This window comes from Desulfovibrio sp. DV, from assembly GCF_001936595.1.
GTDB lineage: Bacteria > Desulfobacterota > Desulfovibrionia > Desulfovibrionales > Desulfovibrionaceae > Solidesulfovibrio.
This window is the reverse complement of record NZ_MLBG01000021.1, coordinates 1-46,630: the sequence shown is the minus strand read 5'-3', so window position 1 is coordinate 46,630 and position 46,630 is coordinate 1. Positions and strand designations below refer to the sequence as shown.

General features: G+C 62.1%; 64 protein-coding genes. 55 read left to right on the top strand and 9 right to left on the bottom strand.

What is annotated here, in order from left to right; translation table 11 throughout:
• The coding region (locus tag DVDV_RS07425; RefSeq protein WP_139311551.1) for a nucleoside recognition domain-containing protein at positions 1-730 on the top strand (730 nt) is incomplete at its 5' end.
• A 208-nt stretch (positions 731-938) separates the two neighbouring features.
• On the opposite strand, the gene purU is transcribed toward DVDV_RS07425, so the two are convergent.
• A complete protein-coding gene (purU, locus tag DVDV_RS07420; RefSeq protein WP_075354052.1) occupies positions 939-1,796 on the bottom strand; it encodes a formyltetrahydrofolate deformylase in 858 nt (285 codons plus the stop codon).
• A gap of 228 nt (positions 1,797-2,024) precedes the next feature.
• On the opposite strand from purU, the gene ald reads away from it, so the two are divergent.
• From ald to DVDV_RS07380, 8 genes are all read left to right on the top strand, one after another.
• Positions 2,025-3,131, top strand: coding sequence for an alanine dehydrogenase (gene ald, locus DVDV_RS07415; RefSeq protein WP_075354051.1), 1,107 nt, complete (start codon positions 2,025-2,027; stop codon positions 3,129-3,131).
• A 168-nt stretch (positions 3,132-3,299) separates the two neighbouring features.
• Positions 3,300-4,466, top strand: a complete 1,167-nt coding sequence (locus DVDV_RS07410; protein WP_075354050.1) for an ABC transporter substrate-binding protein — start codon at positions 3,300-3,302, stop codon at positions 4,464-4,466.
• Between the two features lie 86 nt (positions 4,467-4,552).
• Positions 4,553-5,476: a branched-chain amino acid ABC transporter permease gene (locus DVDV_RS07405; RefSeq protein ID WP_075354049.1), complete on the top strand. Its 924-nt coding sequence runs from the start codon at positions 4,553-4,555 to the stop codon at positions 5,474-5,476.
• Between the two features lie 21 nt (positions 5,477-5,497).
• On the top strand, positions 5,498-6,577 hold the full coding sequence (locus tag DVDV_RS07400; protein WP_075354048.1) for a branched-chain amino acid ABC transporter permease: 1,080 nt from the start codon (positions 5,498-5,500) through the stop codon (positions 6,575-6,577).
• Positions 6,578-6,580: 3 nt separating this feature from the next.
• Positions 6,581-7,348, top strand: a complete 768-nt coding sequence (locus DVDV_RS07395; protein WP_075354047.1) for an ABC transporter ATP-binding protein — start codon at positions 6,581-6,583, stop codon at positions 7,346-7,348.
• Positions 7,348-8,076, top strand: a complete 729-nt coding sequence (locus tag DVDV_RS07390; protein WP_043633079.1) for an ABC transporter ATP-binding protein — start codon at positions 7,348-7,350, stop codon at positions 8,074-8,076. The genes DVDV_RS07395 and DVDV_RS07390 overlap by 1 nt, the downstream gene beginning before the upstream one ends.
• Before the next feature lie 223 nt (positions 8,077-8,299).
• On the top strand, positions 8,300-9,412 hold the full coding sequence (locus DVDV_RS07385) for a hypothetical protein (RefSeq protein ID WP_075354046.1): 1,113 nt from the start codon (positions 8,300-8,302) through the stop codon (positions 9,410-9,412).
• A 284-nt stretch (positions 9,413-9,696) separates the two neighbouring features.
• Positions 9,697-10,089, top strand: coding sequence for a diacylglycerol kinase (locus tag DVDV_RS07380; RefSeq protein WP_075354045.1), 393 nt, complete (start codon positions 9,697-9,699; stop codon positions 10,087-10,089).
• A 79-nt stretch (positions 10,090-10,168) separates the two neighbouring features.
• Here DVDV_RS07380 and DVDV_RS07375 read toward each other — a convergent pair whose 3' ends face one another.
• Complete coding sequence (locus tag DVDV_RS07375) at positions 10,169-10,453, bottom strand: hypothetical protein (protein ID WP_075354044.1); 285 nt, start codon at positions 10,451-10,453, stop codon at positions 10,169-10,171.
• 310 nt (positions 10,454-10,763) lie between these two features.
• On the opposite strand from DVDV_RS07375, the gene DVDV_RS07370 reads away from it, so the two are divergent.
• From DVDV_RS07370 to DVDV_RS07200, 35 genes are all read left to right on the top strand, one after another.
• Positions 10,764-11,381, top strand: coding sequence for a hypothetical protein (locus DVDV_RS07370; RefSeq protein ID WP_075354043.1), 618 nt, complete (start codon positions 10,764-10,766; stop codon positions 11,379-11,381).
• A 170-nt stretch (positions 11,382-11,551) separates the two neighbouring features.
• A complete protein-coding gene (gene rpsL, locus DVDV_RS07365) occupies positions 11,552-11,923 on the top strand; it encodes a 30S ribosomal protein S12 (protein ID WP_006918780.1) in 372 nt (123 codons plus the stop codon).
• 21 nt (positions 11,924-11,944) lie between these two features.
• Complete coding sequence (gene rpsG / locus DVDV_RS07360) at positions 11,945-12,415, top strand: 30S ribosomal protein S7 (RefSeq protein WP_043633088.1); 471 nt, start codon at positions 11,945-11,947, stop codon at positions 12,413-12,415.
• 19 nt (positions 12,416-12,434) lie between these two features.
• Positions 12,435-14,507 (top strand): elongation factor G, encoded by a 2,073-nt coding sequence (fusA, locus tag DVDV_RS07355; RefSeq protein WP_075354042.1) that lies wholly within the window; start codon positions 12,435-12,437, stop codon positions 14,505-14,507.
• A 69-nt stretch (positions 14,508-14,576) separates the two neighbouring features.
• On the top strand, positions 14,577-15,770 hold the full coding sequence (gene tuf, locus DVDV_RS07350; protein WP_075354041.1) for an elongation factor Tu: 1,194 nt from the start codon (positions 14,577-14,579) through the stop codon (positions 15,768-15,770).
• Positions 15,771-15,774: 4 nt separating this feature from the next.
• Positions 15,775-16,092 (top strand): 30S ribosomal protein S10, encoded by a 318-nt coding sequence (gene rpsJ, locus DVDV_RS07345; RefSeq protein ID WP_006920465.1) that lies wholly within the window; start codon positions 15,775-15,777, stop codon positions 16,090-16,092.
• Between the two features lie 12 nt (positions 16,093-16,104).
• Positions 16,105-16,737 carry a 50S ribosomal protein L3 gene (rplC, locus tag DVDV_RS07340; protein WP_075354040.1) on the top strand — a complete coding sequence of 211 codons (633 nt, stop codon included), beginning with the start codon at positions 16,105-16,107 and terminating at the stop codon, positions 16,735-16,737.
• 11 nt (positions 16,738-16,748) lie between these two features.
• Positions 16,749-17,381: a 50S ribosomal protein L4 gene (rplD, locus tag DVDV_RS07335; RefSeq protein WP_075354039.1), complete on the top strand. Its 633-nt coding sequence runs from the start codon at positions 16,749-16,751 to the stop codon at positions 17,379-17,381.
• Complete coding sequence (rplW, locus tag DVDV_RS07330; RefSeq protein ID WP_075354038.1) at positions 17,368-17,658, top strand: 50S ribosomal protein L23; 291 nt, start codon at positions 17,368-17,370, stop codon at positions 17,656-17,658. Before rplD ends, rplW begins: the two co-directional genes overlap by 14 nt.
• Before the next feature lie 2 nt (positions 17,659-17,660).
• The gene (gene rplB / locus DVDV_RS07325; protein ID WP_075354037.1) at positions 17,661-18,491 is read left to right on the top strand and encodes a 50S ribosomal protein L2; all 831 of its coding nucleotides are present in this window, start codon (positions 17,661-17,663) and stop codon (positions 18,489-18,491) included.
• A gap of 12 nt (positions 18,492-18,503) precedes the next feature.
• Positions 18,504-18,785 carry a 30S ribosomal protein S19 gene (gene rpsS / locus DVDV_RS07320; protein ID WP_006920471.1) on the top strand — a complete coding sequence of 94 codons (282 nt, stop codon included), beginning with the start codon at positions 18,504-18,506 and terminating at the stop codon, positions 18,783-18,785.
• A 30-nt stretch (positions 18,786-18,815) separates the two neighbouring features.
• Positions 18,816-19,148: a 50S ribosomal protein L22 gene (gene rplV / locus DVDV_RS07315; protein WP_075354036.1), complete on the top strand. Its 333-nt coding sequence runs from the start codon at positions 18,816-18,818 to the stop codon at positions 19,146-19,148.
• 9 nt (positions 19,149-19,157) lie between these two features.
• Positions 19,158-19,799 carry a 30S ribosomal protein S3 gene (gene rpsC, locus DVDV_RS07310; RefSeq protein WP_043633110.1) on the top strand — a complete coding sequence of 214 codons (642 nt, stop codon included), beginning with the start codon at positions 19,158-19,160 and terminating at the stop codon, positions 19,797-19,799.
• Entirely contained in the window at positions 19,799-20,212 is a 414-nt protein-coding gene (gene rplP, locus DVDV_RS07305) for a 50S ribosomal protein L16 (RefSeq protein ID WP_075354035.1), read from the top strand. The genes rpsC and rplP overlap by 1 nt, the downstream gene beginning before the upstream one ends.
• A 1-nt stretch (position 20,213) precedes the next feature.
• The gene (rpmC, locus tag DVDV_RS07300) at positions 20,214-20,408 is read left to right on the top strand and encodes a 50S ribosomal protein L29 (protein ID WP_075354034.1); all 195 of its coding nucleotides are present in this window, start codon (positions 20,214-20,216) and stop codon (positions 20,406-20,408) included.
• 12 nt (positions 20,409-20,420) lie between these two features.
• Complete coding sequence (gene rpsQ / locus DVDV_RS07295) at positions 20,421-20,681, top strand: 30S ribosomal protein S17 (protein WP_075354033.1); 261 nt, start codon at positions 20,421-20,423, stop codon at positions 20,679-20,681.
• 9 nt (positions 20,682-20,690) lie between these two features.
• Positions 20,691-21,059: a 50S ribosomal protein L14 gene (gene rplN / locus DVDV_RS07290; protein ID WP_043633119.1), complete on the top strand. Its 369-nt coding sequence runs from the start codon at positions 20,691-20,693 to the stop codon at positions 21,057-21,059.
• 29 nt (positions 21,060-21,088) lie between these two features.
• Positions 21,089-21,412 carry a 50S ribosomal protein L24 gene (gene rplX, locus DVDV_RS07285; RefSeq protein WP_075354032.1) on the top strand — a complete coding sequence of 108 codons (324 nt, stop codon included), beginning with the start codon at positions 21,089-21,091 and terminating at the stop codon, positions 21,410-21,412.
• A gap of 17 nt (positions 21,413-21,429) precedes the next feature.
• Entirely contained in the window at positions 21,430-21,969 is a 540-nt protein-coding gene (rplE, locus tag DVDV_RS07280; RefSeq protein WP_043633123.1) for a 50S ribosomal protein L5, read from the top strand.
• Positions 21,970-21,980: 11 nt separating this feature from the next.
• Entirely contained in the window at positions 21,981-22,166 is a 186-nt protein-coding gene (locus DVDV_RS07275) for a type Z 30S ribosomal protein S14 (RefSeq protein WP_075354031.1), read from the top strand.
• 16 nt (positions 22,167-22,182) lie between these two features.
• The gene (rpsH, locus tag DVDV_RS07270) at positions 22,183-22,566 is read left to right on the top strand and encodes a 30S ribosomal protein S8 (RefSeq protein ID WP_075354030.1); all 384 of its coding nucleotides are present in this window, start codon (positions 22,183-22,185) and stop codon (positions 22,564-22,566) included.
• Between the two features lie 25 nt (positions 22,567-22,591).
• Complete coding sequence (gene rplF / locus DVDV_RS07265; RefSeq protein ID WP_075354029.1) at positions 22,592-23,131, top strand: 50S ribosomal protein L6; 540 nt, start codon at positions 22,592-22,594, stop codon at positions 23,129-23,131.
• Positions 23,132-23,143: 12 nt separating this feature from the next.
• Positions 23,144-23,503 carry a 50S ribosomal protein L18 gene (rplR, locus tag DVDV_RS07260; protein WP_075354028.1) on the top strand — a complete coding sequence of 120 codons (360 nt, stop codon included), beginning with the start codon at positions 23,144-23,146 and terminating at the stop codon, positions 23,501-23,503.
• Between the two features lie 19 nt (positions 23,504-23,522).
• Positions 23,523-24,017 carry a 30S ribosomal protein S5 gene (gene rpsE, locus DVDV_RS07255; protein ID WP_175577077.1) on the top strand — a complete coding sequence of 165 codons (495 nt, stop codon included), beginning with the start codon at positions 23,523-23,525 and terminating at the stop codon, positions 24,015-24,017.
• A gap of 11 nt (positions 24,018-24,028) precedes the next feature.
• The gene (gene rpmD, locus DVDV_RS07250) at positions 24,029-24,208 is read left to right on the top strand and encodes a 50S ribosomal protein L30 (protein ID WP_043633136.1); all 180 of its coding nucleotides are present in this window, start codon (positions 24,029-24,031) and stop codon (positions 24,206-24,208) included.
• Entirely contained in the window at positions 24,205-24,684 is a 480-nt protein-coding gene (gene rplO, locus DVDV_RS07245; RefSeq protein WP_075354025.1) for a 50S ribosomal protein L15, read from the top strand. Before rpmD ends, rplO begins: the two co-directional genes overlap by 4 nt.
• Positions 24,685-24,696: 12 nt before the next feature.
• On the top strand, positions 24,697-26,010 hold the full coding sequence (gene secY / locus DVDV_RS07240) for a preprotein translocase subunit SecY (RefSeq protein WP_075354024.1): 1,314 nt from the start codon (positions 24,697-24,699) through the stop codon (positions 26,008-26,010).
• A 2-nt stretch (positions 26,011-26,012) separates the two neighbouring features.
• On the top strand, positions 26,013-26,780 hold the full coding sequence (map, locus tag DVDV_RS07235) for a type I methionyl aminopeptidase (RefSeq protein ID WP_075354023.1): 768 nt from the start codon (positions 26,013-26,015) through the stop codon (positions 26,778-26,780).
• A 58-nt stretch (positions 26,781-26,838) separates the two neighbouring features.
• Entirely contained in the window at positions 26,839-26,952 is a 114-nt protein-coding gene (rpmJ, locus tag DVDV_RS07230) for a 50S ribosomal protein L36 (RefSeq protein ID WP_015859948.1), read from the top strand.
• Positions 26,953-26,964: 12 nt separating this feature from the next.
• Positions 26,965-27,336, top strand: a complete 372-nt coding sequence (gene rpsM / locus DVDV_RS07225) for a 30S ribosomal protein S13 (protein WP_043633143.1) — start codon at positions 26,965-26,967, stop codon at positions 27,334-27,336.
• Between the two features lie 75 nt (positions 27,337-27,411).
• Complete coding sequence (gene rpsK / locus DVDV_RS07220) at positions 27,412-27,798, top strand: 30S ribosomal protein S11 (protein WP_024825658.1); 387 nt, start codon at positions 27,412-27,414, stop codon at positions 27,796-27,798.
• Between the two features lie 190 nt (positions 27,799-27,988).
• Positions 27,989-28,615, top strand: a complete 627-nt coding sequence (rpsD, locus tag DVDV_RS07215) for a 30S ribosomal protein S4 (RefSeq protein WP_043633144.1) — start codon at positions 27,989-27,991, stop codon at positions 28,613-28,615.
• A gap of 31 nt (positions 28,616-28,646) precedes the next feature.
• Complete coding sequence (locus DVDV_RS07210) at positions 28,647-29,690, top strand: DNA-directed RNA polymerase subunit alpha (protein ID WP_075354022.1); 1,044 nt, start codon at positions 28,647-28,649, stop codon at positions 29,688-29,690.
• Entirely contained in the window at positions 29,680-30,099 is a 420-nt protein-coding gene (gene rplQ, locus DVDV_RS07205) for a 50S ribosomal protein L17 (protein WP_075354021.1), read from the top strand. Before DVDV_RS07210 ends, rplQ begins: the two co-directional genes overlap by 11 nt.
• An 84-nt stretch (positions 30,100-30,183) precedes the next feature.
• A complete protein-coding gene (locus DVDV_RS07200; RefSeq protein WP_075354020.1) occupies positions 30,184-31,074 on the top strand; it encodes a selenium metabolism-associated LysR family transcriptional regulator in 891 nt (296 codons plus the stop codon).
• A gap of 179 nt (positions 31,075-31,253) precedes the next feature.
• On the opposite strand, the gene DVDV_RS07195 is transcribed toward DVDV_RS07200, so the two are convergent.
• Positions 31,254-32,147 carry a flagellin gene (locus DVDV_RS07195; RefSeq protein ID WP_075354019.1) on the bottom strand — a complete coding sequence of 298 codons (894 nt, stop codon included), beginning with the start codon at positions 32,145-32,147 and terminating at the stop codon, positions 31,254-31,256.
• Positions 32,148-33,062: 915 nt separating this feature from the next.
• Here DVDV_RS07195 and DVDV_RS07190 point away from each other — a divergent pair.
• From DVDV_RS07190 to DVDV_RS07170, 5 genes are all read left to right on the top strand, one after another.
• Entirely contained in the window at positions 33,063-33,899 is an 837-nt protein-coding gene (locus DVDV_RS07190; protein ID WP_075354018.1) for a substrate-binding domain-containing protein, read from the top strand.
• 72 nt (positions 33,900-33,971) lie between these two features.
• Positions 33,972-34,667 (top strand): ABC transporter permease, encoded by a 696-nt coding sequence (locus DVDV_RS07185; protein WP_075354017.1) that lies wholly within the window; start codon positions 33,972-33,974, stop codon positions 34,665-34,667.
• Positions 34,664-35,392: an energy-coupling factor ABC transporter ATP-binding protein gene (locus tag DVDV_RS07180; RefSeq protein WP_075354016.1), complete on the top strand. Its 729-nt coding sequence runs from the start codon at positions 34,664-34,666 to the stop codon at positions 35,390-35,392. Before DVDV_RS07185 ends, DVDV_RS07180 begins: the two co-directional genes overlap by 4 nt.
• Positions 35,389-36,096 (top strand): molybdopterin-guanine dinucleotide biosynthesis protein MobB, encoded by a 708-nt coding sequence (locus DVDV_RS07175; RefSeq protein ID WP_254845295.1) that lies wholly within the window; start codon positions 35,389-35,391, stop codon positions 36,094-36,096. The genes DVDV_RS07180 and DVDV_RS07175 overlap by 4 nt, the downstream gene beginning before the upstream one ends.
• Positions 36,097-36,246: 150 nt before the next feature.
• Positions 36,247-37,686, top strand: coding sequence for a sensor histidine kinase KdpD (locus DVDV_RS07170; RefSeq protein ID WP_075354015.1), 1,440 nt, complete (start codon positions 36,247-36,249; stop codon positions 37,684-37,686).
• Positions 37,687-37,822: 136 nt separating this feature from the next.
• Here DVDV_RS07170 and DVDV_RS07165 read toward each other — a convergent pair whose 3' ends face one another.
• The gene (locus DVDV_RS07165; protein WP_075354014.1) at positions 37,823-38,323 is read right to left on the bottom strand and encodes a YgjV family protein; all 501 of its coding nucleotides are present in this window, start codon (positions 38,321-38,323) and stop codon (positions 37,823-37,825) included.
• Between the two features lie 234 nt (positions 38,324-38,557).
• On the opposite strand from DVDV_RS07165, the gene DVDV_RS07160 reads away from it, so the two are divergent.
• Complete coding sequence (locus tag DVDV_RS07160; protein WP_075354013.1) at positions 38,558-39,364, top strand: TrmB family transcriptional regulator; 807 nt, start codon at positions 38,558-38,560, stop codon at positions 39,362-39,364.
• Entirely contained in the window at positions 39,364-39,906 is a 543-nt protein-coding gene (locus tag DVDV_RS07155) for a GNAT family N-acetyltransferase (RefSeq protein WP_083634701.1), read from the top strand. Before DVDV_RS07160 ends, DVDV_RS07155 begins: the two co-directional genes overlap by 1 nt.
• Positions 39,907-40,194: 288 nt before the next feature.
• Here DVDV_RS07155 and DVDV_RS07150 read toward each other — a convergent pair whose 3' ends face one another.
• The 5 genes from DVDV_RS07150 to DVDV_RS22165 all read right to left on the bottom strand — a co-directional run bounded on the left by DVDV_RS07150 (position 40,195) and on the right by DVDV_RS22165 (position 44,050).
• Positions 40,195-40,731, bottom strand: a complete 537-nt coding sequence (locus DVDV_RS07150) for an HPP family protein (protein ID WP_075354011.1) — start codon at positions 40,729-40,731, stop codon at positions 40,195-40,197.
• Entirely contained in the window at positions 40,728-41,369 is a 642-nt protein-coding gene (locus DVDV_RS07145; protein WP_075354010.1) for a CBS domain-containing protein, read from the bottom strand. The genes DVDV_RS07150 and DVDV_RS07145 overlap by 4 nt, the downstream gene beginning before the upstream one ends.
• A gap of 147 nt (positions 41,370-41,516) precedes the next feature.
• Positions 41,517-41,855 (bottom strand): P-II family nitrogen regulator, encoded by a 339-nt coding sequence (locus DVDV_RS07140; protein ID WP_075354009.1) that lies wholly within the window; start codon positions 41,853-41,855, stop codon positions 41,517-41,519.
• A gap of 14 nt (positions 41,856-41,869) precedes the next feature.
• Entirely contained in the window at positions 41,870-43,459 is a 1,590-nt protein-coding gene (locus DVDV_RS07135; protein WP_075354008.1) for an ammonium transporter, read from the bottom strand.
• Between the two features lie 183 nt (positions 43,460-43,642).
• Positions 43,643-44,050 carry a hypothetical protein gene (locus DVDV_RS22165; protein ID WP_139311550.1) on the bottom strand — a complete coding sequence of 136 codons (408 nt, stop codon included), beginning with the start codon at positions 44,048-44,050 and terminating at the stop codon, positions 43,643-43,645.
• A gap of 28 nt (positions 44,051-44,078) precedes the next feature.
• On the opposite strand from DVDV_RS22165, the gene DVDV_RS07130 reads away from it, so the two are divergent.
• From DVDV_RS07130 to DVDV_RS07115, 4 genes are read left to right on the top strand one after another with little or no spacing between them, the layout of a single operon-like run.
• Positions 44,079-44,402: a YnfA family protein gene (locus tag DVDV_RS07130; RefSeq protein ID WP_075354007.1), complete on the top strand. Its 324-nt coding sequence runs from the start codon at positions 44,079-44,081 to the stop codon at positions 44,400-44,402.
• 50 nt (positions 44,403-44,452) lie between these two features.
• Positions 44,453-45,334 carry a hypothetical protein gene (locus DVDV_RS07125; protein WP_075354006.1) on the top strand — a complete coding sequence of 294 codons (882 nt, stop codon included), beginning with the start codon at positions 44,453-44,455 and terminating at the stop codon, positions 45,332-45,334.
• A 25-nt stretch (positions 45,335-45,359) separates the two neighbouring features.
• Positions 45,360-45,740 (top strand): PqqD family protein, encoded by a 381-nt coding sequence (locus tag DVDV_RS07120; RefSeq protein ID WP_175577076.1) that lies wholly within the window; start codon positions 45,360-45,362, stop codon positions 45,738-45,740.
• A complete protein-coding gene (locus DVDV_RS07115) occupies positions 45,737-46,447 on the top strand; it encodes a molybdopterin-dependent oxidoreductase (protein WP_075354005.1) in 711 nt (236 codons plus the stop codon). Before DVDV_RS07120 ends, DVDV_RS07115 begins: the two co-directional genes overlap by 4 nt.
• Positions 46,448-46,630: the final 183 nt, after the last annotated feature.

Sequence of the window (46,630 nt, the reverse complement as noted above, 5' to 3'; positions counted from 1 at the left end):
CTGGACCGTGATCAAAGGGGAATCCACGCCCTTTGTCATGGAAATCCCGCCCTATCGCCTGCCCACCCTGCGCGGCGTGGTCTCCCACACCCTGGAACGGGTCTGGCAGTACGTCAAAAAGGCCGGCACCGTGATCCTGGCCGTGTCCATCCTCATGTGGGCGGTGATGACCTTCCCCAAGCTGCCCGAGGCCACCGTGGCCGGGTTTGACGCCCAGCGCGAACAGGCCGTGGAGCAGGTCAAGGCGGCCAATCCCGAGGCCACCGAGGAGTCGCTGACGGCGCTGGCCGAGGACGCCACCAAGCAGATCGACGACGTCCAGACCGAGGAGGCCCTCAAATACTCCGTGGGCGGCCGGATAAGCGAATTCGTGCGCCCGGTCACGGACCAGGCCGGCTTCCCCTGGCAGGCCAACGTGGCCCTGCTCGGCGCGTTCGCGGCCAAGGAGGTCTTTGTCTCCACCATGGCCACTGCCTATTCCATGGGCGAAGTGGACCCGGAGGAGTCGGAGTCGCTGAGTGAACGTCTGGCCGCCGACCCGGCCTGGACCCTGCCGGCGATCCTAAGCGTCTTCACCTTCATGCTGCTCTACACGCCCTGCATGGTCACGGTGGTGGCCATTGCCAAGGAAACCAACTGGAAGTGGGCCACCTTCTCGGTCTTTGGGTCCATGACCTTTGCCTTCATCATGGCCGTGGCCGTCTACCGCATCGCCGGGCTTTTTGCCTGACGTTTCGACCTGACGGCCCAACGACGCAAAAAGCGCCCGGGGAGATGCTCCCCGGGCGCTTTTTTCCGTTTCGGCTGCCCCTGTCATCAACCGACCGGATGATCAGCCCGCGCCAAGCCCCCTTTCCAAACTTCTCCCGTTGCAGGGGTCCGGGGGGATCATCCCCCGGCCGCCGGAGGCATCTTCTGCCTTCTCCTTTCCCTTTATCCTAACGAAATACAACCGTTTTGTTGCCAAAAACGATAACCCGGTCTTCGAGGTGCCAGGTGACGGCCCGGGCCAGTACGGTGCGTTCCAGTTCGCTGCCCATGCCCTTGAGGTCGGCCACGCTGTGGCGGTGGGTCACCCGGGCCGTGTCCTGTTCGATGATCGGGCCGGCGTCGAGTTCGGCCGTGACGTAGTGGGCCGTGGCCCCGATGAGCTTCACACCCTTTTCGTGGGCCTGGCGGTAGGGGTCGGCCCCGACAAAGGCCGGCAGGAAGGAGTGGTGGATATTGATCACCCGGGTGTCGTAGGGGCGCAGGAAATCGGCCGACAGGACGCGCATGTAGCGGGCCAGCACCACGAGATCGATGTCCGGGCCGAGCAGCTCGGCCATGCGGGTTTCGGCCTCGGCCATGCCGCCGTCGCCGACCGGCACGCAGTGGTAGGGCACGCCGAAGCGTTCCACGGCCTCGCGCGGGTCCTCGTGGTTGCCGATGACCATGGCCAGTTCACAGGGCAGCTCCTGGCGGGTGTAGCGCCACAGCAGTTCCATCAGGCAGTGGTCGTGGCGCGAGACCAGGACGGCCGTGCGCTTGGGTTCGTCGGAGTACGACAACCGCCAGTCCATGGCGAACCGGTTGCCCACCACCTCGCCGAAGGCGGCCTCCAGGGCGGACCGGGACACATCCATATAGGGCGTGTAAAATTCCAGGCGCATGAAAAAGGTGCCGCCCTCGGGGTCGGTGGAGTGCTGGTCCAGGTCGATGATGTTGGCCCCGTGGGTGTACAGAAACGTGGTGACAGCAGAAACAATGCCGGGTCGATCCGGGCAGGTGATGCGCAGGCGGGCGGTTGCGGCCATGGATTTGTGTCCTTTTAGTGAGTCTGGCCCGGGAAAACCGGGAAAAAGGGCATAACGCAGAACGGTTTCGGAGGCCAGACCGGTATCGCCAAATATTATTCGGACAATATTGTCAAAAGCCGCAAATTATTTTACTGAAAGGCCGCCTGGGCGAGCGCGCCCCCGCTTCGAGCGCGCCAGGGCCGAAGGGAAGCCGAACTTACCAAACGCTTTTTGCGAGGTACTTTTATGATCATCGGGATTCCAAAAGAAATTAAGACCCTGGAAAATCGCGTGGCCATGACCCCGGGAGCGGTGGAAACCCTGGCCCGCCGCGGCCATGCCGTGCTGGTGGAAACCGGGGCCGGCCTGGGCTCGGGACTCACCGACGAGCAGTATGCCGCTGCCGGGGCCAAACTGGTTGGCGCCGCCGAGGCCTGGGGCGCGGACATGGTCATCAAGGTCAAGGAACCTATTGCCTGCGAATATAAATATCTGCGCAAAGGCCTGCTTCTTTTCACCTATCTCCATCTGGCGGCAGACCGGGCGCTGACCGATGCGCTGCTGGCTTCGGGCGTCGCGGGCGTGGCCTACGAAACGGTGCAGCTCCGCGACGGCACCCTGCCGCTGCTCGTGCCCATGAGCGAAGTGGCTGGCCGCATGGCTCCCCAGGTGGGGGCCCATGCCCTGGAAAAATCCCAGGGCGGACGCGGCGTGCTGCTTGGCGGCGTGCCGGGCGTGCCCCAGGCCTCGGTGGTGGTGGTCGGGGCCGGCGTGGTCGGTTCCAATGCGGCCAAGATCGCCGTGGGCATGGGCGCGCAGGTGACGGTCCTTGACGTCAACCACGCCCGGCTCCAGTACCTCGACGACATCTACCAGGGCCGCATCGTGACCTCGGCCAGCAACGAGGCCAATATCCGCAAGGCCGTCACCTACGCCGATCTGGTCATCGGCGCGGTGCTCATCCCCGGAGCCAAGGCCCCGCATCTGGTCACCCGGGACATGCTGCCCACCATGAAGGAAGGCTCGGTCATCGTGGACGTGGCCGTGGACCAGGGCGGTTGCGTGGAGACCATAAAGGCCACCACCCATGCCGCCCCCACCTACGTCATTGACGGGGTGGTCCACTATGGCGTGGCCAACATGCCGGGAGCCGTGCCGCGCACCTCCACCTACGCCCTGTGCAACCAGACCCTGCCCTATGCCCTGAAGCTGGCGGCCAACGGCCTTGGCGCGCTGCGCCTGGACCCGGCCCTGGCCGCGGGACTCAACACCGTCGACGGCAAGCTGACCTATGCCGGCGTGGCCGAGGCCTTTGGCCTGGAACTCACCCCCCTGGCCGCTGTTTTGGCGTAAATTTCCAATGGTTCCGGCAGCTCCTTGCTATTTGGGGCTGCCGGAATTTCACAAAAATGTTGCATAACCCGGAACGGGGGATTCCCTTCGGGGGAAAGTTGAGGTATTGCCACAGCACTAAGAGTACCCGTGTAAGTACTTGAAATTGACTGCAAACAGGAGGCGTGCATGAAAAGGTCCTGGCTGATTGCCCTTTTTTGCGTTCTCGGGCTGGCTGCGCCGGCTCTGGCGGCCGACACCATCAAACTGGGCTTCAATATCCCGCTGACCGGCGATATCCCGGACGTGGGCGAGTCGTCCAAGAACGCCGCTGAGATGCTCAAGAAAAAAGTCAATGATGCCGGCGGACTCAAGGTCGGGGACAAGAGCTACAAGGTCGAGTTCATCTACGAGGACAACGAGTCCAAGGCCGAATCCGCCCTGTCCGCCACCCGTAAGCTGATCACCCAGGACAACGTGCTTGGCATGGTCGGCCCCCAGTCCAGCAAGCAGGCCGTGCCCGCCGCCGAGGCCGCCAATGAGCTGAAGACCCCCATGATGGCCCCCTGGTCCACCAACCCCAACACCACCAAGGGCCGGCCCTTCGTCTTCCGCGGCTGCTTCCTGGACACCTTCCAGGGCCCCACCGCCGCCAAGTTCGCCACCGAGGAATTCAAGGCCAAGAAGGCCGCGGTCCTCTACGACATCGCTTCGGACTACCCCAAGGGACTGGCCGAAGATTTCAAGGCCGCTTTCGAAAAGATCAACGGACCCGGCTCCGTGGTGGCCTTTGAGACCTTTACCACCAAGGACGTCGACTTTTCGGCCCAGCTGACCAACATCGCCAAGTCCGGCGCCGAGGTCCTGTTCGTGCCCCAGTACTACAACGAAGTGCCGCTTATCGTGCAGCAGGCCAAGTCCCTCGGCTTTAACAAGCCCGTGCTCGGCAGCGACTCCTGGGGTTCCGGCGACCTGATGGGCCTTTGCGGCGACACCTGCAAGGGCTTCTTCTTCGTCACCCACTACGCCGCCGCCGGCGCCAAGGGCGCGACCAAGGAATTCATCGACGCCTACACCACCCAGTACAAGAAGACCCCGGACGACGTGGCCGCCCTCACCTGGGACAGCGCCAACCTGATGCTGGCCGCCATCCAGTCCATGGGTGCCCTGTCCGGCGACATGGCCAAGGACCGCGAAGGCCTCATGAAGGCCATGGCCGGCATCAAGAAGTTTGAAGGCATCACCGGCGACATGTCCTACCCGGCCACCGGCGACCATGATCCCATCAAGTGCGCCGTGGTCGTCAAGATCGACGACGCCGGCAAGTTCGCCTTCTACAAGTCCGTGTGCCCGTAAGCCAATCGATTCCGATCTGATCCAGCGCGCAGCCCGGGCCGGCCCGGGCTGCGCGCCCCCAACGTTGCGTCACAAGGGGGTCCGCGTTGCTGCAAAGTTTCCTGCAAAACATCCTAAACGCCCTGCAGTGGGGGAGTTTTTATTCCCTCATCGCCCTGGGCTATTGCCTGGTCTACGGCGTTTTGCTGCTGATCAATTTCGCCCATGGCGACATTTTCATGGTCGGGGCCTATCTGGCCTTTTTTGTGAGCATGGTGCTTCTTGGCAAGTACGGAGCCATTTCCGGCCTGCCGGGCTGGATGGTGCTCTCCCTGGCCGTGCCGCTCACCATGATCCTCACCGCCGTGGTCGGCGTGACCCTCGAACGCATCGCCTACCGGCCGCTGCGGCGCAAAGGCGTCAACCGCCTCTACGTCGTCATCACGGCGCTTATGTGCGGGCTGATCCTGGAAAACGGCAACCTGGCCCTGCTCGGCGCCAGCCGCAAAAGTTTTCCCACCCTGATTCCCATTCAGGTGTACGATTTTTACGGCGTCACCGTGACCAACCTCAAGCTCATGGTCATCGGCGTGGCCATCCTGTCCTTTCTCCTGCTCCATTTCATCGTCACCCGGACCAAGATCGGCATGGCCATGCGGGCCATCTCCTATGACCGTTTCGCCGTGCCGCTCATGGGCATTCCGGCCGACACGGTCATCGTCTTCACCTTTGTCCTGGGTTCGGGCTTTGCAGGACTGGCCGGGCTTTTCTTCGCCATGACCTACCCGGTCATCGACCCCTACATGGGGGCGCTCATTGGCTGGAAAGCCTTTATCGCGGCGGTCGTCGGCGGCATCGGGTCCATTGCCGGGGCCTTTGCCGGGGGATTTCTGCTGGGATTCGTGGAGATCATGGTCGTGGCCTTTTTCCCGTCCACCTACCGCGATCTGATCGCGTTTTCCATTTTGCTGCTCATCCTGTCCATTCGGCCGACCGGGCTTTTCGGCGTCGCCCGTCGGACAAAAATCTAAGGCCGGAAAGGGGGATACCGCATGAAGCGTTTGACTGTTCCCGCCCTGCTGGCCGTCCTGTTCGGGGTGCTGCTGTGGGTCTCGATGACCGGGATCCTGAACTCCTATTGGCAGTCCGTGCTGATGTTTATGGGCGTCAATATCATCCTGGCCACAAGCCTTAACATCATAAACGGCAACATGGGCGAGTTCTCCTGCGGCCACGCCGGCTTCATGGCCGTCGGGGCCTACGTTTCCTCGCTTATTTCCGTGGCCCTTTTCACCAAAAGCTCGGTCTTTGGCGACCCGCTCCTGTCGCCGGATCTGGCGGTGTGGCTTTTCCCGCTGGTCCTTCTGGCCGGGTCCCTGGCCGCCTCGGTGGTGGGCCTGCTCGTGGCCATCCCATCCTTTAAAACCCGCGGCGATTATCTGGCGATTATCACCATTGCCGCCAGCTACATCGTCAAATCCACCATCGAGAACATCGGGGCCATCGGCGGGGCCAGAGGCTTCATGGGCATGAGCGGCGTCATGAACGCCATGAACGACACGGCCAAACTGCCCTGGATCCTCATCTGGGTGTTCCTGGGCACGGTCTTTTCCGTGTGGTTCATCCGCCGCTTCATCTACTCGACCTTTGGCAAGGGCGTGGACGCCATCTGCCAGGACGAGATTGCCGCCGAGATCATGAGTGTGAATACCGACCGGGTCAAACTCGTGGCCTTCATGGTGTCCTGCGGCCTGGCCGGCCTGGCCGGCGGGCTGTTTGCCCACATCCTCGGCTACGTCAACCCGGGCACGTTTACGATTTTAAAATCCACCGAGATCATGGTCATGGTCTATCTCGGCGGCATGGGCTCGATCTCCGGCTCGGTGCTGGCCGCCATCGTCATGACCCTTCTGATCGAATACCTGCGCGACGCCTTCGGCTTTATCAACACCTTCCTGCACTATATCTCGATCATCCCGGATTCCTACGAGGTGACGCAGGTCTGGAAGTGGGTGCTGATTCCGCTGCTCCTGGTGCTGCTCATGCAGTTTCGGCCCGAAGGCATCATGGGACGCCGCGAACTGGCCGATGTGTTCCCGGGGCTCCGTAAATTCTACAAGTTCAAGGGGTAGGCCGTGGCGCTTTTGGACGTTAAGGAAATGACCCAGTACTTCGGCGGGCTGTGCGCCGTGTCGGAGTTTTCCGTGTCCCTGGAGCAGGGCCAGATGGTGGCCCTGATCGGTCCCAACGGCGCGGGCAAGACCACGGTGTTCAACCTTGTCAGCGGCTTTTACAAGCCCACGCGCGGCGAGATCATCTTCAAGGGGCAGTCCATCAAGGGCCTTAAACCCCATCAGGTGACCTCCTGCGGCATCGCCCGCACCTTCCAGAACATCCGGCTGTGGTTCGAGATGACCGTGCTCGACAACATCCGCATCGCCCAGCACCATGCCCTGGGCTACGGCCTGTGGGACTGCTTCCTGCGCACGCCGCGCTACATGCAAAGCGAGCGCAACATCGAAGACCATGCCATGGACGTGCTCACCCGCCTGGGCCTTCGCGACGTGGCGCATGAGCTGCCCAAGAACCTGCCCTACGGCGTGCAGCGGCTGGTGGAAATCGCCCGGGCCTTGTCCATCAAGCCGGCCCTGCTCATGCTCGACGAGCCGGCCGCCGGACTCAACTCCTCAGACGTCGAGGGACTGATCAAGCTGGTCGGCGATATCCACAAGGATTACGGGCTGGCAGTCTGGATGATCGAACACCAGATGGACGTGGTCATGTCGCTGTGTTCGTGGATCAAGGTCATCGATTTCGGGGCCACCATTGCCGACGGCACGCCGACGGCCATCCAGAACAACCCCGACGTCATTAAAGCCTATCTGGGAGATGATACAATCTGATGCTGCTCGAAGTCAAAAACCTCCGGGTCAAGTACGGCAACATCGAGGCCCTGCATGGCATCTCCTTCCACGTCAACCGCGGGGAGATCGTCACACTCATCGGGGCCAACGGTGCAGGCAAGACCACGACCCTTTTGTCCATCATGCGTCTGCCGCCCCCCGAAGCCCCCAAGGTGGTGGAGGGCGACATCCTGTATGAGGGCAAATCCATCCTCGGCATGGAACCCCATGACGTGGTGCGAAAACTCCATATGGACCTGTCCCCCGAGGGCCGGCGGATTTTCGGCAACCTGACGGTCATGGAGAATCTGGTGCTGGCCACTTACGCCCGCAAAGACGGGGACGAGATCATTGCTCGGGACCTTGACCGGGTGCTGTCGCTGTTTCCCCGGCTGTCCGAACGGCGCAAACAGCGCAGCGAATCGCTCTCCGGCGGCGAACAGCAGATGCTGGCCGTCGGCCGGGCCATCATGACCGGGTGCGACTTCATTTTGCTCGACGAACCGAGCATGGGCCTGGCGCCGCTTCTGATGTACGAGATGTTTCGCACACTCAAAAAACTCAACGAACTGGGCCTGACTATCCTCCTTATCGAACAAAACGCCAAGGTGGCGCTCAATTTCGCCCACCGCGGCTACGTGCTCGATACCGGCGAGATCAAAACCTCGGGCACGGCCGAGGAACTCAAGCACGATCCGGAAGTGAAAAAGGCCTATCTCGGCGGCTGAGCCGCCACCCGGAGAACGCCGCTGCGCCCGGCCGGGAATTTCCCGGCCGGGCTTTTTTGGGGCTGGCCCGATTGTTGCGTGTAACCTGCGGCCGACTGATTGCGTCGGCTGTTTTTACCCGACATGAGAGTGTGTTGGGTCAAAAAACGGCATGGCATTTGCCATACGTTGCCTGGGGAGCGTACCGCCCGGCAAAATTTTCCCGCCCCCAGGAGGCCAGGACATGAGCGTCCAATCCATAGGGCAAGACACCACCAACAGTTGGCTCAGCCAGCTTCTGGCCAGCTACGGCCAGCAGACAGCCAGCAGCCAGTCGTCCATTTCCAGCCTGCTTGGCCTAAGCGACACGACCAGCGATGCCTCGTCGGCAACTTCTTCCGGGTCGACCAGCAGCACCGGGTCCAGTGTCGGTACCTTCAACGACATTTTAACGGCCCTGTTGTCCGGGAACAGCTCGCTGTCCTATGACATGTCGACCGGCACCCTGACTGATCTGGGTTCATCCACCCAGGCCGGCGATATGTCATCGCCCATGGAGGGCAGCGATGGCCTGACCCGCGAGATAAGCGAGACCCAAAACGACGACGGCAGCCTGTCCCGGTCCGTCACCGTGACCGATGCCGACGGCAACGTGGTCGGCACCGAAAAGACCACGCAAAACGCCGACGGCAGTTTCAGTTCGATCATCACCATGACCGACCCGGGCGGCAACACCTCCACCCGCACCATCACCGGCGAAAATACCGACGACGGCGGGTTCTCGGTGTCGAGCACCCTGACCGACGCCAACGGCAACGTCCTGGAGTCAGGGCTTGAGCTGACAGCCGCCGATGGTTCCACCACCTACAGCGTGACCCGCAACGCCCCTGACGGGACGAGCATGACCGAGTCGGAGTCCTACGACGCCGACGGCAACCTGGTGAGCACCAGCACGTCCACGACCGTGGCCTCGAGCACAAGCGATTCCTCGACCACGGCTTCCGGTTCGGGCACGGCGTCATCGAGCTCGTCAGACAGCGCCAGCAGCGCTTCCGGAAGTTCGGACAGCGAAGAGACGACCACCACCGTGACCACGGCCTTTACAGCCAAGGGCATGGAGCAGACCACCACGGTGACTGATGCCGACGGAAATATCGTCAGCCAGAGCGTCAAGGACATTCCGTTCTCCTCGACAGCCGACGGGGAGTCCTACGGGGCCACGGAGGGCAGCAAGGATGGGTTGTCGGGCCTTATTGGCCAGTATGCCGCCAATCGCTATGGAACCAGCCGCTACGCCGCCCAGGAGGCCGCCATGAACCTGGGGGGAGAAGGGAGCGGGCTGTCCATGGAAGCCTAGCCGTTTTCCGGTCCTTTGCCGGGCGATACGTCAAGGCGGTCTTCGGGCCGCCTTTTTTATTGGGCCGAGCCAGGGGGAGCCGGCAGGGGAGGGGGGCGGCTCAGTCCGTTCCGGGCCAGCGCGTCGCGTCCCAGGCCCTTGCCCTGCCAGCCGGCCGGATGGCAGGACGCGCCCGGAAAAACAGGCCGAGGCTTGCCCGGCCGGTCTGGCTGGTTTACAGAAACGTGTCGCCTGCGCCCTTTGATGCGAGCCGGGAGGAGGCGACGGAAACGAAGGGGGAGGGGATGCGCAACAAGTTTCTGGGCACGGGTGAGCCGGGCTGGCATCCGGTGCGCAAAGTCAGGGTCGTGCTGTCCGGGTTGCGTTTTGCCGTGCTCTACGATGCCAGCGTGGCCTGGAAAGTGGTGGTTTCCGGGGTTGTGCTGCTGGTCTTTGGCTTAAGCGGGGCCTGGCGGGATTTTCTGCTGACCTTGGTGGCCACGGGCCAGATGCTTGCGGCCGAGTTGCTCAATTCGGCCGTGGAGGGGCTGTGCGATTTTTTGGTCACCCAGGAGGACCGGCGCATCAAGGCCATCAAGGATATGGCGGCGGCAGCAGCCGGCATTGCCATCCTTTTCTGGTTCATGGTGCTCGTCTGGGAGGGCGGCCGGTTGGTCGGCGTCTGGATGGCGCCCTGACCCCGGCCCTTTGGGTGGGATCAGGGCGCACAAAAAGAGCGGGCCTTGAAGCGGCCCGCCGGGTGGGAGTCAGGCCGGGCTAGAATTTATCCTTGGCCTTGGAAAAGGCATCCTTGAGATCGGCCAGGGCGTGTTCAACGCCATGGCGCAACTCCACCAGGGCATCGCCGCCGCCTTTGCGCAACAAGGTCAGCTTGTAGCGGGCCTTGTCGTATTTTTCGAGGAGGTGCTCGAGGTCGCCGGACCAGCGGTCAAAAAAATCCTGTCCCTTGTCCTTGGCCTCGGCCCTGGCGGCCTCGATTTTGGCTTTGTAGGCGGCCAGCTGCTGCTCCATGCTGACCCCGAACTGATCCTTGTCGTCCATGGTCGCCTCCTATGGCTGACGCGTCGGGCCAGGGCAGCTTAGCCCAAGGCCGGGCCCGGGGCAAGAAGGGGATGACGGGACAATTTCTTGCTTCTGTTCACGGGCTTTGCTAAAAAGGGGTTTAGTAGTGCCGGGCGGGATTGACGCTTGGGGGAGAATCCGTCATCCCACCTCTGGTCAAGGCCCGAAGGCGTCTTATGATGTACCGGACAGCGCGTCTTTTCCGAAGGACCGAGGGCCTCGGGACGGGAGTGGCTGTCAGCGCCAACGGAATTTTATGGACACCAATGTTTTTGCAAGGAGGAAGGCCATGTACGCGCAGTTTAATAAGATTTGGGTGCTTCTGTTGGCATTGTGCATTGGCTTTGCGGCCCTGCCGGCCACGTCCAACGCCATGGGCGAAGCAGGCACGATGCATGTGACCCCGGAATTCGGCTATTACGGAACCGGCCAGAAGTCGGTGAATTCCATCATGACCTTTGGTGCCAGCGGCGGCTATTTCGTCGCTGACGGCCTGTCGATCGGCCTGGAAGCCCTGGCCTATTCGTTTGACGTGCGCAAGATCGACCGTCGCGGACCGGTGACCAACTTCATTTACGCCGTGGCCAGCGATGACGGTTATTCGTCCAATCCCTGGGCCTTTGGCGCCAATGCCCTGATCCGGTACTACCCGGTGCACACTGACAAGGCGGCGTTCTTTATCGGCACCGGTATCGGTGGCCTGTTCTCCGGCGACCGTATCCCTTACTATGAGAACGGTGGACGCGGCAATTACGGCAACCCGACCCTGCCCGTCGACCTCGGCTTTGCCGTCAACATGACCCAGAACGTGGCTTTCGAGCTGACCGGCCGCTACCAGCGCATCGGCTTTGACAACCATGGCCTGGACGCCTGGGGTGGTCACGCCGGAATTCGGATCACATTCTAGGCTGACAAGCGTTTCAAACTCGTGTAGAGGATAAGACCCTCCCGCCCGCACCGGGTGGGGGGGTCAGTTTTTTTCCGAGGCCAACCCCATTGCGGCTTGACATAGCGTGTCAGTGGGTCTATAGGCCTCTGTCTTTGCCATACACTACGATTTTTCGAACGGAGACGGCTATGCCCACGATCAACCAGCTCATCCGCAAGGAACGGGCTAAAGTGTCCAAGCGGCGCAAGACGCCGGCCCTGCAGGCCTGCCCGCAGCGCCGGGGCGTGTGCACCCGTGTGTACACCACCACGCCCAAAAAGCCGAACTCGGCCTTGCGTAAGGTCGCCCGTGTGCGCCTGACCAACGGTATCGAGGTGACTTCCTACATCCCGGGCGAAGGCCACAACCTGCAAGAGCACTCGGTAGTTATGATCCGGGGCGGCCGCGTAAAAGATCTTCCCGGTGTTCGGTACCATATCATCCGTGGAACGCTCGATACGTCCGGCGTGTCTGATCGCCGCCAGAGCCGTTCCAAGTACGGCGCCAAGCGACCCAAGTAATTTCGGTGCAAGGAGACGCGTATGCCGCGTAAAGGTCCAGTTTCCAAAAGGTCTGTGCTGCCCGATCCCAAGTACGGCAGCCATCTGATGACCAAGTTCATCAATCGGCTCATGCACGATGGGAAAAAAGGCGTGGCCGAAAACCTGTTTTACCAGGCCGTGGACGTTCTGGCCGACAAGTCCGGCGAAGATCCGCTGAAGGCTTTTGAAAAGGCCATCGGCAACGTCAAGCCGCACATGGAAGTCAAGCCCCGCCGGGTCGGCGGCGCCACCTACCAGGTTCCCATGGAAGTGCGCCCCGAACGCCAGGTCACCCTGGCTCTGCGTTGGCTGATCAATCAGGCCCGGGCCCGCGGCGAAAAGGGCATGGCAGACAAATTGTCGGGCGAGCTTCTGGACGCCTATAATAATCGCGGCGGCGCCGTGAAAAAGAAAGAGGATACGCACCGCATGGCCGACGCTAACAAAGCGTTCGCCCATTACCGGTGGTAGTCGCCTAAAGGATATCGTCGTGTCTCGGACCGTACCCATAGAGCGGCAGCGCAATATCGGCATCATGGCCCATATTGACGCCGGAAAGACGACCACCACGGAACGTATTCTTTTTTACACCGGGGTGTCGCACAAAATTGGCGAAGTGCATGACGGCCAGGCCACCATGGACTGGATGGTTCAGGAACAGGAGCGCGGAATTACCATCACTTCCGCTGCCACCACCTGCTACTGGCGCGATCACCGCATCAACATCATCGATACGCCCGGCCACGTGGATTTCACCATCGAGGTCGAGCGTTCCCTTCGCGTCCTTGACGGCGCTGTGGCCGTCTTCGACGCCGTTGCCGGCGTCGAACCGCAGACGGAAACGGTTTGGCGTCAGGCCGAGCGGTATCGCGTTCCGCGCATGAGTTTCGTCAACAAGATGGACCGCACCGGCGCCGACTTCTTCCGCTGTGTGGATATGATCCGCGACCGCCTGGGCGCCAAGCCCGTGCCGTTGCAGCTGCCCATCGGTTCCGAAGACAACTTCCTTGGCGTCATCGACATGATCCACGGCAAGGCCCTGATCTTTGACGATGCCACCCAGGGCAAGGAATACGTCACCGGCGAAATCCCCGAGAACATGCTGGATCTCTACGAAGAGTGGCGCCTGCAGATGCTCGAGGCCATTGCCGAAGAAGACGAAACCTTGATGGAAAAGTATCTGGCCGGGGAAGAGCTGACCCCGGAGGAAATCATCGCCGGCATTCGCAAGGCCACCATTGCCCTGTCGATCTGCCCGGTGCTGTGCGGCTCGGCATTCAAGAACAAGGGCGTGCAGCCCCTGCTCGATGCCGTGGTCGATTTCCTGCCCTCGCCGTCGGACATCCCGGCCATGGTCGGCTACGATCCCGACCACAAGGAAACGCCCATCGAGTGCCCATGCGACCCCAAGCTGCCCCTGGCCGCTCTGGCGTTTAAGCTCATGAGCGATCCGTTTATCGGTCACCTGACCTTCCTGCGCCTGTATTCCGGCACCATTGAGTCCGGCATGACCGTCCTTAATGCCAACACCGGCAAAAAGGAACGCGTCGGCCGTCTGCTCAAGATGCACGCCAACAAGCGCGAAGAGATAAAGTGCGCGGAAGCCGGCGACATCGTGGCGGCCGTGGGCATGAAGATCACCTCCACCGGCGACACCCTGTGTGCGGAAAACCGCCCCGTCGCCCTGGAGTCCCTCGACATCCCCGAGCCGGTCATCGAAGTTGCCATCGAGCCCAAGACCAAGGCCGACCGCGATGCCCTGTCCCAGGCGCTGGGCAAGCTGACCAAGGAAGACCCGTCGTTCCGTGTGAAGTCCGATGAAGAATCCGGGCAGACCCTGATCGCCGGCATGGGCGAGCTGCACCTGGAAATCATCGTCGACCGCCTCATGCGCGAATTCGGCGTCAACGCCAACGTCGGCCAGCCCCAGGTTGCCTACCGCGAGACCATCACCAAGGCGGTCAAAAACGATCTGCGCTACGTCAAGCAGACCGGCGGTCGCGGCCAGTACGGCCACGTCGTTCTCGAAATCGAGCCGAAGGAAGACGGCGGCTACGAATTCGTCAACGACATCACGGGCGGCATCATCCCCAAGGAATACATCCCGGCCGTTGACAAGGGCATTCAGAATGCCCTCAAAGGCGGCGTGATGGCCGGATTCCCCCTGGTGGACATTCGGGTCAAGCTGGTTTTCGGTTCCTTCCACGAAGTGGACTCCTCGGAACAGGCGTTTTTCATCTGCGGCTCCCAGTGCTTCAAGGAAGCTGTGAGCAAGGCCTCGCCTGTGCTGTTGGAACCGATCATGGCGGTTGAAGTGGTCACGCCCGACGAATACATGGGCGACATCATGGGTGACTTAAACGGACGGCGCGGACGCATCGCCCGCATGGAATCACGGGCCGGGGCCCAGGTCATTACGGCCAATGTCCCCCTGTCCGCCATGTTCGGCTACGCCACGGATTTGCGTTCCAAATCCCAGGGCCGCGCCACCTTCACCATGATCTTTGACCATTATGAGCGTGTTCCGGCCAGTCTGGCCGAAGAGATAATGAAGAAGAAATAACGCCCGCAGCGTTTCGGGCGAGGACGCCAAAACGAAGACCCGCAAGCGCGGAAGTTCCAGGGGGACCCTATGGGCAAGGCGAAATTTGAACGCAACAAGCCGCACGTCAATATCGGCACCATCGGTCACATCGACCACGGCAAGACCACGCTGACCGCGGCCATCACACGGCTGGCCAGCATGAAGGGCTTTGGCGAGTACATTCCCTTCGATCAGATCGACAAGGCGCCGGAAGAAAAGGAACGCGGCATCACCATCGCCACGGCCCACGTCGAATATCAGACCGACAAGCGGCACTATGCCCACGTCGACTGCCCTGGTCACGCCGACTACATCAAAAACATGATCACTGGCGCGGCCCAGATGGACGGCGGCATCATCGTTGTCGCCGCCACCGACGGTCCCATGCCCCAGACCCGTGAGCACATCCTGCTCGCCCGTCAGGTCGGTGTGCCCCAGTTGGTCGTGTTCATGAATAAAGTGGACCTGGTTGACGACCCGGAACTGCTGGAGCTGGTCGAACTGGAAGTGCGCGAGCTGCTTTCCAAGTACGGCTTTGACGGCGACAACATTCCGGTCATCAAGGGTTCGGCGCTCAAGGCTCTGGAAGCGGCCGACATCAAGAGCCCCGACGCCGCTCCGATCTTCGAGCTGCTCGATGCTTGCGACAGCTTCATTCCCGAGCCCAAGCGGGACATTGACAAGCCGTTTCTCATGCCCATCGAAGACGTGTTCTCCATCTCCGGACGCGGCACGGTCGTGACCGGCCGGGTGGAGCGCGGCATCGTCACGATTGGCGACGAAGTGGCCATTATCGGCATCAAGGACACCGTCAAGACGACCTGCACCGGCGTTGAAATGTTCCGCAAGATCCTGGATCAGGGTCAGGCCGGCGACAACGTGGGTGTCCTTTTGCGCGGCGTCAAGCGCGATGATGTCGAGCGGGGACAGGTCCTGGCCAAGCCGGGTTCCATTACCCCGCATCGGAAGTTCAAGGCCGAGGTGTACGTTCTCAACAAGGAAGAAGGCGGACGTCACACCCCGTTTTTCACCGGCTACCGTCCCCAGTTCTACTTCCGTACCACGGACATCACCGGCGTGGTTACCCTGGACGAGGGTGTGGAAATGGTTATGCCGGGCGATAACGCCACCTTCAACGTGGAACTGATCGCCCCCATCGCCATGGAAAAGGGCCTGCGCTTCGCCATTCGCGAAGGCGGCCGCACCGTCGGCGCGGGTGTCGTGTCGGAGATTGTGGAGTAATATCATGGTTTCCATGCAAAATGATCGCATTCGTATCAAACTGAAGGCCTACGACTACCGCATCCTGGACAAAGCGGTGGCCGAGATCGTGGATACCGCCCGCAACACCGGAGCCGGCGTTGCCGGACCCATCCCGTTGCCCACGGATATTCACAAGGTCACGGTCAACCGCTCAGTGCACGTGGACAAAAAGTCCCGTGAACAGTTCGAGATGCGGGTTCACAAACGTCTCCTGGACATTATGGAGCCCACGCAGCAAACCGTGGATGCGCTCGGGAAACTGAGCCTTCCTGCCGGTGTTGACGTGGAAATCAAGCTCTAAGGAAGGGTTGGCATGGCTGCCACGCTTGGAATTCTCGGCCGGAAACTGGGCATGACCCGGATTTTCGGCGACGACGGCTCAATCATTCCGGTCACCGTTATTCAGGCCGGACCCTGCCCCGTCACCCAGGTCAAGAACCTGGAGACCGACGGGTACAACGCCATGCAGATCGGGTTCGACGAGATCCCGGAACGCAAGGTCAACAAGCCCATGAAGGGCCACCTGGACAAGGCCGCTCGCGGCTTCTTCCGGGTGCTCAAGGAAATCCGCCTGGACGGCCCCGTGCCGTTTGAGCAGGGCATGGACGTGACGGTTGACATCTTCGCCCCGGGCGAGATCGTCAAGGTCACCGGCACCTCCATCGGCAAGGGCTTTGCCGGCGTTATGAAACGCTGGAACTTCTCGGGTCTCAAAAAGACCCACGGAACGGAAAAGGCCCATCGCTCCGGCGGTTCCATCGGTCACAACACCGAGCCGGGCAAGGTCATGAAGGGCAAGAAAATGGCTGGCCACATGGGTGCGCGCACGGTTACCGTGCCGAGCCTGCTCGTGGTCGACGTTCGCCCCGAAATGAATCTGATCCTGGTCAAGGGTCAGGTACCCGGCCCGCGCAATGGCGTGGTCGTGGTCCGCAAGCAGGGATAACGGGGTAAGCCATGGCAAATGTGAAACTGTACAACCAGGGCTTCCAGGAAATCGGCACGGTCGATCTGGCACCCGAGGTTTTTGAAGTCGAGGTGCAGCCTGAACTGCTGCATCTGGTGGTGCGCGCCCAGTTGGCCGCCAAACGTGCCGGTACCCATTCCGTCAAGACCCGCGCCTTCGTGCGCGGCGGTGGCCGCAAGCCCTGGCGCCAGAAGGGCACCGGCCGGGCCCGCGCCGGCTCCACCCGCTCCCCGCTGTGGCGCGGTGGCGCGGTGGTCCACGGACCCCAGCCCCGGGACTACACCTTCAAGGTGAACCGGAAGGTCCGCCAGCTGGCCATGCGCATGGCGCTTTCGGCCAAGCTCGGCGACGACCAGCTGGTCCTGGTGGACGCCATCACCTTCCCTGAAGTCAAGACCAAGCAGATGGTCAAGGTGGTTTCGGATTTCGGTTTGAGAAAAGCCTTGATTGTCCTGCCTGATTCGGATAACAATCTCGAGCTTTCCGCCAGGAATATTCCCGGCATCAAGGTCATCCGCCAGGACATGCTCAACGTCTATGACGTGCTTTTGTACGATCATGTGATCATGTTCAAGGACGCGGCGCTCAAGGTTCAGGAGAGGCTTGGTTATGGAATACGCTAGCATCCTTTTACGGCCCGTCATTTCCGAGAAGGCCACGATGGTGAAGGACGCCGCCAACCAGGTGGTTTTTTTCGTCCATCCCGACGCCAACAAGATCGAAATCGCCAAGGCCGTGGCCAAGGCGTTTTCGGTGACGGTGACCGGTGTGCGCGTTGTCAAGCACCGTAGCCTCGCCCGCTCCCGCATGGGTCGTGTGACCGGCCGTATCGCCGGCTACAAGAAAGCCTATGTGACCCTGGCCCAGGGCGACAAAATTGAGTTCTTCGAAGGGGTTTAGACATGTCCATCCGCAAGCTTAAGCCCACGTCGGCCGGCCGCCGGTTCCAGACGGTCTCGACCTTCGAGGAAATCACCCGGACCGAGCCTGAAAAGTCCTTGTGCGAAGGCCTGCCGCATGCCTCCGGCCGCAACTGTTACGGCCGGATCACCTCGCGTCGGCGGGGCGGCGGCAACAAGCGCCTGTACCGTATCATCGACTTCAAGCGTGACAAGTTCGCCATTCCGGCCAAGGTCTTCTCTGTGGAGTATGACCCGAACCGTAGCGCCCGAATTGCGCTTTTACATTACGCTGACGGTGAGAAACGTTACATTTTGGCACCGGTTGGGATCAAGGTCGGCGATATGATCACGGCCGGCGACGGCGCTGACATCAAGCCCGGCAATGCCCTGCAGCTCAAAAAGATCCCGGTCGGTACCCTGTTGCACAACATTGAGCTCAATCCTGGCCGCGGCGGTCAGATGTGCCGGGCTGCCGGCACCTACGCCCAGCTCGTGGCCAAGGAAGGCAAGTACGCGCTGCTTCGTCTGCCCTCGGGCGAAGTCCGCAACGTGCTGGCCACCTGCCTGGCCACGGTCGGCCAGGTCGGCAACGTGATGCACGAGAACATCTCCATCGGCAAGGCCGGGCGCAACCGCTGGCTTGGCAACCGCCCCAAGGTTCGCGGCGTGGCCATGAACCCGGTCGACCATCCCCTCGGCGGCGGCGAGGGCAAGAGCTCTGGCGGCCGTCACCCGGTCACTCCGTGGGGTAAGCCGACCAAGGGCTACAAGACCCGCAACAAGAAAAAGCCCTCGTCCAAGCTTATCGTCAAGCGGCGCGGACAAAAGTAAGAGGAAACGCCTATGCCTCGGTCGCTCAAAAAAGGTCCGTTCGTGGACGATCACCTTGAGAAGAAGGTCGCCTACGCCCTGGAGAACAAAGATCGGCGCGTGATCAAAACCTGGTCCCGTCGGTCCATGATCCTGCCTGAGATGGTGGGACTGACGTTTGCCGTGCACAACGGGAAGAAGTTCATTCCGGTTTTTGTTTCCGAGAACATGGTCGGCCACAAACTCGGCGAGTTTGCCCCCACGCGGACCTTCCACGGCCATGCCGCGGACAAGAAAAGCAAAGTGAAAAAGTAGTCGGGGAGCGTACCCCGTCGGGACAAAACCATGGAAGCAAAAGCCATCGCCAGATACATCCGCGTGTCGCCCCAAAAGGCGCGGCTCGTCGCAGCCAATATCCTCGGCCGCCCGGTCGAGGAGGCCATGAACATACTGAAGTTCACCCCCAAGAAATCGGCCAAGATCATCGGCAAGGTGCTCCACTCGGCCGTGGCCAACGCCGAGCAGATTTCCGGGGTGGATATCGACAACCTTACGGTCAAGCAGGTGATCGTCAATCCCGGGCCGACCCACAAGCGGATAATGACCCGCTCCATGGGCCGCGCCTTCCGGATCGTCAAGCGCACGAGCCATATCACCGTTGTTGTGGCCGAGAATTAGGAGCGACACATGGGACAGAAAGTACATCCCTACGGATTTCGCCTCGGGTACAACAAAAATTGGCTCTCCCGGTGGTTTTCCAAAAAGGACTACCCGGCGTTTGTCTTCGAGGACAGCAATATCCGTAAGTTCGTGAAAAAGACCCTGTACCACGCCGGCATCTCGAAGATCGAGATCGAGCGGGCCGGGGGCAAGATCCGACTTATCATTCACACCGCCCGCCCCGGCATCGTCATCGGCCGCAAGGGGACGGAAATTGAAAAGGTTCGCGGCGACCTCAAGCAGCGTTTCGGTCGGGAGTTCACGGTGGAGGTCAATGAAATCCGCCGTCCCGAGATCGATTCCCAGCTGGTGGCCGAGAACATCGCCCTGCAGCTCGAACGCCGCGTGGCCTTCCGCCGGGCCATGAAGCGCACCGTGGGCCTGTCCCGCAAATTCGGAGCCGAAGGCATCAAGGTTTCCTGCGCCGGCCGCCTGGCCGGAGCTGAAATCGCCCGCTCCGAGTGGTACCGCGACGGCCGGGTGCCCCTGCAGACCCTGCGCGCCGACATTGATTACGGTTATGCCATCGCCAAGACCACCTACGGCGTCATCGGAGTCAAGGTCTGGATTTTCAAAGGCGAGATTTTGGACCATGAGGTGGAAGCGTAATGTTGGCTCCCAAAAAAACCAAATTCCGGAAGATGCAAAAGGGCCGCCTGCGCGGTCCGGCCATTCGTGGCGCCAGCATCGACTTCGGTGAAATCGGCATCAAGGCGATGGAGCACGGCAAGCTCACCAGCCAGCAGATCGAGGCCGCCCGTGTCGCCATCATGCGCCACATCAAGCGCGGCGGCAAAGTCTGGATCCGGGTCTTCCCGGACCGGGTGCGCACCGAGAAACCGGCTGAAGTCCGTCAGGGCAAAGGCAAAGGCTCCCCGGTCGGCTGGTTTGCCCCGGTCAAGCCCGGCCGCGTGCTCTACGAGATCAAAGGCGTGGACATGGACACGGCCAAGGCGGCCCTGACCCGTGCCCAGCACAAGTTGCCCATCAAGACCAAGATCGTTGTCAGGGAGGGTTTCTAACATGAAGTCCACTGAACTGCGCGATCTCGACATCGAGGCCCTGTCCAAGAAGCTTGGCGAGAACCGCGAGGAACTCTTCAAGCTGCGTTTCCAGCACGCTACGGCCCAGCTGGAAAAAACGCACCGTCTGCGTCAGGTTCGCAAGAACATTGCCCGCATCCTTACGGTGCAAAACGAAAAGAAGCGTCAAGGCTAATCGGGGATCACCATGGAAGAACATAAAAGCAATCGCCGGATGCTGACCGGCGTCGTGGTCTCCGACAAGGCCGACAAGACTATCGTGGTCATGGTCGAGACCCTGGTGAAGCATCCGCTGTACAAAAAGTACATCCGCCGCCGCAAGAAGTTCATGGCGCACGATCCGCAAAATGATTGCGGCATCGGGGATACGGTCAGCATCATCGAGCATCGTCCGCTGTCCGCCCGCAAGCGCTGGCATCTTGAAAAAATCATGGAAAAAGCGGTCTAGGAGCTCGACATGATTCAGGTTGAATCCAATCTCGACGTGGCGGACAATTCCGGCGCGAAACGAGTCTGCTGCATCAAGGTGCTTGGCGGCTCGCGCCGCCGGTACGCTTCGGTGGGCGACATCATCGTCGTGTCGGTTAAGGACGCCCTGCCCAATTCCAAAGTGAAGAAGGGCGCGGTGATGAAGGCCGTTGTTGTTCGGACCAAGAAGGAAGTCGGCCGGCCCGACGGTTCCTATATCAAGTTCGACTCCAATTCCGCCGTGCTTCTGTCGGCCTCCCTCGAGCCGGTCGGTACCCGTATCTTCGGACCGGTCGCGCGCGAACTGCGGCAGAAAAACTTCATGAAAATCGTGTCGCTGGCTCCCGAAGTCCTTTAGGGCTTCAGTTCCCGCACATCGAGGACGACATGAAAACCTATCGGATTCGTAAAGATGACAAGGTGGTGGTCACCACCGGCAAGGACAAGGGCAAAGTGGGCAAGATCCTGAAGATCCTGCCCAAGCGCAATGCCGTGCTGGTGGAAAAGGTGAACATGGTCAAGCGCCACACCAAGGCCAACCCCTATGCCAAGACCCCTGGCGGCATTATCGAAAAAGAATCGCCCCTGGACATCTCCAATGTGGCTCTTCTGTGCGATGGTTGCGCCAAGCCGGCCAAGGTCGGCTACAAATACACCGCTGACGGCACCAAGGTGCGCTTCTGCAAGAAGTGCAACCACGAAATCGCCTAGCGTCAAAAGGAAACGGTATGACCCGCCTGGAACAAATCTATGCCGAGAAGGTAGCCCCGGATCTGAAAAAAGAGTTCGGGTACACCTCCAGCATGCAAATCCCCCGGCTTTCCTTTGTCTCGCTCAACATGGGTTTGGGTGAGGCGAGCAATAACAACAAGCTCATCGAGGAAGCCGTGGTCGAGCTGACTGCCATCGCTGGACAGAAGGCCGTGATCACACGTGCCCGCAAGTCCATCGCGGCCTTTAAGCTCCGGGAGGGCATGCCGGTGGGGTGCCGTGTGACCCTTCGCCGGGAGCGGATGTGGGATTTTCTGGATAAACTCATCAATTTTGCCCTGCCTCGGGTTCGGGACTTTCGCGGCGTGCCTGACCGCGGGTTCGACGGACGCGGCAACTTCACCCTCGGTATCCGGGAGCACAGCATTTTCCCGGAAATCAACGTGGACCGCGTCGAACACGTCAAGGGCATGAACGTCACCATCGTCACAACGGCCGGTGCCGACAAGGAGGGCAAAATGATGCTCGACCTGCTCGGAATGCCGTTTAAAAAGTAAGGAGAACGGCCGTGGCCCGTAAATCTTTGATGGTGAAAGCCAGCCGCAAACCGAAGTTTTCCACACGGGGCTATAATCGTTGCCCCATTTGCGGTCGTCCCAGGGCGTTTCTTCGCAAGTTCGGCGTGTGCCGTATTTGTTTTCGTAACATGTCGCTGACCGGCGAAATGCCCGGCGTGCGCAAGTCGAGCTGGTAGCAAGGAGCAGGACGCCATGTCGGTGACCGATCCCATTTCCGATATGTTGACCCGCATTCGCAATGCCCATCGGGCCCTGCACGCGGATCTTTCGTTGCCCACTTCCAAACTGAAGTTTGCCATTGCCGGCATCCTGAAGGACGAAGGTTACATCGGCGAATACGCCGTTGACGGGGCAGCGTTGACCATCAACCTCAAATACTATGGCGGGAAACCGATCATTTCGGGGCTCAAACGGGTGAGCAAGCCTGGTCGTCGCGTCTACGTGCCGGCCGAGGCCATCCCCAAGGTCCAAAACGGCCTGGGCATCAGCATCCTGTCTACTTCCCGGGGTATCCTGGAAGGAGCCAAGGCTCGCGAGCTCAACGTTGGCGGCGAGCTCCTGTGCGAAATCTGGTAAGAAGACCCATCGCGGAGAAGATGTCATGTCCAGGATAGGAAAACGCGAAATTGAGCTGCCCGCCGGCGTGTCCGTCGAAGTGGCTTCCGAGGCGGTGATGGTCAAAGGTCCCAAGGGCCAGTTGTCCACGCCGACCCACCCCAAGATCACCTATGCCGTGGCCGACGGCAAGGTGCAGGTGGCCCGGGTAGATGATACCCGGATCGCCCGCGCCCAGCACGGCCTGCGCCGGACCCTGCTTGCCAACCTCGTCGAGGGTGTCAGCAAAGGGTTCTCCAAGACCCTTGAGGTCATCGGCGTTGGCTACAAGGTCGCAACCAGCGGTTCCACGGTGTCGCTTGCCGTCGGGTTTTCCCACCCGGTGGAGTTCAAGCTGCCTGACGGGATTGAGGCCAAGGTCGAGGGCAGCAAGCTGACCTTGTCGGGTATCGACAAGGTGCTTATTGGCGAAACCGCCGCCCGCATCCGCCGCGTCCGGCCGCCTGAACCCTTCAAGGGCAAGGGCATCAAGTACGAAAACGAAGTCATTCGTCGCAAGGCCGGTAAATCCGGCGGCAAGAAATAGGGGCTTGACAGTATGAAGATGACCAAGACCCTGGCGCGAGCGCGCCGGAAAGTCCGCATCCGCAAGAAACTGGCCGGCACTGCCGAACGCCCGAGGCTTGTCGTGTACCGGTCCAACCGGCACATCTATGCCCAGGTGATCGACGATCTGACCGGACAGACCATGGTGTCCTCCTCCAGCCTGACGCTTTTGAGGGCCGGCGAGGCGATCAAGGCCGACAAGGAAGCTGCTGCCAAGGTCGGCAAGGACCTGGCTGCCAAGGCCCTTGAACGCAACATCCAGGCCGTTGTGTTCGACCGCAACGGCTACATCTACCATGGCAGGGTCCAAGCCCTTGCCGACGGAGCGCGGGATGGCGGCCTCAAATTCTAAGCGCATGAAGGAAGACGGCATGGACCAGCAGACCGATCTGTCTCAGATCGAAAAGATTGTGTATCTCAATCGCGTCGCCAAGGTCGTCAAAGGCGGCCGCCGGTTCAGCTTCAGTGCCCTGGTCGTCGTCGGCGACGGCAAGGGTTCGGTGGGCTACGGTTTGGGCAAGGCCAACGAAGTCCCGGAAGCCATCCGCAAAGCCACGGAGCAGGCCAGAAAGTCCATGATCCGTGTGCCTTTGCTCGACGGGACCCTGCCCTATGAGATCCTTGGGCAGTTCGGGGCCGGCCGGGTCATGCTGAAGCCCGCTTCCAAGGGTACCGGCATCATTGCCGGCGGCCCGGTGCGCGCTATCATGGAAGCCTGCGGCGTCCATGACATCCTGACCAAGGCCATTGGCACCAACAACCCGCACAACGTTTTGCGCGCCACCATGGAAGGGCTGGGCTCGCTGCGCAGCGCCGACTCGGTCAGCGCCATGCGTGGCAAGGCGCTTTCCACGCCGCGCAAATAAGGATGCATGCCATGGCAACCATCACTGTGAAGTTGACCCGAAGCCGCTACGGCAATACGCCCAAACAGCGGGGCACCCTGGCCTCCCTTGGGCTGAAGAAAATCCGGCAGGAACGTTCCTTCGAAAAAACCGACACCGTCGTCGGCATGATTGCGAAGGTCAAGCATCTCGTTGAGGTGACCGAGTCATGAAGCTCCACGAGCTCTACCCCTTTCCCGAAGAGCGGGTCGCCCGCAAGCGTCTCGGCCGTGGTCGGGCTTCCGGCTGGGGCTGCACTGCCGGTCGCGGTAACAAAGGCCAGAATTCCCGGGCCGGCGCCAAGCACCGCGCCTGGTTTGAAGGCGGCCAGATGCCTATCGCCCGCCGTCTGCCCAAACGCGGCTTCAAGAACTATCCCTTCCGGATTATCTTCCAGCCGATCAACCTCGATCGCCTGCTGGCCTCCTTTGACGGCATGGACAGCATCACCCTCGACGACATCTATGGTCGCGGTCTGGCTCCGGCCGGCGCCCTGATCAAGATCCTGAGCGACGGTGAAGTCTCGGTGGCCGTGACTGTGGAAGCCCACAAGTTCAGCGCCAAGGCTGCTGCGAAAATCACTGCCGCCGGCGGCAAGGTCATCGCCCTGGGAACGCCCGAGGCCCTGGCCGAAACCCCTACTGAATAAACGGAAGTTGCTGTGGCCCTTACTGGAGTCGAGAATCTGGCCCGTCTGCCGGAGCTGAAAAAAAAGCTCCTTTGGACTTTCCTGCTTGTGGCCGTCTACCGCATCGGCGTGCACGTGCCTGTGCCCGGCGTGGATTCGGCCGCCCTGGCCGATTTCTTCGAAAGTGCCAAGAATACCCTTTTTGGCCTTTTCGACATGTTCTCCGGCGGAGGGCTGCGCAACCTTTCCATCTTCGCCCTGGGAATCATGCCCTACATCTCGGCCTCCATCATCATCCAGCTCCTGACTGTCGTCAGCCCGGAGCTGGCCAAGATGCAGAAAGAGGATGGGGCGGCCGGGAAAAAGAAGATCACGCAGTACACCCGGTACGGCACGGTGCTCATCACCGTCATCCAGGGCTTCGGCATTGCCGTTGGCCTGGAAAGCATGGCCAGCCCCACGGGTGCGCCGGTGGTGCTCATTCCTGGCTGGGGCTTTCGCCTCATGACCATTGTGACGCTCACCGCCGGTACGGTCTTCCTCATGTGGCTGGGAGAGCAGCTCACCGAGCGCGGCATCGGCAACGGCATTTCGCTCATCATCTATTCCGGTATCGTGGCCGGCCTGCCCCGGGCGGTGCTGTCCACGTTTGACCTGCTCAAGGCCGGAGAGCTTTCGCCGCTCATGCTCATCCTCATTGTGGCCCTGATGCTCGCCGTCCTGGTGGCCATCGTGTTCATGGAGCGAGGGCAGCGGCGAATACCCATACAATATGCCAAACGGATGGTCGGCCGGAAGATGTATGGCGGCCAGACCACCCATCTGCCGCTTCGGGTCAATACCGCCGGCGTCATTCCGCCCATCTTCGCCTCCTCGATCCTGCTGTTCCCGGCGACCCTGGGCGAGTTCTCGAGCATTCCGTGGCTCAAGACCGTAGCCGCGTTTTTCAGCCCCCAGACGATGACCTACAACGTCATCTTCGTGGCCCTGATTGTGTTCTTCTGCTACTTCTACACGGCCATCATCTTTGATCCGGCCGATATTGCCGAGAACATCCGCAAGCAGGGTGGTTTCATCCCCGGCATCCGGCCCGGGATCAAGACCAAGGAATACATCGACAAGGTGCTGGTGCGCATCACCCTGTGGGGTTCGATGTACATATCCGTGGTGTGCGTGTTGCCCATGATGCTGATTCAGCAGTTCAACGTGCCCTTTTATTTCGGCGGCACCTCGCTTCTGATCGTTGTGGGCGTGGCCATGGATTTCATGTCTCAGATCGAGTCGTATCTTATCTCCCGTCAGTATGAAGGTCTCATGCAGAAGGGGAGAATCAAGGGTAGGCAGTAGATTTGAAAAAGGTCAGAGGGATCTACCTCAAAAACGACCTTGAGCTGGCTTCCATGCGGGAGGCCTGCCGGATCGTGGCAGTGATCCTGCGCGATTTGTCGGAAGCGGTGAAACCGGGTGTGAAGACCATGGTTTTCGAACAGTTGGCCCTGAAACGCTGCGCTGACTTCAGGGTCAAGCCCGGGTTTCTCGGCATGTACGGTTTCCCGTTTGCCCTGTGTTGTTCGGTCAATGAAGAAGTGGTCCATGGGTTCCCTTCGGATCGGGTCTTGAAGGAAGGGGACTTGGTGAGTTTCGACATGGGCGTGGTCTACGACGGCTTTTACGGTGATGCGGCCACGACGGTTCCGGTCGGGGCCATTGACAGCGACCAGGCGGCACTGTTGCAAGTGACGCAGGACTCGCTGGCCAAGGGCATCGCCGAGGCCAAAGCCGGCAATGACCTCTATGACATTTCGCGGGCCGTGCAAAAACATGTTGAAGGCCATGGCCTAAGTGTAGTAAGACGGTTCGTTGGTCACGGCATCGGGAGAAAGCTCCATGAAAAGCCCGAAATTCCTAATTTCGAGCCCAAGGACGCTCCCCGCATCCCGCTGCTCCCGGGAATGGTGCTCGCCATCGAACCCATGGTGACAGCAGGCGGCCCCGACGTCGAGGTTCTGTCCGACAATTGGACAGCCGTGACCAAGGACCGCAGCCTGTCCGCGCATTTCGAGCATACGGTGGCTGTGACCAAAAACGGTCCTCGGATTTTAAGCCTGGCTGAATGACGCGACCGATGCCCGGGCGGCATCGGTCGTTTCCGTCGCCAGGAGACGGAGAGACGGCATGAAAGTTAGACCTTCGGTGAAAAAGCTTTGTCCCAAGTGCAAAATCATCCGGCGTCACGGCGTTGTGCGGGTGATCTGCGATAACCCCCGGCACAAGCAGCGTCAGGGATAACGGAGGAACGTCGTGGCCAGAATCGCGGGAGTCGACCTTCCCAAAAATAAGCGGATGGATATTGCGCTGACCTACATTTTCGGCATCGGCCGGACTACGGCCCTGCGCATCCTGGAAGTCACCGGTGTTGATTGGACGAAAAATTCCGATGCCCTGACTTCTGAGGAAACCAACACCATCCGTAAGGAAATTGAAGCCAACCACAAGGTCGAGGGCGATCTGCGGCGTGAAGTCACCGCCAGCATCAAACGCCTCATGGACATCGGCTGCTACCGTGGTTTGCGTCACCGTCGCGGGCTTCCCTGCCGCGGGCAGCGCACCCACACCAATTCGCGTACCCGCAAGGGGCCGCGTCGCGGCGTGATGGCCAAGAAGAAGAAGTAACCTTCCGCCGGCGCGCCCTTCGCGCCGCGGACAACACGGCAACATGCCCGAACAGGGCTTTTTGGAGATACGCGTATGGCGAAGCCACGCCGCACCGGCAAAAAAGAACGCAAGAACATTCCCGTGGGCGTCGCCCACATTCAGGCCACGTTCAACAATACCATCGTGACCTTCACCGATCAGAAGGGCAACGTGGTCAGCTGGGCCACCTCCGGTGGGGCAGGCTTCAAGGGGTCGCGCAAGTCCACCCCGTTTGCCGCCCAGGTCGCCGCCGAGAACGCCGCGCGCAAAGCCCAGGAAAATGGGATGCGCACCGTCGGTGTGCTGGTCAAGGGACCCGGCTCGGGCCGGGAGGCCGCCATGCGCGCCATCCACAACGCTGGTTTCAAGATCAGCTTCATCCGCGACATTACGCCCATCCCCCACAACGGATGCCGTCCGCCCAAGCGGCGTCGTGTCTAAGTTGGGACGGTTGGCCAGCGGCTTTGGCCGCTTGGCGGCATAGCGGTATTTTACGACCAGGCCTCCTAAAGAGGCCTGGATCATTATTCGGTCCCACCCGGTGCGCAAAGCCCCGGAGGACCGGACACCCGCAGGGAACACACCCCCGGACTCGACCGGTTGCCCTGCGGTACATCGAGGAGGAACGACCTTGGCACGTTATACTGAAGCGAAATGCCGGATTTGCCGCCGGGAAGGGGCCAAGCTGTTTTTGAAGGGCGATCGCTGTTACACCGATAAGTGCGCCTACGAGCGCCGCCCCTACGCCCCTGGCCAGCACGGCCGCATCCGCAAAAAGATGAGCGATTACGCCGTCCAGCTGCGTGAAAAGCAAAAGACCCGTAAAATGTACGGCATTCTTGAAGAGCAGTTCCGCGACTACTTCAAGCGCGCCGACATGAAAAAGGGCGTCACCGGTGAAAACCTGCTCTCCTCCCTGGAGCGCCGCCTGGACAACACGATCTACCGCCTCGGTTTCGCCACTTCGCGCGCCCAGGCCCGTCAGCTCGTGCGCCACGGCCTTTTCACCTTAAACGGCCGCCGCGTGAACATCCCTTCGTTGCAGGTCAAAGTCGGCGATGTGCTTGAAGTTCGCGAGCGCAACCGGCAGTCCCCGATCATCCAGGAAGCCCAGCAGGTCATCGCCCGCCGCGGTTGCCCGGCCTGGCTCGAAGTGGAAGGCGACAAGCTCAAGGGCAAGGTCATCGCGCTGCCCACCCGCGAGGACGTGCAGTTCCCGATCAACGAGCAGCTCATCGTTGAGCTTTACTCCAAGTAATCGGCAAAGACCCTTTGCCTAAGGTGACGCCATGTTGACTCGTAACGGCCAAAGGCTCATCAACTCCCGCAACTGGACCGAACTGGTGAAGCCCGAAGTCCTGGAAAAGGACCCTGTCTCCACCAATATGTTCGGACGGTTCGTGTGCGAGCCCCTGGAACGCGGGTTCGGCACGACGCTTGGCAATGCCCTGCGCCGTGTCCTCCTGTCGTCCCTGCAGGGCGCGGCTATTGTCGCCGCCCGCATCGAGGGTGTGCAGCACGAATTCTCCACCATTCCGGGAGTCATTGAGGATGTCACCGAGATCATCCTCAACCTCAAGCAGGTCCGGCTGGCCATGGCCACCGACGAGCCCCAGCGGCTTACCCTGTTCGCCAAGGAAAAGGGCGAAGTTCGGGCCAGCGCCATCCAGGGCAACCATAACGTCTCCGTTTTGAGCGAAGACGTGCTGATCGCCACCCTTTCCGAAGACCGCGATTTCCGCATCGATCTCGAAGTGCGTATGGGCAAGGGCTATGTCCCGGCCGATATGCACGAAGGGCTCGAATCCGAAATCGGCCTGATTCTCCTCGATGCGAGCTTCTCGCCTGTCAAGAAGGTGGCCTACACCATCGAACAGGCCCGTGTCGGTCAGATGACCAACTACGACAAGCTCGTCCTGGAAGTCACCACGGACGGCTCCATTGCCCCCGAGGACGCCATTTCCTACAGCGCCAAGATCCTCAAGGATCAGCTCACGGTCTTCATCAATTTCGACGAAAAGGAATCCGAGGCGGAAAAGAATCGGCGTCGCGACGACATCGAACTCAATCCCAGCCTCTTTAAGAGCATTGATGAGCTTGAGCTTTCGGTGCGCGCCACCAACTGCCTCAAGTCCGCCAACATCCAGACGGTTGGCGAGTTGATGCAGAAAACCGAACACGAGATGCTTAAGACCAAGAACTTCGGCAAGAAATCCCTTGAGGAAATCCGCCGCGTTCTGGAAGATATGGGCCTCGAATTCGGGATGCGCATCGAGAACTTTGAGCAAAAATACCAGGAATGGCTGAAGAGGAAGCAGGCCGATGAGACATAAAAAATCCGGACGCAAACTTGGCAGGACCGCCGCTCACCGTAAAGCCATGCTGCGCAATATGGCCCGTTCGCTGCTGGTCCACGAGCGGATCCGCACCACCGAACACAAGGCCAAGGAACTCCGCGGCGTTGTTGAAAACCTTGTGACCCTGGCCCAGACCGACAGCGTCCACGCCCGCCGGATGGCCTACAAGGTTCTGGCCAACCACCAGCTCGTGGCCCGTCTCTTCGACGAGATCGGACCCCGCTTCCAGGGCCAGCCCGGTGGGTTCACCCGCGTGGTCAAGATGGGTCTGCCCCGGGCCGGCGACTGCGCCCCCATGGCCGTCATCGAGCTGACCAAGCAGGCTGGCGAGACCGCCGCCGCTCCCAAGGCCGAAGCCGCCCAGGCTGCTCCTGCCGACGCCTAAGCGATTGCACCACAAGCAGGGCCATCCGGCCCTGCTTTTTTTTGGGGCAATGTATAGTTTCTATCTATAGGGCATATCCCAACTATGGATGTACGCAGACTTCACGCCTTTGCCAAAGTGTACGAATTACGCAGCTTTTCCCGGGCTGGCGATGAGTTGTTGCTGTCCCAGCCAACCATCAGCGCCCATATTGCCGCGCTGGAAGACGAACTCGACACCCAGCTTTTCGACCGGCTCGGGCGCACTGTGTTGCCGACCCAGGCCGGGGATGTGCTCTACCGCTATTGCACCACCATTTTCACCCAGCTCGACCACGCCAAGGCCGATATCATGGCTCTGTCCAAGCGGGTGGCCGGGGAACTGGTCATCGGCGGCAGCACCATTCCGGCCCATTACATCATTCCCAGGTTGATTGCCCGGTATGCCGCCGCCTACCCCGAGGTCCGCCTCGACCTGACCGGCGGCGACACCAGCGAGATCGCCCAGAAGGTGGCCGAGGGCACGGTCCATGTCGGCATCATCGGCGCGCCGGCTCCGTATCCGGAGCTGGTCAGCCTGCCCTATCTCGACGATGCCCTGGTGCTGGTTGCGCCAACGAGTCTCGCGCCCATCCGCCTCGACGGACCCGGCTGGCAGGATCGCCTGGTCCAGCTGCCCTGGATCATGCGGGAGCAGGGGTCCGGGACGCGCCAGACCCTGGATGCCGCCTTGGCCAAGGTCGGTATTGAAATGCGCTCCATTGCCCCGGTCCTGATTGTCCACACCTCCCTGGCCGTCCTTGAATGCGTCGAGGCGGGCCTGGGCGTGGCTGCGGTTTCCACCCTGGCGGCCCGATCCTATCTGGAGCGGGGCGGCGTAGCCGCCCTGGACGCGCCGGGCCTGGACATGCGGCGCAGTTTTTACGTGGTCCACCACGGCAAACGCTATCTCTTCCCCGCCTTGCGTTTTTTTCTCAAGATCTGCGGCTGCGTCTGATTTTTTCTTTTCCCGGCCTGCCCGGGTGTTCTGCCTGCACCAGCCGGACTGGCCTGTGCCGTTGCCGGTCCATGGCCTTCCCCGATACGATCCACCCGTTGACGCGCCATACGAAAAGGCCCGCCCCGGAATACCGGGACGGGCCTTGGTGCGGTCTTTTGCGTTCGGCGTCTGGTCTGCTAACCGCCGATGAGCTGCATGGCCATCTTCGGCAGGGAGTTGGCCTGGGACAGCATGGCGATGGCCGACTGGGTCAGGATCTGTTCACGGACGAACTGGGTCATTTCCGTGGCCACATCGACATCGGAGATCTGCGATTCAGCCGCCTGCAGGTTTTCACCCTGGATCTGCAGGTTGGAGATGGTGTTCTCCAGACGGTTCTGCAAGGCACCCAGGTTGGCCCGGATCTTGTCCTTGGAGACAATGGCGTTCTGGATGGCCACCAGGGACTTCTGCGCCAGTTCCTGGGTCGAGATGCTTCGTCCCTCGGCCGTGGTGGCTGCTCCGACGCCCAGGCCGAAAGCCGAGGCCGTGGAGGTGCCGATCTGGACGTAGTAGTAGTCTTCGGCCGAGTTGTTGCTGGAACCGAAATGCACCTTGAGCTTGCCGGTGGAGTTGAGGCCGGCGCCGCTATGGGTGGAGCTGGAAAGGTTGCCGTTGAGCAGGTAGATGCCGTTGAAATCCGTGGCATTGGCGATTCGGGTAATTTCCGAGGCCATGGCCTGGTATTCCGAGTCGATGATGAGACGCTGATCCGAGGTGTAGGTACCGGTGGAAGCCTGTTCAGCCAGTTCCTTCATGCGGATGAGCTTTTCGTCAACGACCTGAAGCGCGCCGTCTGCGGTCTGGATCATCGAGATGGCGTCGTTGGCGTTGCGCACGCCCTGGTTGATGGCGGTGATGTCGGACCGCATCAGTTCGCGAATGGCCAAGCCGGCGGCGTCGTCAGCGGCGGTGTTGATGCGAAGACCCGAAGACAGACGTGATGTCGATGTAGCGAGGGCACCGTACGAGTTGGACAGGTTGCGCGACGCGTTCATGGCCATCATATTGTGATTGATAACGAGTGACATGGCTTTTCCTCCGTGAAAAGTTTGTGCATCCAGCGGGTTTCCCATGGTGGCGTGTGTATCGCCGGGGACATGGGCTGTTAATTATCGGTCAATGGCTTTCGCCGACCTGCTCCGTATTAATGATTGTATGGTAAGCCTCCTGTGCCGGTAAATCTTTTAAGCGGCTTTGCTTTCATTCGCTGCTGCTTTGACCCACTTATCGGCCCATGGGCCAAACCCTTTAGCCAAATCTTTTTTATTTTTCCCGAAATTTTGGCCAAAAAAAACCGAGCAACCGGCGTTTGAAGCCGGTTGCTCGGTAATTTGTTTCGCTGTGGATGTGCTATTTGAGTGGGTTAGAGAGACGCTGCAGTCGCAGTCGTGAAAGTGTCAGAGAAGTGCTTTGTCACCACTCCTATCGGACGCTTTAACAAACCCATTAGGCGGGGGTGTAATTTTTTTTGCCCCAGCCTGAAGTTTGTTGTCTCCGGCTGCCGGGGGAGTGGGAAAAGAGAGTAGGGAGCCTCCGGCGGGCGGAGCGTGGGGGATAAAGACGGGAAGATGCCGGCGGCGGACAAAGGGACTGACGCCCTTTGGAAACCCACCTGGGGTTCGTTTGATTGGACCGGGTGCGTTGCCAAGTTGAGGAGCGGAAGTTGCGCAAGAAAAGGGGCCGGCGTCGTAACCGTTGCTGTTTGCGCTTGCCTGGGAACACCGGTGCTCCGGCGGCCGGGATGATCCCCCCGGAGCCCTGCACAGGGGGAAATTTGGAAAAGGCTTTCGGCGTTGGCAGCGCGTCCGAGCGTCTGCGGACCGGGTTTGTCGGCCCGCGAGCGTGACGCGAACCGCCGTTGCTGCGGCTGTCCGGATTGCGTACTGTCCATGAATATGTCAGAGTTGTCGTTATGTTAAGTCAAGTCTAACAGAGGAGGAACCATGTGCTTGAAATTTTTCGGCCGGCTGCTGCTGGCCCTGGCCGTGACCCTGATGGCGGCCGGACAGGCCCTGGCTGCCGGTGAAGTCCTGATGATGGCCACCACCACCAGCACCGACGACACCGGTCTTTTGCCCGTGCTCGGCGAGGCCTTCAAAAAGGACTCCGGCATCGAACTCAAATGGGTGGCCGTGGGCACGGGCAAGGCCCTGGAGCACGGCAAGAACTGCGACGTGGACGTGCTGCTGGTCCACGCGCCCGGGGCGGAGAAGAAGTTCCTGGAAGAGGGCAGCGGCACCAAGCGGACCGAAGTCATGTATAATGACTTCGTCCTCGTCGGCCCGGCTGCCGACCCGGCCAAGATCAAGGGCAAGACGGCCGGCGAGGCCCTGGCCGCCATTGCTGCCGCCAAGGCGCCCTTTGTCAGCCGCGGCGACGATTCCGGCACCCACAAGATGGAACAGTCCCTGTGGAAGGGCGCTTCCATGGCCCTGCCGGACAAGGAAACCTGGTATGTGTCGGCCGGGCAGGGCATGATGGCTACGCTCAATATGGCCGGCGAACGCAAGGGCTACACCCTGGTCGACCGCGGCACCTACATCGCCTACGAAGACCTGGCCAAGGGCGCTCCGGCCCTGGTGGTCCTGGTCGAGGGCGACAAGCCCCTGCTCAACCAGTACAGCGTCATTCCAGTCAATCCGGCCAAGTGCCCCAAGGTCAAGATCAAGGAAGCCGAAGCGTTTTCCGACTGGCTGGCCTCGGCCAAGGGCCAGAAAGTCGTGGGTGATTTCAGCCTCAAGGGCAAGAAGCTCTTTACGCCCAACGCCGCCAAACAGTAGTTTCGGCGAAACGCAAACGGCCGTCCCGGCTGGGCCAGGGATAATCGGCCCAGCCGGGACGGACAATACGGCATGAATTATATTCTTGATGGACTGCGCCAGGCGCTGGAACTGCTTTTCGGGGGCGACCCGGAAACCTTTTCCGCTGTCTGGACCACCCTGATCGTGACGCTTGAGGCCATGGCCGCCACCTTGCTGCTCGGCGCTCCGGCTGGCTTTATGCTGGGCTATACCGACTTTCCGGGCAAGCGGGTCATCCGCCTTGTGGTCGAAACCTTTCTTTCCTTCCCAACCGTGGTCATCGGCCTTGTGGTCTATGCCTTTATTTCCAGGCGCGGCCCCCTGGGCGAACTCGGGCTCCTTTTTAGCGTCACGGGCATGGCTATCGGCCTGACCATCCTGGGGCTGCCCATCGTCATCGCCCTGACCGCCCAGGCGGTGGAGAATCTCGACAGCCGGCTGCGCCCGACGCTTCTCACCCTGGGGGCAGGGCCGCGGCAGGTCTTTTTCGCCACGCTCGGCGAGGCCCGGTTCGGCCTGCTCCTGGCCGCCACCGCCGCCTTTGGCCGCATTTTTTCCGAAATCGGGATTTCCATGATGCTTGGCGGCAACATCAAGTGGTCCACCCGCACCATCACCACGGCCATTGCCCTGGAAACCGGCAAGGGTGAGTTCGCAACCGGCATAGCCCTTGGCATCGTGCTCATGGGCATCGCCTTTGCCGTCAACCTGGCCGCCTCGGCCTTTCGCCGGCGGGCAGTCGCATGAGCGCCCTGTACGAACTTGCCGGTGTGGTGCAGCGCTACGGCGAACGCGAAGTGCTTCGCCTGGATCGCCTGGACATTCCCGAAGGCGTCATCCTGGGGCTGGCCGGACCCAACGGCGGCGGCAAATCGACGCTCCTTCGCCTGCTGGCTTTTCTCGAAGCGCCGGCTGCCGGCGTCATCCGCTACCGGGGGGAACCGACCTTTGGCCGGGAATACGCCCTGCGCGGCGAGGTGACCTGTTTTCCCCAGGAGCCCTATCTGCTCAAACGGTCGGTTCGGGCCAATGTGGGGTACGGCCTTTCGGTGCGGGGAGCTCCCGACGTGCGCTCCCGGGTGGACGCGGCCCTGGCCCTGGTTGGCCTCGATCCCGGGCGTTTTGCCGGGCGCATGTGGCACCAACTGTCCGGCGGCGAGGTCAAGCGCGTGGCCCTGGCTGCCCGTCTGGCCCTGCGTCCCCGGGTGCTTTTGCTCGACGAACCAACGGCCAATCTCGACCGCGACAGCGCCGAACTGGTGCGCCGGGCCGTTGTCGCCGCCCGGGAAGAGCATGGCACCACCCTGGTCATAAGCGGCCACGACCAGACCTGGTTGCGGGCCATCTGCGACGAGATCCTCTGGCTTCGCGACGGCGGCCTTGCCACGCCGACCCAGGAGAGCGGCCACTTCCGGCCCTCCCAGAGCCCAGGCGACATCCAACCCGTTGACAGCGACAGGAGCAATCCATGATGCGAGGCGTTTCAGTCCTTGGATTCAAGAAATCCGGGAAAACCACGCTGTGCCGGTCCCTGCTGGAGTTGCTGGCCTCCCTTGGCCATGCTCCGTGCGCACTCAAATGCACCCACAATCCCGGCATCGACAAGGAAGACACCGACACCGACCAGTTTCTGGCCCATTGCCGGACTGTCGGGGCCATAGCCGGCCGGGAGAGCGCGCTTTTCTGGAATGATCCGCGCAAGATTTCCGATATGATCGCCATGCTCGACGGCGACGTGTTGGTCATGGAAGGCGGCCGGGAACACGCGGTTGCACCCCGGGTGCTGGTGCTGCGCGACCCGGCCGAGGCCGGCGAACTGTCCGACCCCGGACTGGTGCTCGCCACCTTTGGCCCGGTGCGCGCCCCGGGCCTGCCCCAGGTCGAATCCGTGGAGGCTCTGGCCGCGTTGGTGCTGGAGCGGGGCTTCGTGCTGCCGGGCCTGGACTGCGGGGCCTGCGAACGCGACAGCTGCGCCGTCCTGGCTGCCGACATCCTGGCCGGCCGGGCCACGCCCGATGATTGCGCCACCCGCCACGTGTCGCTTTCCATCACCGTGGGCGGCCGGCCGCTTTCGCTCAATCCCTTTGTCGAACGCATCCTGGCCTCGGGCATCCGGGGGCTGGCCTCGGAACTCAAGGGCTTTGGTCCCGGTCCCATCGACATCCACATCGACTGACCGCCCGGTCCGGCGCGCCCCAGTGGCGCGCGGCGGGGTGAGCTTGTCCGGCCGCCCCGGACTTTTCTCGTGCCGGTCGGCGGTGGTTCGTGTTGTCTTCGGCCTGCATCACGGGTATTGAAAGGGAAACCGCATCCGGGAGGGGCCGCAATGACCAGCGCCTGGGACGCCGACGATTCCAGTATGGGCTTTGACCTCGGCGCTGCCGTGGACCCTGCCCTGCTGGACCGGCAGGTCATTGACGCCGTGGCCCGGCGCATCCATCAGAAGATGGATGATTACGACGCCTACAACTTCACGGCCAAGCAAAGTATCGCGCTCAACGTCTTTTTCGATCTGGCCCAGGAGTTTCCCCAACTGGAACACCTGTACGCGGTCTGTCTGCTCATCCCCAAAATGTTTTTCGATATCGAGTGCAATCTGTACGTGCTCGACAGCAAAAGCGGGGCTATCCGCCGCTGCGCCTACCAGTGCATGGACAGTGATGCCGGGGAAGTGGGCGATCTGCCCTTTGCCCAGAAGACCATGATCCGCGACGACAGGCTTTTTATCCCCATCAAAGGCAATCACGAGCTCATTTCCCAACTGCCGTTTACGCCCCGGGAAGACGTGTTCGGCATGTTGGAGATCTACCCGGCCAGCCGGCTTTCCGAACATGACAGGCTCTTTTTCGAGCGCTACGCCAACCGCTTCGGCTTCCAGCTCCATAACCGCATCCTGGCCAACAAGAACAAGGAGCATCTGCAGTTTATCAGAAGCCTTGTCAAAGATATCGGGCATAACGTCATAGTTCCCAATATCTATTTCAAGCTCTACTACAAACGGCTGCGCTCCAAGATCGATCTGCTCAAGTTTTTTGAATGGAAGCTCAAGCAGTTCTTCGAGACAGACGCCGTGCCCGAGGAAGAATTGCCGGCCACCAAGGAAAAGCTTCTGCGCGATCTCGGCTACATCCATGAGGGGCTCATGGACCAGTACCGCCAGATCCTGACTCATTACGAACAGACAAGCCTGTTTCTGGAGACGCTCCTGCGCCGGTCGCATTTCGAGGAAGGGCGGTATGTGCTGGAAAAGCGGGCCTGCAACTTCAAAAAGCAGGTCATCGACCTCCAGCTCGAACGCTACCGGCCCCGGTTCGAGGAGCGCGGCATCGAGATCGACACGTCCCTTGGCGGCGTGCCGGACCAGGAAATCGAAGTGGTGGTGGACATCGGGCTGGTCAGCCAGGTCTATGCCAACCTCTTTTCCAATGCCGTCAAATACACCCGCGAGGTCCTCGATCCGGACTCCGGGCAGCGCCGGCGCTTCATTTCCTTTGGCTGGGAGCGCAAGGCCAATTTCTTCGGCCCCGGCCGCGACGGCATCAAGCTCAACGTTTTCACCTCCGGCCCGGCCATTCCGCCCGAGACCGCCGCCCATCTGTTCGAAGAGGGGGTGCGCGGCGAAAACGCCTCCGGCGAGTACGGCACCGGCCATGGCCTGTATTTCATCCGCGAAGTGGTGCGCCTGCACGGCGGCGTGGAAGGCTACGAGGCCACCCATCTCGGCAACAACTTCTTTTTCGTCCTGCCCATGGATCCGGTCATCTAGACCGTCCGGTCCTGCCGCCTCCAGCCGCTTTCGCCCCTTTCCCGGCCGCGCCTGCTCCTGTTCCTCCTTGCCCCGGCCGTTGCGCCGGGCCACAGCCTCGCGTGGTCTGTCCGTTGACTGATGCGTCCGGGGGCGTCTAGCGGACCCGTTCCTGCCGCCACAGCCGCCACATGGTCATGCCGTTGACCACGGCAATGACCGATTCGAGCAGGGTGCCGCCGATGGAGCCTGAGGCGATGTTGTTGGAAAGCCAGCACAGGGTGGCTGCAAACAGCAGCGCCCGCAACCGGATGCCGGTCATGAAAAAGGCCCCGACCGTGCCCAGACAGCCGGCGGCGATGGAAAACGAGGCAGTCCAGCTGTGGGCCAGCCAGACGCCAAGGACCAGATTGGCAAGAAGGAAAAACGCGGCCAGATACGGCGAGCGGGTCCTTAAGGACGCAAACATGCGCACCGCCGACAGCCCGGCCGACAGGGAGGCGGCCGGGTTGCCGAGCATGGCGAAATGCACGGTGTAGGCGATGCATTCCACGGCAATAAGGGTCTTGAGTTTCCAGTCGATGCGTTGGGCAAAGGCGGTCACGCCCAGGATGAAAGCCAGATAGCCGACGAGTTGGGCCGGGGAGAGAAAATCCATAGTGCTTCCTTTGCGGCCGGGGCCAGGCGTCCGCCGCCGGCTGGAGCGGGCCAGGGGGGCGACAGGCCGGCGGCGGCCTGTCGCCTGGGCCCGGGCGTTCCCCGAGAGGCGGCGGCCGGTTTTCCAGACCAGCAGCGGCCTTACGCCCGGGGCTGCCCCTTGGCAAGTCGGGGACTGTTGACACCACTTTTCAGTGGTGCTAGCCACTGTGTCACCACGAGGAGGTGGTGACACATGGTCGAAGCCCAGGAACTGGCGGTCCTTGGTCTGACCAGCTACGAGGCCGCGGCCTATCTGGCCCTGCTTGGCCGGCCCGAACTGGCCCCGGCCGAAGTGGCGGCCCGGGGAGCCATTCCCCGGCAGCGGGTCTATGACGTGCTGGCGTCGCTTACGGCCAAGGGGCTGTGTCTGGCCCGGGACGGTTCGCCGCGCGTGTACGCTGCCGTGGCTCCGGCCATCGCTTTGGAGCTTTTGGCCGGGGAACGCACGGCCCAGCTGGCCCGGCAACGGCTGGAGGCTGAGGCTGCGGCCGCCCGGCTGACCCAGGCCCTGGCCCCGATTTTTGCCGGCGGACGCGGCCAAAGCGATCCCCTGGCCTATGCCGAGGTGCTCACCGGACCCACCCGCATCGCCCACCGGGCCTTGGCCCTGGCCCGGGGCGCAACCCACCGGGTCCATTCCTGCATCACCCGGCCCATGATTTTGTCCAACGAACAAAACAGGACCTTTATGGAAGCGCCGCTCGGCCGGGGACTGGCCTACCGGGCCCTGTGCGATGCGGCGACCGTGGCCGAGCCGGGTTTTGCCCCGCTCCTTGATTCGCTGTGCGGCCAGGGCCTCGACGTACGGCTGGCCGATGCCCTGCCTCTTAAAATGCAGGCCTTTGACGATGCAACCGTGCTGTTGTCCATGCAGGACCCGGCCGGCGGACCGCCGAGTTTCACGGCCGTGGTCATCCACAACCGGGGCGTGGCCGCCATGCTCAATCTGGCTTTTGAACAACTCTGGGCCGGGGCCAGACCCTATGAAGGAGGCGTGTGATGGCGTCTGCCGCACGTATGCCTAAGGAGGCCGGGAGCGCCCCGGCCGATGCGCAACTGAGCATCCGTCGGGGCTACGAACCAGGGGTGATCGGCCGGGCCGCGGAACTCCATGGCCGCTACTATGCCGAGGCCTGGGGTTCGGGTGCGCCCTTTGAGTCGCTCATTGCCCGGGAGTTCGGCGAATTTATGGAAGGCTACGACGAACGCTTTGATCTGCTGCTCTCGGCCCACCGGGACGGCCGCTGCATCGGGACCATTGCCATCTACGGCCGCCGCCGGCTGCCCGAGGGGGCGCAGTTGCGCTTTTTCATCGTGGAGCCGGCCTGCCACGGTTGCGGGGCCGGCAAGGCGCTTCTGGCCGAGGCGCTGGCCTGGTGTCGGGAGCAGGGCCTGGACAAGGTCTTTCTCTGGACCGTGGACGGTCTGCCCGCCTCGCGGCGGCTCTATGAGAAAGCCGGGTTCCGGGTGACCGAGCGCGTGCCCGATGCCCGCTACACCGTCGTGCGCGACAATCTGCGCCTGGAGCTTGATTTGTCGTGAGTGGGAGTGGGAGCGGAAATGGGGGGAGAGGGAAGATGCCTCCGGCGGCCGGGAGGGGGTAACCTCCTCCCGGACCCTCCCTGCCTGGGGTGGGCTTTGGCGTCAGGCAGGGCCTGACGCCAAAGCCCACCCCAAACAGGAAGACTCGGGGACGGAAACAACAGTCCCCAGCCGAAGGGTTTACCATCCCGCGCCAAAACCCCCTTTACAAACTTCTCCCTTTGCAGGGGTCCGGGGGGATCATCCCCCCGGCCGCCGGAGGCATCTTCCTCTTTTTCTTTCGACCTACTAAAGCCAATATTCGGGATAGCGCCGGGTCGGGGCGGCGTTGACGGCAATGAGGGCCACGGCCAGCATGACCAGCGCCCCGGAGAGTACGGGAAAGAGCACGTAGAGATAGCCCAGGGCGGCAATCTTGGGGCCGCCGCTGACCGCGATCAGGGCCGTGGCCCCGCCCGGCGGGTGGAGCGTGCCGGTGGCGTGCATGAGGGCGATGGCCAAGGCCACGGCCAGGGCGCACACCAGCCACTCGGGACCCGGCACGGCCAGCCGGACGCTGACCCCGACCAGGGCTGAAAAGACATGGCCGCCGATCAGGTTTCGCGGTTGGGCCAGCGGGCTTTTGGGCGCACCGTAGAGCAGCACGGCCGACGCCCCGAAGGAACCGAGCAGCATGGAGAGGCCCAGGGGATCGGCCACGCGCTCGTGGAGCCAGGCAACCGCCCCGATGCCGGCCAGGGCTCCGAGAAACGACCAGAAGACTTCAGCGGCGCCGACCCGGGGCGGGCTGGTCCCGGCCCCGCGCATCTTGGCGAGAAAGCTCATAGCCCGCACTCCCCGGGCACGCCCCGGCAGGAACGGACCACATCGCCCCGGCTGACAAGGCCGCACAGGCCGTTGCCGTCAACCACGGGCAGACGGTTTATGCCCTGGGCGGCCATGATCCCGGCCGCTTGGCTGCGCGGCGTGTCCGGGCCGACGACCACGGCCGGGCTGGTCATGAGGGCGGCGATCGGCCTGTCGCCCGGAGCCGGGGCCGGCGACGGGACAGGGCAATCGGCCGGGGCCAGGAGCCGAGCCACCAGGGCGGCCGGTGTGGCGTCGCCGGGAAGCGAAAGGCAGCGCAGCAGATCTTTAAGCGACACCACGCCGACCACGGTGCGGCCGGTGACGACCGGCAACCCGGACACGCCGGCTTCGGCCATGAGCCGGGCGGCCTCGCGGGCGGTCGCTTCCGGGGAAACGGCCACGACCTTGCGGGTCATGATATCGGCCACAGGGACGTCGCGGGCCAGCCGGGCGCTGGCATGGTCGTAGGCCAGCCGGTACAGGGCCAGGGCGTCGGCCGGGGAAATGTCCACATAGCCGCCCAGGCGGCGCATGGCGTCGAGAATATCCTCGACAGCCATGTCGGTCATGTCGGTCATATCGGGGGGCAGGGCAGGGGAGCGGTCAGTCGGCATGGGGCGTCCTCCTGGGGGCAGCCTGCCCCCGGGGGGGCGTTTCGCCCATGACCTAAGTCAAGTCTGTTCGAGGGGTACGCGGCCCGACGCAAAAAGGGAACGACGTTGCCGCCGTTCCCTTTGCGATTGCCGGATGGAGGGGCTGCGTCAGATGGCTGCGTCGCCGGTCTCGCCGGTGCGGATGCGGACCACGCCTTCCAGGGAATAGATGAAGATCTTGCCGTCGCCGATGGCCCCGGTGTTGGCCGTGTCGCGAATGGCGGTCACGACCTTCTCGGCCAGGCCGTCGGCCACGACCACTTCGATTTTCACCTTGGCGTTAAACTGCACCTGATACTCGATGCCGCGGTAGGCCTCGACGTGGCCCTTCTGGCGGCCGTAGCCGCGCACTTCGGTGACGGTCAGGCCATGCACGCCAAGCGAATCCAGGGCGTCTTTGACTTCGTCGAGCTTGAACGGCTTGATGATGGCTTCAATTTTTTTCATGGGATTCCCCGTGCTTAACGATGGGTTTTCTGCAGAACGAACTCCGGATAGGCAGACACGGCCACTTCATGCTGGTCCAAACCTTCCAGCTCGTGTTCAGGCTGCACACGAATAGGAACGATCAGGTTCAACACCTTGAAGAAGGCATACATGACGATGAAGACAAACACAAAGTTGGTGCAGATGGCGAGGACCTGGGCCACCAGCTGGCTGCCGTCGCCGTAGAACAGGCCGGTGACGCCGCCGGCCACGCCGTTTAAGGCGTCGCCGTAAGTGCCGTCGCCGAAAAGGCCGACGCAGAGCATTCCGAACGCGCCGTTGACGCCGTGGACGGAAATGGCCCCGACCGGATCGTCGATTTTAAGCGTGCGCTCGACAAAAAAGACGCTGGCGCACAAAAGCACGCCGGCGATGGCCCCGATGGCCACGGCCGAGACCGAGGTGACAAAGGCGCAGGGGGCGGTGATGGCCACCAGGCCGGCCAGCAGGCCGTTGGCCACCATGGAGATGTCGGGCTTGCCGTAGAACATCCACATGTAGAGCATGGCGGAAAACGAGCCGGCAGCCGAAGCCAGCATGGTGTTGACGGCGATGACGCCGATGCGCAGGTCGCCGCCGGCCAGGGTGGAGCCGGCGTTGAAGCCGAACCAGCCAAAGGCCAGGATGAAGCAGCCGGCAATGGCCATGGGGATGTGATGGCCGGGGATGGCAACCGGGGTGCCGTCTGCACGGAATTTGCCCAGGCGCGGTCCAAGCACGATGCCGCCGGCCAGAGCGGCCACGCCGCCGGTCATGTGGACCACCGAGGAGCCGGCGAAGTCCACTGCGCCGTGGCCCAGGGCGTAGAGTTTGCCGAGGCTCGACAGCCAGCCGCCGCCCCAGACCCAGTTGGCGTAGAGGGGATAGACGAACATGGAGATGAAAAAGGCGTAGATGACGAAGGATTTAAACGTCCAGCGTTCGGCCATGGTGCCGGTGGGGATGGTGGCGGTGGTGTCCATGAAGACCATCTGGAACAGGAACACCGAGAAGATGACGGCATCATAGGACACGCCGGACAGGAAAAAGCCGGTGGTGCCGAACAGGCCGAACTCGTTGCCGCCGATGGTGATGGTGAACTCGTTGGCCAGGGCCTGGGCACCGCCGAGGGTGGCCACGCCGCCCACGCCGCCCATCTGCAGGGCAAAGCCGCAAATCCAGTAGCCGAGCATGCCGATGCCGTAGACCATCATGTTCATGGCCATGGTATGGCCGGCGTTTTTGGCCCGGGTAAAGCCGGTTTCAGCCAGGGCGAAGCCGGCCTGCATGAACATGACCAGGAAGCCGCAGATGAGCGTCCAGACCATGTTGATGGCGATGCGGTTATGCCCGACCACGTCGGCCAATTTGGCGGCCAGAGGCTCTTTTTCGGCCAGGGTGGCCATGTCTTCCTTGGTGGGCGCGCCGGCTGTGACGCCGATGACGTCGGCAGCGGTGCCGATGGACGCGCCGGTGGGATCTGAAGCCGGTGGAGGCGTTGCGGCGTCGTCGGCCAGGGCCGTCAGCGGCAGGGCCAGCGTGGTTAAAAAGAGGGCCAAGAGCAGTGTGAGGATGCCTTTTTTCATGTTTCTCTCCGAATCCTGGGGTTCACCGACAGAGATGCCGGCCGTTTTGCAATTGCCGCCACGCGGCTGTGCGCCGATACGATTATGAGGAGTCGAAGGGTGTGAACATGGAGGCCTCCGGAAAACTGCTGGTGTTACGGATGGTGCAGTGTAAACAGCAATTTTACTGCCAACTTTTTAACGTCATTGAATTGCTTGCCATTTGTAATATTTCCAGCGTGCAGCCCGGCAATGGACCTCATTGGCAACACTTTTGTTGAACAAAAATGTACTGCCCGTGCCGCGGTCCGGGAAGAAGGACGGTTTTATTTGCTCGGTGCTTGAAACCGATACCTGAAAGAAACAATTTTGTATCATTTCAAGTTTGAAAGTTTTTACGGTATTGTCAAAAGTGGCTGGCTGTTTGTTCCTGCATATCTTCTTCTCCCCAAGCAGAAGGGCACAGCCGCAACAGCCGCCGCCCTCCATACAGCGGATTGTGGCTCCTGCGGTGGCGAACATCCCGCCAGTTGCGGCTGCGATCAGGCCCGGCCGTGCGGCAGAACGCCTGGTCGGGGACCGGTTCCGGCCAGGGAAGGCAGGGCTGGACATTTTTGTCCATACGAAGCAGCCTGCCACCATGATTCGCACCGCATGCTGGTACGGCCTGGCTGCTGTCGGGGAAATCGCGGGCTGCTACGCCTTTTACGCCTGGTTGCGCCTTGGCCGCTCAGCCTGGTGGATTGTGCCCGGACTGGCCTCTCTGGCCGCCTTTGCCCTGGCGCTTACCCGGGTGGAAGCCGACGCTGCCGGCCGTATCTTTGCGGCCTACGGCGGCATTTACATCCTGGCCTCCCTGGTCTGGATGCATGTTGTCGAGGGCCAGTCCCCGGACCGCTTTGATCTGGCCGGCGCAGCCCTGTGCCTGGCCGGCAGCGGCGTGATCCTTCTGGCCCCGCGCTAGGCGCTTTTGCCTCCCTTGCCCCGGACCGGCCCATGGCCTAGACTGCCGCCATGACGCCAGAGACGACTCCTTTTACGCCGATCGCCTGGAACGGCATCCGCCTTACCGTGCCGGCCTCCTGGCGGCCCACCCGGCTGGGGCTTGGCTATCTGCTGTTTGAAGACGGCAGTGGTCCGGCCTTTGAGCTCAAATGGCGGCGAAACGCCGGCCGGGAAGGCATGGAAGCCGCGTTTCGGGCGATGACGCCCAAGGGCCGGGCCAGACGGGCCGAGGCGCTGCCCGAGGCCTGGACGCGGCAGCTTTCCGACTTCGAATCCATGCCCATCACCTGGACCACCGGGGAGCACGCCGGCTGCGGAGCGGCGCTTTTTTGCCCGGATTGCGGTCTGGCCGCCCTTTTCCAGGGCTACGGCGGCGCGCAGGGGCCAAGTCCCGGCCGGGTGGCGGAAATCGCCGCCGTGCTCGGGAGCCTTGCCCACCACGAACCCGGGCCGCCGGCCTTTGCCCTCTACGGCCTGGCCTACGTGCCGCCGCCGGACTATCTTCTGGCCGCCTTCCAGTTTGTGCCGGGCCGCTTCAGCCTGACCTTTGCCAACGGCCGCCGCCGCCTGGACATCGTGCGCCTGGCCCCGGCCGAGGTGTTGCTGGCCGGCCACGACCTGGGCTGGCTGGCGGCCCAGGCCTTCGGGTTTGAGGCCGACGCCGACACCACCAGCGCGCCTTTGGGGGAGTCCCCGGCCGTGTGGCTGGCCGAGCGCCAGGGGCCAAACTGGGCCGCCCGCATCGCCCGGGCCCTGGGCCGTCCGGCCCGGCTGGCCGTGCTGCGCCATGACACGGCCGCCGGCAAGCTCCTCGGCGCGGCCGCGGCCGGACCCAAACCCATCGACGCCGGCTGGCTGGCCGAAACAGCGGGGCGCTGTGTTTCCCTTTAGATCGAAAAAACCGCCGGTCCCGGTCATGAGCCGGGATGCAGCCCTGGCCCTGGCCCCGGTTCCCAGCCGCGACGTGGAGCAAAGCAGCACGGCCGATGGGCTGGTGCGCCTGTCCGTGCCCGTGTCCGTGCGGCCGGCCCTGGCCGGGCTGGCCAAACGGTTCGGGGCCTGGGACGGCCGGGTGCTGCGAAAGACCGTGGAACTCGACGCTGTCGGCACGTTTGTGTGGCAACACATCGACGGCCGGGCTACGGTGGGGGAAATTGCCACTGCCTTGGCAGCCCGCTACGGCCTGGACGCCAACGAGGCCCGACTGGCGGTGGCGGAATTTCTGCGCCAGCTCGGCCGCCGGGGAGCGGTGGGATTCGCCGACTCCGGGGCCGGCAGGCGGGGAGGCCGGCCATGACCCGCATCACCAGACGACTGGCCCTCAAACTGCTGGCCGCAGGCGCTGCCCTGGGGCATCTGCCGGCCCGGGCCTGGGCCTATTTCATTGCCACGCTGCCGACGCGCACGGTGGAGATTGAGGATTTCACCTTTGAGGCCGCAACCGGACTCGTGCGCCAGGGCGGGGCAGCCAAGCCCTACATTCTGACCGTCGACGGACTGGTCACGCGCCCGGCCGCCCTGGACTATGCGGCCCTTCGCGCCTTGCCCCAGGTCGCCCAGACCGTGGATTTCCACTGTGTCGAGGGCTGGTCCGTGGCCGATCTGGCCTGGAGCGGCGTGCAGCCGGCGACCATCGCCGCCCTGGTCGGCCCCAAGCCCGAGGCCCGCTACGTGATCTTTCACGCCCTGGGCCGGACCCGGTCCCGGCCCGAGGGCCTTGACCACTACGTCGAATGCCTGCCCCTGGCCGATCTGCTCAGTCCGGCCATGGCCTGCCTGCTGGCCCTGGACCTGGGAGGTTCGCCCCTGCCCCTGGCCCACGGCGCACCGCTGCGGCTCCTTTCGCCCTTTGATCTGGCCTACAAATCCATCAAGTTCGTCACGCGCCTGGAATTCGCCGCCAAGCCGGTGGACGGCTGGTGGACCCGGGCCAACGGCATCTACGACACCATCGCCCCAGTCCCGCCCGACCGCCTGCGTAGGCCAGATCCGCGTATGAATTGAGTGGAAGAGGGTGAAGGAAGAAGATGAGGAAAAAGAGGAAGATGCCTCCGGCAGCCGGGGGGATGATCCCCCCGGACCCCTGCACCGGGAGAAGTCTTTAAAGGGGGGCTTGGCGCGGGCTGCCAGTCAGGGCGGCTGAGGACCATTGTTTCCGTCCCCGAAGTCTTCCTGTTTGGGCCGGGA

What these genes read in the sequence shown, in the direction of transcription:
- DVDV_RS07190 (WP_075354018.1), top strand. Translation starts at nt 33,063, where the DNA reads ATGTGCTTGAAATTTTTCGGCCGGCTGCTGCTGGCCCTGGCCGTGACC.
- DVDV_RS07135 (WP_075354008.1), bottom strand. Translation starts at nt 43,459, where the DNA reads ATGAAAAAAGGCATCCTCACACTGCTCTTGGCCCTCTTTTTAACCACG.
- DVDV_RS07375 (WP_075354044.1), bottom strand. Translation starts at nt 10,453, where the DNA reads ATGGACGACAAGGATCAGTTCGGGGTCAGCATGGAGCAGCAGCTGGCC.
- DVDV_RS07120 (WP_175577076.1), top strand. Translation starts at nt 45,360, where the DNA reads ATGAGCCGGGATGCAGCCCTGGCCCTGGCCCCGGTTCCCAGCCGCGAC.
- rpsL (WP_006918780.1), top strand. Translation starts at nt 11,552, where the DNA reads ATGCCCACGATCAACCAGCTCATCCGCAAGGAACGGGCTAAAGTGTCC.
- DVDV_RS07370 (WP_075354043.1), top strand. Translation starts at nt 10,764, where the DNA reads ATGTACGCGCAGTTTAATAAGATTTGGGTGCTTCTGTTGGCATTGTGC.
- rpsE (WP_175577077.1), top strand. Translation starts at nt 23,523, where the DNA reads ATGGACCAGCAGACCGATCTGTCTCAGATCGAAAAGATTGTGTATCTC.
- DVDV_RS07165 (WP_075354014.1), bottom strand. Translation starts at nt 38,323, where the DNA reads ATGGATTTTCTCTCCCCGGCCCAACTCGTCGGCTATCTGGCTTTCATC.
- rplB (WP_075354037.1), top strand. Translation starts at nt 17,661, where the DNA reads ATGTCCATCCGCAAGCTTAAGCCCACGTCGGCCGGCCGCCGGTTCCAG.
- DVDV_RS07130 (WP_075354007.1), top strand. Translation starts at nt 44,079, where the DNA reads ATGATTCGCACCGCATGCTGGTACGGCCTGGCTGCTGTCGGGGAAATC.
- rpsG (WP_043633088.1), top strand. Translation starts at nt 11,945, where the DNA reads ATGCCGCGTAAAGGTCCAGTTTCCAAAAGGTCTGTGCTGCCCGATCCC.
- ald (WP_075354051.1), top strand. Translation starts at nt 2,025, where the DNA reads ATGATCATCGGGATTCCAAAAGAAATTAAGACCCTGGAAAATCGCGTG.
- DVDV_RS07140 (WP_075354009.1), bottom strand. Translation starts at nt 41,855, where the DNA reads ATGAAAAAAATTGAAGCCATCATCAAGCCGTTCAAGCTCGACGAAGTC.
- DVDV_RS07380 (WP_075354045.1), top strand. Translation starts at nt 9,697, where the DNA reads ATGCGCAACAAGTTTCTGGGCACGGGTGAGCCGGGCTGGCATCCGGTG.
- DVDV_RS07160 (WP_075354013.1), top strand. Translation starts at nt 38,558, where the DNA reads ATGGTCGAAGCCCAGGAACTGGCGGTCCTTGGTCTGACCAGCTACGAG.
- DVDV_RS07170 (WP_075354015.1), top strand. Translation starts at nt 36,247, where the DNA reads ATGACCAGCGCCTGGGACGCCGACGATTCCAGTATGGGCTTTGACCTC.
- DVDV_RS07115 (WP_075354005.1), top strand. Translation starts at nt 45,737, where the DNA reads ATGACCCGCATCACCAGACGACTGGCCCTCAAACTGCTGGCCGCAGGC.
- rpsK (WP_024825658.1), top strand. Translation starts at nt 27,412, where the DNA reads ATGGCGAAGCCACGCCGCACCGGCAAAAAAGAACGCAAGAACATTCCC.
- rplN (WP_043633119.1), top strand. Translation starts at nt 20,691, where the DNA reads ATGATTCAGGTTGAATCCAATCTCGACGTGGCGGACAATTCCGGCGCG.
- rpmC (WP_075354034.1), top strand. Translation starts at nt 20,214, where the DNA reads ATGAAGTCCACTGAACTGCGCGATCTCGACATCGAGGCCCTGTCCAAG.
- DVDV_RS07400 (WP_075354048.1), top strand. Translation starts at nt 5,498, where the DNA reads ATGAAGCGTTTGACTGTTCCCGCCCTGCTGGCCGTCCTGTTCGGGGTG.
- DVDV_RS07210 (WP_075354022.1), top strand. Translation starts at nt 28,647, where the DNA reads ATGTTGACTCGTAACGGCCAAAGGCTCATCAACTCCCGCAACTGGACC.
- rpmJ (WP_015859948.1), top strand. Translation starts at nt 26,839, where the DNA reads ATGAAAGTTAGACCTTCGGTGAAAAAGCTTTGTCCCAAGTGCAAAATC.
- tuf (WP_075354041.1), top strand. Translation starts at nt 14,577, where the DNA reads ATGGGCAAGGCGAAATTTGAACGCAACAAGCCGCACGTCAATATCGGC.
- DVDV_RS07175 (WP_254845295.1), top strand. Translation starts at nt 35,389, where the DNA reads ATGATGCGAGGCGTTTCAGTCCTTGGATTCAAGAAATCCGGGAAAACC.
- DVDV_RS07385 (WP_075354046.1), top strand. Translation starts at nt 8,300, where the DNA reads ATGAGCGTCCAATCCATAGGGCAAGACACCACCAACAGTTGGCTCAGC.
- rplD (WP_075354039.1), top strand. Translation starts at nt 16,749, where the DNA reads ATGGCAAATGTGAAACTGTACAACCAGGGCTTCCAGGAAATCGGCACG.
- rpmD (WP_043633136.1), top strand. Translation starts at nt 24,029, where the DNA reads ATGGCAACCATCACTGTGAAGTTGACCCGAAGCCGCTACGGCAATACG.
- rpsH (WP_075354030.1), top strand. Translation starts at nt 22,183, where the DNA reads ATGTCGGTGACCGATCCCATTTCCGATATGTTGACCCGCATTCGCAAT.
- DVDV_RS22165 (WP_139311550.1), bottom strand. Translation starts at nt 44,050, where the DNA reads ATGTCCAGCCCTGCCTTCCCTGGCCGGAACCGGTCCCCGACCAGGCGT.
- rplF (WP_075354029.1), top strand. Translation starts at nt 22,592, where the DNA reads ATGTCCAGGATAGGAAAACGCGAAATTGAGCTGCCCGCCGGCGTGTCC.
- DVDV_RS07185 (WP_075354017.1), top strand. Translation starts at nt 33,972, where the DNA reads ATGAATTATATTCTTGATGGACTGCGCCAGGCGCTGGAACTGCTTTTC.
- rplC (WP_075354040.1), top strand. Translation starts at nt 16,105, where the DNA reads ATGGCTGCCACGCTTGGAATTCTCGGCCGGAAACTGGGCATGACCCGG.
- DVDV_RS07200 (WP_075354020.1), top strand. Translation starts at nt 30,184, where the DNA reads ATGGATGTACGCAGACTTCACGCCTTTGCCAAAGTGTACGAATTACGC.
- DVDV_RS07410 (WP_075354050.1), top strand. Translation starts at nt 3,300, where the DNA reads ATGAAAAGGTCCTGGCTGATTGCCCTTTTTTGCGTTCTCGGGCTGGCT.
- rplR (WP_075354028.1), top strand. Translation starts at nt 23,144, where the DNA reads ATGAAGATGACCAAGACCCTGGCGCGAGCGCGCCGGAAAGTCCGCATC.
- DVDV_RS07180 (WP_075354016.1), top strand. Translation starts at nt 34,664, where the DNA reads ATGAGCGCCCTGTACGAACTTGCCGGTGTGGTGCAGCGCTACGGCGAA.
- rpsQ (WP_075354033.1), top strand. Translation starts at nt 20,421, where the DNA reads ATGGAAGAACATAAAAGCAATCGCCGGATGCTGACCGGCGTCGTGGTC.
- rpsC (WP_043633110.1), top strand. Translation starts at nt 19,158, where the DNA reads ATGGGACAGAAAGTACATCCCTACGGATTTCGCCTCGGGTACAACAAA.
- rplE (WP_043633123.1), top strand. Translation starts at nt 21,430, where the DNA reads ATGACCCGCCTGGAACAAATCTATGCCGAGAAGGTAGCCCCGGATCTG.
- DVDV_RS07390 (WP_043633079.1), top strand. Translation starts at nt 7,348, where the DNA reads ATGCTGCTCGAAGTCAAAAACCTCCGGGTCAAGTACGGCAACATCGAG.
- rplQ (WP_075354021.1), top strand. Translation starts at nt 29,680, where the DNA reads ATGAGACATAAAAAATCCGGACGCAAACTTGGCAGGACCGCCGCTCAC.
- DVDV_RS07195 (WP_075354019.1), bottom strand. Translation starts at nt 32,147, where the DNA reads ATGTCACTCGTTATCAATCACAATATGATGGCCATGAACGCGTCGCGC.
- DVDV_RS07155 (WP_083634701.1), top strand. Translation starts at nt 39,364, where the DNA reads ATGGCGTCTGCCGCACGTATGCCTAAGGAGGCCGGGAGCGCCCCGGCC.
- purU (WP_075354052.1), bottom strand. Translation starts at nt 1,796, where the DNA reads ATGGCCGCAACCGCCCGCCTGCGCATCACCTGCCCGGATCGACCCGGC.
- rplV (WP_075354036.1), top strand. Translation starts at nt 18,816, where the DNA reads ATGGAAGCAAAAGCCATCGCCAGATACATCCGCGTGTCGCCCCAAAAG.
- rpsS (WP_006920471.1), top strand. Translation starts at nt 18,504, where the DNA reads ATGCCTCGGTCGCTCAAAAAAGGTCCGTTCGTGGACGATCACCTTGAG.
- DVDV_RS07145 (WP_075354010.1), bottom strand. Translation starts at nt 41,369, where the DNA reads ATGCCGACTGACCGCTCCCCTGCCCTGCCCCCCGATATGACCGACATG.
- rplP (WP_075354035.1), top strand. Translation starts at nt 19,799, where the DNA reads ATGTTGGCTCCCAAAAAAACCAAATTCCGGAAGATGCAAAAGGGCCGC.
- rplX (WP_075354032.1), top strand. Translation starts at nt 21,089, where the DNA reads ATGAAAACCTATCGGATTCGTAAAGATGACAAGGTGGTGGTCACCACC.
- DVDV_RS07125 (WP_075354006.1), top strand. Translation starts at nt 44,453, where the DNA reads ATGACGCCAGAGACGACTCCTTTTACGCCGATCGCCTGGAACGGCATC.
- DVDV_RS07150 (WP_075354011.1), bottom strand. Translation starts at nt 40,731, where the DNA reads ATGAGCTTTCTCGCCAAGATGCGCGGGGCCGGGACCAGCCCGCCCCGG.
- rplW (WP_075354038.1), top strand. Translation starts at nt 17,368, where the DNA reads ATGGAATACGCTAGCATCCTTTTACGGCCCGTCATTTCCGAGAAGGCC.
- rplO (WP_075354025.1), top strand. Translation starts at nt 24,205, where the DNA reads ATGAAGCTCCACGAGCTCTACCCCTTTCCCGAAGAGCGGGTCGCCCGC.
- rpsJ (WP_006920465.1), top strand. Translation starts at nt 15,775, where the DNA reads ATGGTTTCCATGCAAAATGATCGCATTCGTATCAAACTGAAGGCCTAC.